Here is a 57,671-nt window from a genome sequence, read left to right as displayed (position 1 = left end):
ACTGCCATTTCCAGATCAGGATAAAAATTGCTGACAACTGTTTTCCAATTTACAACCCCTTCCTCCACTTTATCCAAAAGGGATTCCAGATTTGCCGTAAAGTTTACATCAACGATACTTGGGAATGCCTGCTTCATCATATTGTTCACGACTTCGCCAAGCTCCGTCATGTACAGATTCTTGTTTTCCTTAGCAACATACCGGCGTCCCAATATGGTGGTAATGGTTGGCGCATAGGTACTTGGACGTCCAATCCCCAGCTCCTCTAAGGATTTAACAAGGGTTGCCTCTGTATAATGTGCAGGAGGCTGTGTAAAATGCTGTTTATAATCAAATTCTTTTAAAGATAATTGCGAATCTTTGGAAATCCCTTTCAGAAGGACATTTCCGCCAGTTTCTTCTTCATCACTGTCTGTGTAAACTGCCAGGAAACCATCAAATAACAGCTTAGATGCCGCTACGGTAAAACGGTATTCGCCTGCTGCAATCTTAACGGATGTGGTCTCATAGCGGGCATTTTCCATACGGCTCGCTGCAAAACGTTTCCAGATCAGCTGATAAAGACGATATTGATCTCTTGACAGGGACTCTTTCATGGATATAGGAGTCCTAATAATATCACTGGGACGGATTGCTTCATGGGCATCCTGAATCTTCTTACCGTTTTTCTTCTTTTCCTCTACTATGGAAGAAACATACTCTTTTCCATATTCCTGTTCTATATAACCTCTGGCCTGAGCATCTGCTTCTTCCGAAATACGGGTAGAATCGGTACGCAGATAGGTGATCAGACCTACTGTTCCATTTCCCTGAATCTCAATTCCTTCATAGAGCTGCTGAGCCAGACGCATCGTCTTCTGTGTAGAAAAGTTCAGCACTTTAGATGCTTCCTGCTGCAGGGTACTGGTTGTAAATGGAAGCGGTGCTTTTTTTATACGCTCCCCTTTTTTAATATCCGATACTTCATAGCTTGCATTTTCCAGATCTGACAGAATAATATCCAGTTCCTCTTTGGATGTAATCTGCATTTTTTTCTTGTCTGTGCCATAGAACTTCGCCCGTAAAGGCTTTTTCTCACCCTTTACCGCAAAATCTGCTTCCAGTGTCCAGTACTCTTCCGGAATAAATGCATTGATCTCATCTTCCCTGTCACCAATAATACGCAGTGCAACAGACTGAACCCTTCCGGCACTTAATCCACGTTTTACCTTCGCCCATAAAAGAGGGCTGATGCGGTAACCAACCATACGGTCCAGCATTCTTCTTGCCTGCTGAGCGTCCACCAGGTCCATATCAATATCTCTTGCGCTCTTAAGAGATGTCTTAACAGCGTTTTTTGTTATTTCATTAAATGTAATCCGGTACATCTTATCTTCTTCCAGCTTCAAAGCCTTTGACAGATGCCAGGATATTGCTTCTCCTTCGCGGTCAGGGTCAGTTGCGAGATACACTTTATCCGCTTTCTTGGCAGCTTTTCGAAGTCCTGCCAGGATATCTCCTTTACCACGAATTGTGATGTATTTAGGCTCATAGCCATGTTCTACATCGATTCCCATCTGGCTCTTTGGCAGATCACGGACATGTCCGTTTGATGCCGCCACTTCATAATTTGCCCCCAGGAATTTTTTAATTGTCTTTACTTTAGTAGGAGATTCTACAATCACCAGATATTTCGCCATATATTCCTCCACGAGATAAAACCTCTATATTTTTTCATAAAAATTCTTTGCCGATTCCTTCACCAATCCCTTTAATTGCAGGGATATAAGTACTCCCGTCAGCTCCTTAACCTGTAGATTTGTAGCGTTTAAAATCTGATTCAGGCTTTTAGAGTTGAAATCCAGACAACTATACACCAAATTTTCTTTTGTTTCAAGTGTTATCTTACTTTTTTTGTTTTTACTTTCTTTTTCCCTCTCCTGCCCCAGTTCTTTTAAGAGGTCGTCAACCCCTGTAATAATACCGGCTCCCTGGGCAATCAGAAGATTACTTCCCTTACTTAATTCATCATTCATTCTTCCGGGAACAACATAGACTTCACGCCCCTGTTCCAACGCACAGTCGGCTGTAATAAGTGAACCGCTTTTTACTTTTGCCTCAACTACAATCACCACATCAGACAGCCCGCTGATGATCCGGTTGCGCATTGGAAAATGAATCGGCAATGGCTGGGTTCCCGGCGGATATTCAGACAGAATACCGCCCTGCCGGGTCAGACGGTCATATAAATCCCGATTTCTTTTTGGATAGCAGATATCCACACCGCTGCCAAGAATCCCAAAACTGCTGCCCCCTGCCTCTAATGCCCCCTGCTGCCCAAATCCATCCACGCCAAGCGCCATACCGCTAATGATCTGAATGCCCCGGGCTGCCAGTTTTTTCCCAATTTCCTCCGCCATCTGTCTGCCATATCCGCTGCAGCGCCTGGCTCCTATAATCGCCGCCGAGTACGTTTCTTCCCGTGGCAGTTTTCCTTTTAAAAAAAGTCCAAAAGGCGGGTCCGGAATTTTTTTTAAACGCTCCGGATACGCCGGATGTCCAATGCTGATAAAGTCTATTCCCTTTTTTCTTCTATTATGATATTCTTTGTCAATATCTGTGTTATTTTTAGCCTGAATCAGAACCTTCTTTTCTGCCTCATTTAGAAAAACCAGTCCGTTTATTTCTTTTTCTCTCGCAAAGAACAAGTGCCTGGGGTCTCCAAAATAGTCTGTCAAACGACTTATCTGGTTTCTGTATATTCCTTTTATACCACAAATCCAATACCAGTATTCTTCCATTTCCGTCTCCTTTCATACCTCCCAAAATTTTTTATCAATACTCCGGTAGCAGATTGCTTCACTTATATGCTCTGCTTTAATAATTTCGGAACCATCCATATCTGCAATGGTTCTGGCTACCTTAATAATCCGGTGATAGGCTCTTGCGCTCAATTCAAACCGTTCAAATGCCAGTTTCATCAATGATGCTTCCTGCTTACCAAGCCGGCAGAACGTCTGAATTCCTCTTTCTGTTAAGTCAGAGTTAAAACGAAAAGGTGTTCCTTCATAACGCGCAAGCTGAACTTTTTGCGCTATCTCAACTCTTTTCCGGATTATTTCGGAACTTTCATTTTTCTTTTTTTGTGCCAGATCCCTGTATGAAACTGCCGGAGCTTCTATGGCGATATCCATCCGGTCCAGCAGCGGTGCACTGATTCTTCCCAGATATTGGCGCACTTCATTTTCTGTACAGGTGCACTTGTTGATATCCGGGTAGTGTCCGCACCGGCAGGGATTCATTGCCGCCGCAAAGAGAAACTTTGCCGGAAAGAGGTAACTGCCTCCCATTCTGTTAATGCATACCTGGTGGTCTTCCATAGGCTGGCGCAAAACCTCAAGTGTTTCTTTTTTAAATTCAGGAAGTTCATCCAGAAAGAGAATTCCATTATGTGCTAGGCTGATTTCTCCGGGTTTGGGATTCAATCCGCCTCCGATCAGGGCTTTGGGAGTTATTGTGTGGTGAGGTGACCGATAGGGCCGAAGATGAAGCAGAGGAGATGTGGCAGGAAGAATTCCTGCAACGCTGTAGACCTTTGATATTTCAAGACTTTCCGGCAGTGTTAATGGCGGCAGAATGGTTGGAAGGCGCCTGGCAAGCATAGACTTTCCGGAGCCAGGCGGACCGATCAAAAGCAGATTGTGCATACCCGCTGCTGCTACCTCCGCTGCACGCTTTACTGCCTCCTGACCGTTAATATCACTGAAATCCTCCTTTTGCTGTCCGTATGGCTCAGCAAACAGTGCTTCCACATCCACGTAACCCGGTTCAATTTTGGCAGTCCCATTGAGATAATCCATGGCTTGTCCCAGGTTATCTACACCGATGACACTGATTCCTTTAATGACAGAACCTTCTGTCAGGTTCTTTTTTGGAATGATACATTTGCTAAATCCCATTTTCTGAGCCAGTGATACGATGGATAAAACCCCCGGTATGGCATTTATTTCCCCATTTAAGCTGAGTTCACCCACGACCAGTACATTCGTCATAGTCTTTTGGGAAATAAAGCCGTATGAGCCCAATATGGCGATTGCAACAGGCAAATCAAATCCCGATCCGTTTTTCTTTAAATCAGCCGGTGCCAGATTAACGGTAATCCGTTTGGGAACAATACGAATCCCGGCATTTCGGATGGAAGTCCTCACCCGCTCCTGTGCCTCTTTTACTTGGGATGACAGATATCCCACCATAGTAAACATAGGCAGCCCGTCACTGACATCCGCCTCTACACGGACCAGCCTGCTTTCTACGCCGTAAATAACTGCAGACATAACTGTGCTAAACAATCTGCTACCTCCTTTATTCAATTAGATAAGTTGTTGGAAAATCCTTCAAAAGAATTTTGAAGAAAAGAATGCTGCTCTTGAGCATGTTTGAAAACCTAAAGCAGTTTTATCCAGTATACACTGGTTTACATAAAATTGCAAATATTTTTTCAGATATAAATAAAATAAAAATGCAAACGCCAGACCCTGCTAAATATTTTGAAGGTCCGACGCCCCTAACACCCGGATGCCGCATATTTCCTTTTCACTGCACACCGCAATGTTACAATTTTCCATCTGCCGGATCTGAAACCGGCAGCCATATTGAAAAAATGCGTCCCGTGTGCATGCAGAAAAATCCAGACTTCTCAAATCCCTGTTGATACCGGTTCCCTGCTGTTTTAGATAACTTTCTTTCGATACCCAGATCCTGCCAAAAATACGGTTTTTTTCTTCATCCGGTACATGACCAAACAGCTTCCATTCATTTTCATGACTGATCCGTTTTACGATATTTTCTTTATACACCAGCAGTTTTTCTATATCCACGCCTATCTCTTTCTCATGGATACCGCACACTATCCCATTCTGACAATGGCTTACATTAAAGTGGATATGGGGATAATCAGGAAGGTATGGCTTCCCATGCTCTCTTTTTCCAATATCGGGAAGCTTATCTATTCCATATTCATCTCTCAATCCAAATGCCAGCAGCTGATATCCGATTTTACTCTGCTGCTGCCGTTTTTCTTTTCCTGTTGCGGCAAGTATTTCCTCCGAAAACAAATATAGCATAATCCTCATCTTCCTCTCTGGTTCATTTTCAGCTGCCTGATGCCGTCCCATACAGCTGCCTTTTTGGCATTATAGCACAATTCCTGCTTCTTGCATATATCTGGATAAAGGCTTTCATTTTTATATCAGAAGCCTTCCCGCAATTTTTTTAAAGCATTTTTTTCAATCCTGGAAACGTAAGACCTGGATATGCCGAGGGCTTTTGCGATCTCCCGCTGTGTTGTCTCTTTTGCACCAAAGAGCCCATACCGGAGAGCCAGTACTTTTTGTTCTCTGTCATTCAAATATACTTTGAAGATTTCATACAATTTTTTTGTATTTTCTTCTAACTCCATGGTTTCAATCACATCCACATTATTGCTTTCAATAATGTCCAGAAGGCTGATTTCATTTCCCTCTTTGTCCATTCCGATTGGCTCGTAGAGAGAGACTTCCTTGGAAGTTTTTTTACGCATCCTTAGCATCATGAGGAGTTCATTTTCAATACACCTGGCGGCATAAGTGGCTAAACGATTGTTTTTACTATGATCGAAGGTAGTCACTGCTTTTATAAGGCCAATGGTTCCTATGGAAATCAGATCTTCCGAATCTTCTTCCGGCCTTTGATATTTTTTGGCGACGTGGGCTACCAATCTCAGGTTACGTTCGATTAGAATCCTCTTTGCGTCCAGGTCGCCCTCCTTGTATTTTTGAAGAAACAGCTTTTCTTCTTCGGCAGTAAGCGGCTTGGGAAATGTCTTCAAAAAAAGCACCTCAAAGCGGATTTATAACATTGTATGTTACAAATCTCTTATTAGTGCCTTTCCCATTTATTTTTGGTTGTCCTTTATTCTGCTCTTCTTAAAATATCATACGGATCCATGGCTGTCCCAAGGTCAATCCAGAGTACCTGCTTCGGGTGGGGTGCGCTTTCCTGGGGATTTCCATCCTCATCCAGAATCTGTTTCACCGTTACGTTCAGGTTGTCTCCGTTTGGTTTCATAACTTCAATTTCTTCGCCAACCGAAAATTTATTGCGCTGTTCTATTCTGTACAGCCCGTCTGCATTACATTCGCCTACTATTCCAAGATAGGTATATTCTTTCATGTAGGTATTGCTGTCATAAATCTGCGTCGTTTCGTCCGGTTTTCCAAAGAAAAATCCCGTTGTAAACTGCCGGTATGTGCAATTGGAAATCTGCTCTTTATACCATGGCATATTCTGTTCATAGCGTTTCGGATCAATGGCATAATCATCAATTGCTTTGCGGTATGTCCTGGCAACGGTTGCCACGTAAAGGGCCGTTTTCATTCTTCCTTCAATTTTGAAACTGTCTATGCCCGATTCCATCAATTCCGGCACATGCTCAATCATACAGAGATCCTTGGAATTAAATATATAGGTTCCCCGTTCATTTTCATAAACAGGCATGTATTCTCCGGGCCTTGTCTCTTCCACAATAGAATATTTCCATCGGCATGGATGCGTGCAGGCCCCCCGGTTGGCATCCCTGCCGGTAAAATAATTGCTCAGAAGGCATCTTCCGGAATAAGAAATACACATGGCACCATGTACAAAAGTTTCGATTTCCATCTCTTCCGGTATATGCGCTCTGATTTCCCTGATTTCCTCCAAAGATAATTCTCTGGCTGTCACTACCCGCTTTGCCCCCAGCTCATGCCAGAAGAGGTAGGTTGCGTAATTCGTATTGTTTGCCTGGGTACTGATATGGCGTTCGATTTCCGGGCATACTCTTTTTGCGATCATAAAAACTCCCGGATCCGCAATAATCAGGGCATCCGGACCAATTTGCCGCAGTTCCTTAAAATACTCCTCTACCCCGTCTAAATCAAGGTTATGGGCAAGAATATTAGCCGTCACGTATACTTTAACGCCATACTGATGCGCGAATGCAATTCCGGCCTTCATATCTTCCATAGAAAAATTCTTGGCTTTTGCCCTCAGTCCGAAAGCTTCTCCGCCGATATATACGGCATCCGCCCCAAATATAACTGCTGTTTTTAATACCTCCAGGCTGCTTGCCGGTATCAGTAATTCTGGTTTTCTCATGTTTATACCCAATTGCATATTGCAGGCTTGCCTGCAATACTGCCACAATAAAACAGGTTGAAAGAATCACACTGTGGCATCCTTTCTAAATCATAATTTTCTTTCAACCTTCTATCCTTTCTTTTGCTCTGCATAAACAGGGACGGAAGTTATCCCTCCGTCCCTGATCGTGTTTGATAATTGCTTATATCAAGATGTACGGTCCAGTTTGTGTAGAGATGTGCCGATTGGTGAAAATATTTTTCAGGCACGCTCTCGCTTTATACTCACCGTCGCCCCGTCTCCAATTGGAATAATTGTCGTCAGAAGCTGTTCGTTATGTTTCAATTCATAGAGGTAGTCTCTCATTCTTTTATAAATCGTCCTGTTCCTGCGTTCTACTGCAAACCGGGACTCTATGATATCACCGTCCTGGAGGACATTGTCCGATACCAGTATGCCTCCCGTTCCCAGAAGCCTTAATACTTCCGGCAGGAAATGAATATACTGCCCCTTAGCAGCATCCATAAAAATAAAGTCGAAGCTGCCCTGCAGCTCTTTTAAAATTTCCATGGCATCCCCCTCTAAAAGGGTAATCCGGTCTTCCCGACCTGCTTTTTTGAAATTTTCCCGTGCAATGGGAATCCTTTTTTCATATTTTTCAATGGTTGTAATATGACAGTCTTCCCCTGTATATTCACTCATCAGCAGAGTAGAAAAACCCACTGCTGTCCCAACCTCCAGAATCTTCTTCGGACGGTGGACCGTCAGAAGTACTTTTAAAAAGCTCTGCATCTCCCGGCGGATAATCGGCACATAATCTTCACATGCCTGTCTCTCCAATTCATCTAAAAAAGGCGTATTTCCCACATCCAGAGAGTTGATATAGGTTACCATTCTTTCATCTACAATCACTGCTGTTCCATCCTATTCTTCCGTCTGTGCTTCTGTTTCCTGAGCCAGCTCTTCCAGCATCCCATCCGCATCCTGCGCCGTCGTCAGAATATAGTTACCTTTTTTTAATTTACCACTGTACTTTGACAATTTTTCCTGTACCCAGAAAACTTTTGCATCTTTTATCAGCCCTTTGCTTTCCAACAGTTCGCCGACCTCCATAACTGACATATCATCTGTTATGGTAACCGCCACTTCTTTTCCGGGAGGATCTGATACTGTCTCCCCTGCAAAGACCTGAAAACCAAAATCGTAAGCATGTCTGCCAAAGACAAATAGCGCATATACAATTAAAATAAGGATTACCATTTTTACACAGGTCATCGTTATGGATAACACTACTTTTTTGGCATTCATATATATCCTCCTGAACAGCACAAGCCAGCTTGCACTATTCCTTAATTAGTAATTTGAAAGCGATCTTCTTTCAAACTACGGCCTCCTATAAGTTGAGCTCACCGGCAAAGTCGTCTATGTCCATTTCAATCACATTCATTATATCCTGATCGATCTTCTGGAGCATCTTACAGACACGCAGCTCTGACTTTAGATAGTCCTCCACCAGAGGATTTTTCCGAAACTCCGCATAATCTTTCTGAATCTTCTGAAGCTCCTGAAACAGATCTTTATCTTCTTTCAAACTCTGCATTTCAAAATTCTTCTTACGAAATTCATCAATTTGTGCCTTTAATTCCGGGTTATCTTTCAGTCTGATTTTCGCCTTCTCAAAGTCTCTGTACGCCGTACATTCCTGCACCGCTTCCACCAGAGCTTCTAAGCACGCTGTCACCTTGTCCATTTCTATCAATCCTTATACTTCCATAATAATTGGCAATATCATCGGGTTACGCTTTGTCTTTTTCCAGAGATAATCACTCAGTGAATCTTTGATTGAGCTTTTAATTTTGCCCCAGTCCGTAATATTCTTATCCGAACAATGGTCTAAAGATTCCTCTACTACCCGCCTTGCCTCTTCCATAAGAATCTCTGACTCTCTGACATATACAAATCCCCTGGAAACAATATCGGGACCCGCAAGCAGCTGGTTACTGTATTTTTCAAGCGTCAGTACCACAATCAGAATTCCGTCTTCCGCAAGGTGCTGTCTGTCACGAAGAACAATGTTCCCCACGTCTCCTACACCAAGTCCGTCTACCAGAATTGCTCCTGTCTGTACCTTATCAACTACTTTTGCCTGTTTGTCGTCCAGTTCCAATACATCTCCGGAAGATAAAATAAAAATGTTCTCTTTAGAAATACCAAGATTGCCTGCAATTCCAGCCTGTGCTTTCAAATGGCGGTATTCGCCGTGAACGGGTATTGCATATTTCGGACGTACCAGGGAATAAATCAATTTAATCTCTTCCTGGCAGGCATGTCCGGATACGTGTGCATCCTGGAAAATAACATCAGCACCCTTCATGGATAATTCATTAATAACTTTAGAAACCGCCTTCTCATTTCCCGGAATCGGGTTGGAACTGAAGATAACCGTATCCCCCGGCTTAATGCTGATCTTACGGTGCATGTCGTATGCCATTCTGGACAGCGCAGCCATAGATTCTCCCTGACTTCCGGTAGTAATTAACACCATCTGCTCATCCGGATAATTTTTCATCTGTTCCAGATCAATTAATGTATGTTCCGGTATGCTGATATATCCTAACTCGGAAGCAATGGTGATGATACTTACCATACTTCTTCCTTCTACTACTACTTTTCTTCCGTATTTATATGCCGAATTAATAATCTGCTGAACTCTGTCTACATTCGATGCAAACGTCGCAATAATAATTCTCGTATTTTTATGCTCTGCAAATATATTGTCAAAAGTTTTACCAACTGTCCGTTCAGACATGGTAAAGCCCGGTCTTTCCGCGTTTGTACTGTCACACATCAGGGCCAGAACGCCCTTCTTTCCAATTTCTCCGAATCGCTGTAAATCAATTGCATCTCCAAATACCGGTGTATAATCTACTTTAAAATCTCCTGTATGCACCACGGTTCCTGCTGGTGAATAAATAGCCAGGGCGGAAGCGTCTGCGATACTGTGATTTGTCTTGATAAATTCGATACGAAAAGCTCCCAGGTTAATGGCCTGTCCATGCTTAATCACCTTTCGCTTTGTCGTCTTCAGTAAATTGTGTTCCTTTAATTTGTTATCAATGATTCCAATTGTCAGCTTAGTTGCATAAATCGGAACATTGATCTCCTTAAGAACATATGGAAGAGCACCAATATGATCCTCGTGTCCATGGGTAATCACAAATCCCTTTACTTTCTGAATATTGTTCTTCAGATAAGTGATATCGGGGATTACCAGGTCAATTCCCAGCATGTCGTCTTCCGGAAATGACAATCCGCAATCCACAACAATAATACTGTCTTCAAATTCAAAGGCAGTAATGTTCATTCCGATCTGTTCCAAACCACCGAGCGGAATGATTTTCAATTTTGAGTTATTAATATTTTTCAATCAATTAGACCTCCTTTGCCTACTTGTTTTATTTTTATCTATACTTATATACGCAGCCCATACCTGCATATTTCTTTACAAAGTGATATCAACATCTTCCAGCATCTCACCGAAAATCTTAGATACTGCTTCCAATTCTTCGTCATCTTCTACGATCTCATAAAGTGCTTCCTGTTCTCCGTCTGCTGACAAATCTTTTAATATAAATGCTTCCGCATCTTCTTCTTCATCATCGGATTCGGTAACCAGAATATAATTCATACCATTTATACGTGTTTGTTCCAACACAAAAAACTCTGCAGCCTCTTCTGTGTCTGCAAAAGTAAATTTAATTTTTTCCATTATTATTTTAACCTCATTCCCTCACTGTCTAAATAGCCCTGCAGGATATACACAGCCGCAAGTTGATCCACATACTTTTTACGGTCTTCTCTTCGCACATTGCTTTCCATTAAAGTACGGTTCGCTTCTACGGTTGTAAGCCTTTCATCCCACATGACAACTTCCAGACCTGTCCTTCTCTCCAGCATTTCTTTAAATGCCAAAGACTTTTCAGCCCTGTCACCAATTGTGTTATTCATATTTTTCGGAAAGCCGAGCACCAGCTTTCCAACTTCATATTCCTGTATCAATGTTTCTATTCTTGCCAGGGTCTGACGAAGCTTATTTTCGGACGTTCTTCGTACAATTTCAATCCCCTGGGCGGTAATTCCCAAAGCATCGCTGATAGCCACACCTACTGTTTTGGAGCCAAAGTCCAATCCCATTGTTCTCATAGTGCCGCTACTGCCATGCCTTATTCTTGATATACTCTTTTAATAACTCTTCGACAAGCTCGTCCCGTTCAACTTTCATAATCATGCTTCTGGCATTGTTATGACTGGTGATATATGTTGGATCACCTGACATAATATAGCCTACAATCTGATTCACAGGATTATAGCCTTTTTCAGTCATTGCATTATAAACGGTATCCAGTACGTCCTTTACCCGGATCTCTGCGTCTGAGTTTACGTTAAAATATTGTGTATTACTAATCTTTCCCATTTTATCACGCCCTTAATTAAACTTTACATTCATTCTAATATAAATAAAGGAAAATTACAATCCCATTTTTCAAAAAAGTTTCTCAACTGCTTCTTTTATTCCCGTAAATTTTCCTAATTTTCACATAATAGCAGATGATTTTTCAGTCTTCCCTGCAATCTCTTTTTCATCAGACAATTGGAATAATCAGCATCTGCAGGGCATGCTGCCTTAATATATTCCCGCGTATGTCCTATAAAATAATCTTTTTCTTCCACACTTATTTTTTCTTCAAAAAGAATCTCAGATTCTTTCCCCAGAAAGCTTTCTTCATATGCCGTTTGGTTTTCTTCGTTTAACCTGATCAGTTCCTGGCTGCGGATATTTTTTATATTTTCATCTATCTGGTTTTCCATAACTGCAGCTTTCGTACCCTTACGCCTGGAATATTTAAAGATGTGTGTTTCAAAAAAACGGATTCTTTTTAAGAACTCTTTTGTTGTGTGAAATTCTTCCTCTGTCTCACCTGGAAAACCAACAATTACATCTGTGGTCAGCGCCGGCTGATCAAAATATTTTCGCAAAATTATGCATTTTTCTTCAAATTCTCTGGTATCATAACGTCGGTTCATTCTTTTTAAAGTCTCATCACATCCGCTCTGTAATGACAGGTGGAAATGCGGACAGATCTTTTCCAAAGAGCTTAATTTTTTCGCAAATTCTTCTGTAATAATACGAGGCTCTAAGGACCCCAGACGGATTCTCTGAATTCCCTCTATCTGATGAACCGTTACAATCAGTTCCAATAAGTCTGATCCCAGATCTATACCGTAAGAACTTAAATGAATACCGGTCAGAACCACTTCCTGATATCCTGCTTTTGCAAGATTTGCAACCTCGTTTTTTACATCTTCAGTACCCCTGCTGCGCACTCTGCCTCTGGCATAGGGTATGATACAATAGCTGCAGAACTGGTTGCATCCATCCTGCACCTTTATATATGCCCTGGTGTGCTCCGCCGTTCTGGAAATCGTCAGGTTTTCATACTCTGATGTATGGTTGACATCGATAATTGCTTCTTCTTCATCCTGATTTATTTCATAAGCTTTCAGGATAGAAACCAGATCTTTTTTCTTATTATTTCCAATTACAATATCGATCGCATCGTCTTTTTTCAGTTCTTCTTTCGATGCCTGTACATAACATCCGGCAGCCACTACAATTGCACCCGGATTCATCTTTTTAGCTTTGTGGAGCATCTGTCTGGACTTGCGATCCGCAATATTTGTTACCGTGCATGTATTAATGATATAGATATCGGCTCCCGGCTCAAAGGGAACTATTTTATAACCATTTTCCTGTAAAATCTGCTGCATCGCTTCGGTTTCATATGCATTTACTTTGCATCCCAGATTATGCAGCGCTACTGTTTTTTGATTCATGTTAACACCTTTCTCATAGATATACTTTACAATTGTATGCAATTAAATACTTTTCGTAAATCTTTCGTAAAATCAACAAACAAATTGTACAATTTTATAACTTTTGACGAATAACTCTTCCCAACTTTGTGAGTTTTCGCATTGACTTTTGTTACCACAAAATGTAAGATATAAGAAACAAAAATACAAGGGAGGTTTTTCCAATGAAGACAGTACAGATTTCTTTAAATTCCATCGATAAAGTAAAATCATTTGTAAATGATATTACAAAATTTGATTATGATTTTGATCTCGTATCAGGAAGATACGTAATCGATGCAAAATCTATCATGGGTATCTTCAGTTTAGATTTATCTAAACCGATCGACTTAAATATCCATGCTGAAGATGATGTTGACAGCATTTTAGCTGCATTAAAACCATACATCATCTAATTAATAACATAATATTAAATGGAATGCAAAGGCAAATCGATTTCGATTTGTCTTTTTTTAATTCAAAAACCTTTCTGTTCTTCAAATCTTAGAGCCTGTTTAAAAATGCCTGCACCAGGTACGATTGCCTGATTTTGTGCAACGGATTTTCAAACAGGCTCCGGAATATATGTTATTCCACCCAGATTGTTTCTGTTGTTTCAATTGCAGTTTTCATTAATTCTTCTATCTTCTCTTCCAGACTGACTTCTGAACGTTTGATTATATTAATATTCGGTTTCGTAACCGGATGTTTTGCAACGAAAATGGTACAGCAGTCTTCAAATGGAAGAATGGATGTCTCATATGTCCCGATTTTCAGGGAAACATCGACTATTTCCTGTTTGTCAAAGCCGATTACCGGACGGAAAACCGGAAGGGTACAAACCTCATTAGTGGCTGCAAGGCTCTGCATAGTCTGGCTTGCTACCTGACCGATGCTCTCCCCTGTAATAAGACCAAGACAGCCGGTCTCTTTTGCAAAATGCTCTGCAATACGCATCATATAGCGGCGCATAATAATAGTCAGTTCCTCATGAGGGCACTTGTCATAGATATACAGCTGGATATCCGTAAAGTTTACTACATGCAGATTAATGGGTCCGGAGTACCTGGATACCAGTTTTGCCAGATCTACCACCTTTTGTTTGGCACGTTCGCTTGTATAAGGCGGAGCGTGGAAATATACAGCATCGATCTTTACGCCTCTTTTGGAAATCATATATCCTGCAACCGGACTGTCGATTCCACCGGATAAAAGCAGCATTGCTTTCCCGTTTGTACCTACCGGCATTCCTCCCGGTCCCGGTATGATTTTAGAATAAATATAGATTTTTTCACGAATTTCCACATTCAACAGAATTTCCGGTTTATGCACATCTACTTTCATGCCGTCAAATGCTTCCAGAATCCGTTCACCCAGGTCGCAATTTAATTCCATAGATGTCATCGGATAGTTCTTTCTTGCTCTTCTGGCATTTACTTTAAAGGTCTGATTGTTATCCGGGTGCACCTGTGACATATAATCAATCACATTACTTGCCAGGCTGTCGAACCCATCATCGTCTACCTTAACAACCGGGCAGATTCCTACGATTCCAAAAACCCTCTGCAGCGCTTCCACTGTCTCTTCAAAGTCAAATACGCTCAGGCAGTCTACATAGATTCTTCCCTGTTCCTTATGAACGTAAAACTCACCTTCTACTTCTTTTAACGCATGGCGGATTTGTTTTACCAGTGCGTCTTCAAATAAATAACGGTTCTTACCCTTGATTCCTATTTCTCCGTATTTTATTAAAAATGCTTTAAACATCTTTTCTCCTATCTATCACTTAATATACAGCCTCTGTGTCCCCTGTCACGCCTCTGCTTATGTTTAAGTATGCCTAATTCAAAAGGTGCAGCGGTATGCAAAACAAGCTCTAATGCCTGGAGTATTTCCTCAGAACAGGCACTATTTTATTTAATTCTTTCAGACAATATGCTATCTCTTCATCCGTAGTAAAATGACTGAAGCTAAATCGCACCGTCGTTTCCAGCAGATCTTTTTCCAGACCGATTTCTTTTAACACTGTGCTGATGGGCAGCTTCTTATTAGATGAGCACGCCGACCCCGACGAAACATAGATCTCCTTTTCCTCCAATGCATGAAGCAGCACCTCACTTCGGATTCCACGAAAGCTCACACTTACAATCTGGGGTGCGCCAAACTTACCCTCCCGGCTGTTAACCACCGTATCCGGTATCTCACTTACCCCTTTTATAAACAGATCTTTTATCCGGTACAAATGGCTGATCTTTTCTTCAAAGTCTGTGTAAGCCTCTTTGGCCGCCACACCAAGCCCCGCTATACCAGAGACATTATCGGTACCGGAACGCATTCCTTTTTGCTGACCGCCTCCCAGAATCAGAGGCTTTATCTTCACTTTTTCATTGACATATAAAAAGCCCACGCCTTTGGGTCCATGAATCTTATGTGCACTTACAGACAACATATCAATTCCCATTTTTTTAGGCAGAATACGGTATTTCCCATATGCCTGAATGGCATCAACGTGGAAGAGTATCCCGGGTTTTTTCTTCTTAATCAAAGCGGCTATTTCTTCTATTGGCTGAACCGCTCCCATCTCGTTATTTACATACATGGCGGAAATCAGGATTGTTTCATCACAGACAGCCTCTTCCAGCGCCTGCATATTCAGCTTTCCATCACGCCCCACCGGAATGTAGCTTACCCGAAATCCCTGCTCAGCCAGATACTGCATCGGCTGGATCACTGCCGGATGCTCAATTGCCGTAGTGATCACATGCATTCCGGCACGCTTATTCGCCATTGCCGCTCCTATGAGTGCCCAATTATTTGATTCTGTTCCGCCAGAAGTAAAGAAAATTTCTTTTTCATTTACTTTCATGGTTTTTGCAATTACATCTCTTGCCTCTTTTATATATTTCTCAGCATTTACACCGCGCAGATGCTTGGAAGAAGGATTCCCATAATCGTCCATCATCGTTTTCACGACTATATCTTTTACACTTTCCAGGCATCTGGTGGTAGCTGAATTATCTAAATATGCTTCCATTATTTCTAGTCCTCCAGAGTAAACATAAGTATTGACAAGACTGTCATACCTGCTGTTTCCGTTCTCAAAATACGCTTTCCCAGTGTAATCGGCACAGCTCCTGCCTCTCTTGCCGCTTCTACTTCCGCTTCATCAAATCCACCTTCCGGACCTATAAAGATTCCAATAGACTGTCCTTTTTGGATATTGCCTATGACATCTTTTGTCTTCTGCATTCCGGATGCCAGTTCATATGGGATTAGTTTAATGTCCATTTCGTTTGCATAAATGACAGCTTCTTTAAAACTCATCACCTTAGTCACCATCGGAATCACGGAACGTTTGGACTGCTTTGCGGCACTTGTGGATATGCTGTTCCAACGCTTTCTCTTGGACTCTTCCTTTTTCGCATCCAGCTTAACAACCGCGCGTCTGGTTGCCACAGGAATAATCTCGTATACACCCAGTTCCACTGCTTTCTGTATGATAAGTTCCATTTTATCATTCTTTGGCAGCCCCTGAAAAAGATAAATCTTAGAGGAAAGTTCCATACCGGCTTCTTCCACCCACATGATTTTAGCCCGGACTGCATTTGTGTCATATTCTGTAATTTCACATCGGTATTCCTTATTGTCCTGTCCGCTGCTGATACTGATCTGCTCACCGATATTCATCCGCAATACATTTTTAATATGGTTTACATCGTCACCGTTTATTATAATTTCTTTTTCTCCAATCTGTTCCGGAGATACAAAAAAATGATACATGAACCCACCTAATTCTTTCTGGCCGTTACAGAAACCCACTCGCCCTGGTGTGTCACTTCCACTACTTCCAGACCTGCAGCTTTGACTGCTTCTACAACACATTCTTCTTTATCATCAATGATACCGGATGTAATATAGATACCGCCTTTCTTCATCTGGTGTATAATTACCGGTGTCAGCGGCACCAGCACATCCGCCAGAATGTTAGCCGCCACGATGTCATACTTTTCATAACCCACCTGATCCTGAATATTTTTATCATCGATGATATTACCAATCATAACATCCATTTTCTCAGCTGCAATCTCATTCACTTCCAGATTTTCTTTTGCAGCATTGATGGCACAGGGATCCAGATCCGTTCCCACTGCATGTTTGGCGCCAAGCTTAATGGCAACAATAGATAAAATGCCGCTTCCCGTACCTACATCCAGAATTTCCGTATCTGAATTCACATACTTTTTCAGCTGACGCATACAAAGCTGCGTGGTCTCATGCATACCTGTACCGAATGCCGTACCCGGATCGATATGGATAATCATTTTATCCTCATCTGTTTCCTTTACTTCTTCCCAGGATGGTATAATCAGAATATCATCCACATAGAACTGATGGAAATATTGTTTCCAATTGTTAATCCAGTCCTTATCCTCCGTCTGGCTCTCAACAATTGTACCTTCACCGATATCGATAAAGGTACGAAGTTCTTCCAATTCCCTGCGGACATTTTTCAGCATCTCTTCCTTATCTACATCTTCTTCCAGATAAAAGCTTAAATAAGCAATCCCGTCATCTTCCGGACCATCCGGAAGAATATCCACGAACATCTGCTGTTTATCCGATTCGGTAAGGGGTACTTTATCTTCAATCTCTACCCCTTCTACTCCAACATCAGCTAAAGTAGATATGACAATATCTTCCGCCTCAGTCAGGGTTTTTAACGTAAATTTATTCCATCTCATCTCTATAGATACCTCATTCTTTATTTTAACATTTTGGGACAGAAAATCCCACTATTTGATATCATAGCATAAAAAAAAGAGGAATGCTAGAATTTTATGGGGATAACTACTTTAAATTTGGGTTTCGCTGGGAAGAGGACGCTTTGTAGATAGATGTAGTGCGCGAAAAGAGAAGGGGGCGGACCATGGCAGGCGTTTGGAAGGCTTACCGCAGAACTGGCATTTTCTAACCTTCCCGAAGCGCTTTTTGGCGGCACGCGGGCATTCGCTCCGAAATCCTGATGCATTTCGCAGCTCACTGCCCGCTTAGTATCCGATGGGAGCCAGTCGGATACTATCCGCCAAAAAACACTCCGGCAAGGTAAGTAAATGCTCAGATCTGCTATACGCCTTCCAAACGCCTGCCATGGTCCGCCCCCTTCTCTTTCCGGGATCCAGTTTATTGATACAAAGCTGGTTTTCTCAGCATGATTGGACCCCGGGCGTTTGGCATGCTGAACGCTATTGGCATAGAACACTTAAAAACCAATAAACCGGCTGGATGTTATCACTCTGAACTGTATCTAAATTCTACTACAGTATATTTGTGGTTATAGTACCTACATCCAGTTAAGTCTGTGACCAGGAAAGCAGGTAAAATTTCGTCTTATTATCCCCCTTTCACACTGAACTGCCAAAAATCACAATGCCTGCATCCAAAAACGAACATCACGTCACAGCCCAAGGGTCTCCACCCTACTGAGAAAACCAGCTTTGTGGCAACAACCTGGATCTCGGAAAGATGGGAGTGGGAAACTTGTATGGACGGAGGAAGCGTAGAGCAGAACTGAGTATTTACTTACCTTTCCGGAGTGTTTTTTGGCGGATAGTATTCGACTGGCTCCCATCGGATACTAAGCGGGCACTGAACCGGGAAATGCATCAGGATTTCCCGGTGAATGCCCGCGTGCCGCCAAAAAGCGCTTCGGAAAGGTTAGAAAATACCAGTTCTGCGGCCAGCTGACGAAGTCCATACAAGTTTCCCACTCCCATCTTTCCGTACACTACCTAATATTATACAAAGCGTCTTTCCTCAGCGAAACCCAATTTTTCGTTTCTCCAGAATGATTTCAATCAAAGCCTCCGACAACTTATCCGACGACGCAGACCACTGAGCATAACTATTTCTGCTGATACTGTTTTCCAGTTCTTCTTCAAACACTTTGTACCTGGAATCTTTCTCTGCCTGTTTTCTTGCAAGTTCTTTTTTAGGGGCCAGTCCAAATTGGGGACCGCAGATTTGCTCCATAACCGGGTCATCCAGATAAAAATCCAGGAATGCCAGAGCGCCTGTTTTATTTTTGCCTTTCAGGATTCCAATATTTTCACCGCCTGCCATACTTTTTCTTCCTTCTCCGGAGGGGAGTTTTACGACTCCTGTGGAAACACTGCTTTTTTCCAGAAGCGGAAGAACATCCATACTGTTTTCCATCATGGCAATTTCACCGGCCAGAAAACTGCGTGCCACATCATTCCCAGACCAATTGATGCATTCTTTTGGCATGGAACCGGACTGCACCAGTTCCTGTATGACTGCAAAAAAATTCAGGGTATCATCACGCTCCAGCACATTCTCGCTGTCCCCAGTGGAAATAACCCAGGGAAGGATCTGGGATGCGGACTGGCTGCCTCTGGCTGCTGACATACCAAAGCCATAGGTATCTCCGTCAGACAACACTTTTGCAGCAAGAACAAATTCATGCAGATTCTCAGGGGCTTCGATACCCGCTTTTGCCAGATAGTCTTTGTTATAAAACAGTGCAGCCGTATTGCAGCAGAACGGAAGCCCATAATACCGGTCCTGACTTTTCGCAGCCCCAAGCGCCGCCTCAAAATACTCAGGTTCTTTTCCGGAATACTGTACGTAAGATGTGATATCTTCTAATAATCCTTTGCTGATATATGCCTGCATATTTGACTGGTCCGCAATAACGAGATCCGGCATTTCTTTTTCGGTCAGGGCAAGGGCAAGCTTTTTGTCAAACTCAATGACGGGTCCATGGTATTCCCATTTCATCCGGTATCTCCCCTGAGAGGTGTTGAATGCCTCGATGAGCCGGTCCAGACTGTCCTGCTGCTCCTTTGTTTCATAATAAGACCATAAAACCAGCGTTTCTTTACCGTCCTCTGATATGGATGTTTCCGCTATGGAGCCTTTCCCTGCGCTGCAGCCGTACAAAAGCCCTGTCAGACACAAGAATGCCATACTAATGCTGCATTTCGCGATAATCTCCCGGTGATATTCCTTCCTTTTCTTTAAATACTTTGATAAAATATTTAGCATCGCTGTATCCCACCTCCTGTGCCACCTCATAGATTTTCATATCGGTTCCTGTCAAAAGACGTTTGGCATGGTCGATACGGAATTTCTTCAAAAACACTGTAAAATTCTCTTTTACCTCCCGGTTAAACAGCGTGCTTAAATATTCCGGTGTCAGTCCCATCTGTACTGCAATTTCATCTAAAACTATTTTTTCACTGTAGTGTTCCTGTATATAATTAAGTACCTTCACGATAATATAGTTACTGATATCCTGCCTCCTGGCCGTTCCCTGCATTAGCACATCCCGTATCCTGCCAAAATTCTGTTTCATTTCTTCCCAGGTCATAATCTGGTTTAATGAATGCTCCAGATTGTAGCTCTGCAGTTTCTGGAATCGCTTTTTATCCAGATCCTGCAGCAGTCCGGTCACCATAAAATAGCACCGGATCAGTGCCTGGCGAATCTCTTCTTTGCGGAAGGAATGCCCTTGCAGGTATTCTGCCAGAAGATCTAAATTCTTACCCGCTTCTTCCATATGCTCCTGACAGATATCTGACTTTATTTTCTGCAGAATCTGTACCGGAGTTTTAAACTGCTCCCACTTACATTCCTCTGCAAAATGACCGGTATACCATCCCGGGAAGCCCGGTGCCGTAATCCCATAGTCCAGATAACCCTTTAACTCCTCTGCACACTGGTAAATCTTTCCACTATCCGAAAAATGCGTACATGCCCATAGCGGGTGCCTGCTTTTCCCCCGGTATTCTCTCACTAATTTCCGGTAGATTTCTTCTTCAAATTCATCCAGATAATCAAATCCACTGATCAGTGCATAGTAAATCCTGCTGTTTCCCTGATAAAAGCTGTAAATATGTAAGTTTGAAGAAACGTTCTCTTTGCCGTTATGTTTGTCAGGAAAATTCTCTTTACTATATTGGAAAAACTCGTGCACACGGTCTTCATACTCTTTCGTCATACTTCCAAAATAACAGGCTGCCATTAGAAATTTCATATTTTTCTGAAATTCAAACAGTTCGATCAGATCCGGTTCCGTGTTTCCCTCAATAATATCCCGCAAGCAGCTCTCAGGAGTCCCTTTCAATGCCAGAATTTCCTGTTCCATCTTATCTTCCACTTTTCTTAAAGCATTTTGGATGTCGGAGGCGGTCAACGGTTTCAGCAGATATTCGTCTACCCCGTAGGTGATGGCCTTTTTGGCGTATTCAAATTCAGAATACCCGCTTAACACAATAATATGGCAGGACAAATTTTTCTCTTTTAACGCTCTGATCATCTCCAGTCCGTCCAGAACCGGCATGCGGATATCCGTTATGACCAGATCCGGCCTGAGTTTTAGAATTATCTCCAGTCCATCTTTTCCATTGGCTGCCTCCGCTGCTACGGTATGGCGGGTGTGGCTGTCTATCATTGCAGCCATTCCCTCCCTCACCTTTTTCTCATCTTCTACAATTACAATTCTCATATCTTTACCTCTATTCTATTCGCCGGAAACCGCAAGGTAATGATAGTGCCGATATCCGGTATACTAATTACATTCCAGTCAGCCTTCTCTCCATAATACATCTCTATCCTGGAAAATACATTATTTAAACCGATCTTTTCCTGGTCTTCCTCCACAGCTGCAGACCGGTCATTATATTTTGTCACCTGTCTCTGATCCAGCCCGTTTCCATTATCCTCTATGATAACGCAGATATGCTTTCCCTCTTCTGTCAGTGAAATATCCACACGCAGCATTCCACCCTCTTCTATTCCTTTAAAACCATGGATCAGCGCATTTTCTATGAATGGCTGTATCAGCAGTTTCTTGATCCTGTATTCTTTGCATACTTCCTGTACCGTAAGCTGGAACTCGAAGGCATGGTCAAAACGCATCTGCTGGAGGCTGATATATTTATCAATCCAGTCCGCCACTTCCGCTATGCTTACCTCTATGTTACTTTTATTTACACTATAGCGTAAAATAATGCCCAGATTTCTCAGCATTTCACTGATTTCATCTTCACCTCTGCTAATTGCCAGCCAGTTGATAGAGTCCAGGGTATTATACAGAAAATGAGGATTGATCTGCGCTTCCAATGCCCGTATCTCCGCATTCTTTCGTTTTTCGGTAACCCCTTCTACTTCCTCTATCAAAATAGAAACCCGTTCTGTCATGTCGTTAAAATTTTCGGCTATTTCTCCCAGTTCGTCTTTATACTCCAGTCGAATCTCTGTTTTTAAATCGCCGCTTTTTACCGCCTGGATTCCTGTAATAATTGTTTTTACCGAATCACCTATGTTCCGTACTGTGCCTGAAATCAGAAAGCAGGCGGATATAATCAGGATTCCTCCAAGAATCAGGGCATTCCTTCTTGTATCGCTAATTTCAGCGAGGATCTTCTCCAGATCATAGGCATTATAATATACCCAATCCGTTTTTGTATCTTCATAAGTACTAATCCCTATTTTTTTATCTTCCATTTCCCCTGTCATCCTGATAAAATCTGTGATATTTTGATTAGCCTCCAGGGTCGTACCGGCAAAAAATGAATCAGGATAGGTAATGATATGGCTCTGACTATCCAGTATAAAGTTAATTCCGTTCCATGCAATCTCCCTGTCATTTTCACATAGTTTTTTCAGAATACTTTCATCCAGGATCATTACAATGGCTGCGATAGGTTCACTTTCCAGCTCATCAAGATCGTAGATCGCTTTTGCTATCTGAAATACATGCAGCTGTTCCTCATCCTGCTCCATGACAGCAGTTGGCAGGATCGCAATCCCTGTGGATTCCTGCGCTTTTTTATAGGCAGCAGTTTCTCTCAGATCCACATAATCTTTCCATATATTCTCTCTGACGGAGGCTGTCCCCCAATCATAAGTTACATCCGTTCCACTGGCAGTGATGACACTGATACAGCGTATTCCTCCCACTGAATTGTTGTATTCCTGCAGCCGGCTGTAAATATTATGGCGGCTTTCCACCTGTTTGTTAATGTCCTTGCTTTTTAATCCTTTGATTTCATCAATCAGACCGCTGTCCACATTCATCTGGTAAACCAGGTTCATGTAGATATCCAGAGTCAGATCTACCCTTTCTGAAATCTGCACCAGCTGGCTGGTCATTAATTCCTGGATTTTATTTTCCATTTGCTTTTGATTCATACTCATCATGACATACCAGGAAATACTGATGGGAAGCAGAACTGCAAGCACAAACGTAATAATCAGTTTCTGCCAGATTTTCCGATTATAAAACCAGGAACTGAATTTTAATTTTTTCATTTCGTTTCGCGCTCACTCACTTTCCAGCGGTAAATTCCGGTGGCCCGCTTATCCTCTGCTACCGTCATGACCAGACGCAGTCCTTTTGTGGTTACGGGTTCCAGGGAAAACCCGTTATACTGGTCTTTATTTAGTAATTTTCCTGCATCTGTTTTCATGACTGCCCTGCACCATTCCCCTTTTTGATCCAGGTATTCCACATGGAAATCCGAAGGAGCCCCGGTATCATCCTCATCATCATACCAGTATATTTCACAGGCTCCTATTGCAACGGGTTCTATCCAGTTATATGCAATCCAGCAGGAGGCACCGGCAGGCTGCTGCCAGTTTCCCCATCCCTTTCCCATTCCTTCATTGGAAGAAGCCGGGTGGAATCCGGCATCTTTTATTCCATTTAAATTTTCCCAGGAAGCCGTATAATGGGCGCTAAGCGAAGCCGTCTGTTCCAGACTGTCGCTTTGCACTGTCAACGGATTTTTCTGTGTGAAGGTGCCGGAAACTGACAGATCACCTGTCACTTTTTCAATATGAAAGCTTCCGTCTTCTTCAACCTTTACCTCTTTTCCATTTACCATCAGATTTTGAAGCATATACCCCTCTTTTGGATTTGTGTATATATTTACCTGTTGATTTTCAAATACCAGCTCTCTGTCCGTCCGGATACTTCCTCCTTCCATCCCCTCATCTTCAATCCTGACTTCATACCATTTGCTATCCGGACTCTCTGTGTAAAGAATCTGATAATAGATTTTTCGGTTTGAATAAACAGATGCAGCGTAAGGTATAAATTTCACTCCGTTTATGGAAAGGGCAGGCATGGAATATCCGATCCGTTCTGTCATATCCGTTACCTTTTTTGTGAGAATCAGTGTATCTTTATAAACAGGCGTTTCGCTCACCATGACAAAAGGACCGTACATAACCGCAGCCACCTCATCCTTATTTCCCGTTTTCAGATAACAGGAGAACGGAAGATGCAGTTGTACTTCATCACCGCCCGAAAGCTCTGGAAGCACCCGAAAGCCTTGCTCTTCTACCGTTTCTGTTTCCACACCATTTACCTGTATCCTCATATTTTTGCCACACCAGGATGGAATCCTGAATCTGACACGCACCCTGCTATTGTTCGGCTTATCCAGGTTCTCAACCTTAAGCTTTGCTTCTTCACTGAATATGCCCGCTTCCATGAGAATTTTTAATCCCTGTTCGCTGAGTGTTTTTTCTCCAGTCCGGTACAGATTAACGGTTACCATATTATCCCTGACTTCGAATATCCTGAGTGCATCGGTATATTCACATCCTCCATCTTCTTGAAGTTGATTTCCTAACAGGTTTTCATAATAATCCATATAGTCTGCTTTGTATGGATTAACCTGATGCAGTTTCCAGGTTAATTCCAGCATGCTGCGGCAGATCCTTTTATTTTTTTCTCTTTCTAAAACTGTGTTTTCTATCTTCTGATTCTCATTTCTGAATCTGCCATTTACACCTGTCATCCCGGTGGCATAAGTATATTCTTGAGTTGCCATATTCCAAAAATTTGCAGCCGCTTTGGCCGCTTCTGTATTTGCAGGATCTGTGCATGAAATTTCAAGCAGGGTTTCCGCCTGCGATACCGCCGCCTGGACAGACAGCAGATTCATTCGGTCTCTGCCCTCTTTCATAGCCGTATACCATTCCATCTGCACAAAATTCCAGGCACTTTTTAAATAACCTTCATCCTTTACAATACTGGACAGCCTCGCCAAGGCACCGCCCAAAGCATGAGTATCACCGCTGACATCCTGGCTCCACATTGCTTTTTTCTGCCCTTTTGTATAATTACTGCTGCGTTCTATGATCCATTTTCCCAGACACTGAGCCGTCTCAAGTGCCTCCTGACTGTCCATAGTACAGTATGTATCTAAAAGCCCATTCATCAGACTGCCCAGAACGGCAAATGGCGCCCCTGTTTCAGGGTAAGACTTACCGTTCTCCAGACGAGAGATTTGATCCGGACTGTCTGCACCCAGATATCCCGTTCCCCATCCCATTCCTTCTGACAGAAGCTGCAGGCTCCTGAGCTCGTGTATCATATAGAAGGCTTTTTCCTTCAGGGTTTGATCCTGCTTGTACTGATAGCTCTGTGCCAGATTTGTCAGCCATTCCCCGGCTGCCCTTCCTCTTAACAATCCTGCCGGATTTTCCCATCCGGTCAGAGGAACGGCACCTTTAGTATCCACCTTATAATTCTGGCGATAGCTGTATAACAGCCGGTCTGCATCCATACGAACATCCAGGGGATCCAGCTGATCATTTATTCCGCTTTCAAACAGTGCTTCTACCTGCATCTCATCCATGGCATAGTTATAGATGGCAATCTCAGCCAGCTTGCCATTCATTGGATCATCCGTAAATTGTCCCTTCCCAAAATAATTATTTCTGGTAGCCCCCAATTCTGAAAGGCTGGCCTTTGTCCTGGCTTCTCCAACCACCTTTCCATTTTCATAAAGGGTTATATGGTTATCCTCTATAGTTACTGTTGTAAAAACCCAGGTGTTTCGAGGAAAATCACTGCCTTTTTCCACTCCGCTTTCATGGGTCCATCCCTGGTTTGTAATAGCTGTGGCATAACCTTTAAAACCTTTATTATTACCATTGGAAAGCAAATACATATAAGAACTCTGGTTATTACCAAAATCCCAAATTCTCTGGTACCGAGCAGAAGACCGCAGATTAACCCATGTACTGACGGTAATTTCCGTCTCATTCTCTAAAATACCGGATGGAAGTTCCAGATATGCACCCGTGGTTCCTCCCTGCAGATCCAGGGCATTTAATCGCACTCCGTTTATTACTTCTGTGCTGATCCGTACACCGTCCTCCTGATAATTTCTGATCACCCCGTCATTACCCCGCCCGGAAACATCCTCGATCACAGCCGACTTTATATCTTTAAAATTATAATATAAGATCTGGCCTTTTATCGTCTGACCTTCCGCCTGCACTTTAATGGAAGGCACTGCAGCAATCAGGAACAGAAAAACTGACCATGCTGTTAAAAATTTTATCTTTTTAATATGAATTCCCCCAACCATTTTTCTTCTGATTGTACTACAAAATTATATTTATTGCACGGATAATACAGGCCAGGATTTAAATATTTATCCTGACCTGTCTGTTTATTAAACGCTATTCCATTACCCCCGGCTATTTTACCTGAACCCGGATTTCTTTTTTCTTTCCATTGAATGTATACACCCAGATCTTACAGCTGCCTTTTCTTTTCGCCTTGATTACACCGGATGAACTGACACTTGCAATCTTTTTATTTGTAGTCTTGAAAGTATACCGGTAACTGGCTGTATTCTTTGGAAGTGTTACTTTAATTGTAAACTTTTTACCTTTCTTTATAGTAACGCTCTTCTTATTCAGTTTTACGATCTTGGACGGAGCTTTCTTAACAGTTATGTTCCATATCTTCATCTTACCGCTTTTGCTGACTGCATGAATCACTGCTTTTCCTGTCTTTTTGCCCTGTACCTGTCCCTTTTTGTTTACGGTTACAACACCTTTGCCTTTTTTAATGCTGAAGGTATATCCGGACGCAGACAATTTAATTTTTTCTTTTTTCCCGATAGTCAATTTCTTTGTGGACACTATTTTTATCTTCACAAGTTTATCTTTAGATGAAGTCAGTGTTTTCAGAATATTATCTATTTCCTGCTGTGATGCATTTGCTTTTCCCAGGATGACTTTGGCACTGTTTAAAGCTTTTATAAATTGATCCCAGCTGGCTTTCGTATAATTATCCTGTTTTTCTTTACTGCATGCACTCACCAGGGAAACCAGGCGGCTCTTGTCCACCGGTTTTACTACGGGTTTCAGAACTAATCCATTCACTGCATTTTCCAGCTTCTTACAGCCTTCTTCTACTTGTTCTACGGTAATATCTTCTTTGGATAAAAGACCTTTCACTTCCTCGATCACCCGTTTTAATTCTGCTGCGGATGCATCTGTATAAGCTTTGGTATCCATTGCTTCTGCTTTTGCAATCGCTTCTGCTAATTTGGCAGTATCTACTACAGGTTTTTCATTATCTTCATAAGTAACAACCCAGCGATAGATACCGATAGCAGCTGCATTATCCGCTACTGTCATTTGCAGACGTAATCTGGTTGTGGTAAACGTATTAAATGTAAAGGGATTATATTGGTCAATATTCTTTGCTTTTCCCGGATCTGAAGTCAGCACCGCTTCCTGAACACTTCCATTTTCATCTTCATACTGAAATTTGATTTCTCCGGGAACTCTGGTGTCTGCACCGTCATCATACCAGAAAATACTGCTTCCATTGATGGTTACCGGAGCATCCCACTCATACTCAACCCAGCACTGTGCTCCTTTGGACTGCGGCCAGTTTCCCCATCCTTTTCCCATTCCACCATTTGAAACGGCAGGATTAAATTTTTGATTTTTTATTCCATTTAAATTTTCCCACCCCGCTGTAAAATGGGCACTGACTGTTGCTGTCTGTTCTACGGCACTGTTATCCTGTGCCGGCGGATTAATAAGGGCAAATGATCCTGAAATTTCCGTATTCTTCTGTACATTTTTTACCGTGTAAGTATTGTCTGCACCGATAGTTACCAGCTGCCCGTCAACCATCAGCTTCTTTACTTTATATCCTTCATTGGGCTTTGCCGTAATGATCAGGTCACTGCCTTCTTTTACCAGCTCGGAGTTCACTTCAAAGCTTCCCCGTTCCGGTGTGGAATTACTGATGTTTACTTCATAATAAGCACCGCTGCCTTCTCCCGACATGATTTTAAAATACGTATGGTAAGCGTAATCGGATGCATCATACATCGGGCGGAATGTCAATCCGTTTGTAACAAGGGTAGGAACCTTTTCTTCTTCTACTTTTTTAATCGAACGATCCAGTACATTGGATAATACCAGTGTTTTCCATTTACTGGAATCGGATTTAGCAACCATAACAAACGGTCCGTACATCAGACTTGCCACATCAGCACCACTCAGCTGATCCGGGGTTTTGTCCAGATGGTATCCATAAGGTGTACGGATCATGATCACATCTCCTGCTTTTACACCATTTAAGGTTACATAGGAGCTTGGTTCTGCCTGTTCGATCTGCTTATTTCCATTTACGGCAACCTCAAATCCCTGTTCTGCCCAGTAAGGGACTCTTAGCTTCATATCAAATGCAGATGCTGTCTGCCCCTGGGTCTTGGCAACAGTCAGTGTGGTAACCTCGGAAGGGAATTCCGTATCCTGGGTTACCGTAACCCCCTTTTCCTGCCATGTAACGCTGGATGGCAGATACAGGTTAACATACATAGTGGTATCATCCTGGTAATAGGCAGCTTCCTGATATTTTACGTGATTCTCCATACCGGTGCCGTGGCAGCAGGTAAAGGAATCGTAATCTCCGCCGTAATCTTTACGAACACCAGGTCCAATCGGAAGCATATATGTAGTTCCATTATGCATTTTTTCCGTTACATTTGGATTCTGGGATGCAATAATCTGATTGTAAAGAGTTCTTTCATAATAATCCATGTATTTTGCATTATCTGCGTCATACTGATACAGCATTTTCGTAAGTTTCAGCATATTATAAGCGGCGCAGGTTTCACAATTTCGATCTCCGTTAATATACTCTGCCTGCTTATATGGTTCTTTAAAGTTTTCACCGGTACCTACACCTCCGATGGAATAGGCATATCTGGAAACTACCATATCCCAGAAATTGCTGGCCACATGGAAATAGTAGGGTTCTTCCTGCCCTGCCTGAACTGTTGCCTGATAAACTTCCATAGCTCCAATGATCTGGGGAATATGCTGGTTGGCATGACGCCCCTGGATATCGTCAACATTTTTACTTAAATTGTCAAAGAATTTGGTGTTATCAAAAAGTCTGGCACCTTTTAAGTAATCATTGTCACCAGTCAGTTCATATAATTTTGCCATGGATTCATTAAATCCCCCAAGCTCACCTGCAATATACATATCCCACATCTTGGTAAGCTGCTCCTGGGAGCACGCGCTGAGACGCTGATATACCCATTTGCCAAGTGCTTTTGCCGCTTCTAATGCTTCTTCATTTCCTGCATAAGTGTATGCATCCAGAAAACCTGCGATAATCTTATGGAGCGTATAGTAAGGTGCCCATATAGTGGCATACGGCGTATACTGCTCTAGCAGCGCGAACTGATCGGGTGAATAAGCACTGATAAAACCTTCGCCCCACTCCCGGGGATTTGTATTCCACACTTTCTGATCCGTACCCTTTGTCTTAAATGCTGCGGGATCTCCCTGGGAAAGCATTTGCAGGCTGCGCAGCTCATGGATCATTTCATCCAGCTTTTCTTTTATCTCTGCATCTTTTGTGGATGCATATGCCAGTGATAATGCCGACAGATAGTGACCGGTAGAATGCCCTCTTAACAGTCCGGTTGGCTCGTCCCAGCCTCCCAGTGGTGCAGCACCTTTGGTATCTGCGCCAAAAGTCTTGCGGAAATTATAAAGCATTCTGTCATTATCCAGAAGTTTCAGGTATTCCAGGGTTCTGCTTCTGTTCTGGGTCAGTATGGAATCACCATCCAATGTGATATCATTCAGATCAAATCCTTCTGCCTGAAGTACAATATCGGAATCAAGCTGTTCTACAACAGTTACTTCTGCTTTAATTACCTGTTTTGTACCCAGTAATCTGCCCTTTACCTCAAATTTCCCAGGCTGAGCATAGTCGCCTTTATCCGGTGTATTCCATACCGTTTTGACTTTGCCTGTCTTACCGTTGCTGTAAGTTACCTTTATGGAATCAGGAAGGGAAGGTACATTACCTGCTTTCGTGGTTACATAGACAGGTTCATAGTTCGTGATGGTAACCTCCTCATCCTCTGCAAGAACCGTTGCGGTAAATACCTTATTGCCGGAAGCTGTCTTAAAGCTGGCAGAAGCTGTCAGCAATACTTCCACATCCGGCTGTCCTGCCGCTGGACGGATTACTTTTCCATCGTTGGCTATAACATCCGGCCTGGAACTTTCCCAGGTAATTACGGATCCATTTTTCCCTTCTGTGGGCAGCTGCAGATTAGATACCACGCTGTCTAAATCCACCAGGTTTATTTCAGCCAGATCCTGCGCTACAATAGCTTTATCACCAAGCATGGCAGGTACCACTGCCCGGAATTCTTTTGTAGCACTTGCCTCCTGATACTTTACGGTTGCGGTGAGGGTTACCTGCGCATCCGGTTCTCCTGCAGCCGGCCGGACTACTTTTCCGTCATCGGCAATGACCGCCGGGTCAGAACTGGTCCATTCAATCACGGATCCGTTTTCTCCAGCTGCCGGCAGAGACAGATCTGCGGTAACTGCGGTGAGATCTCCCAAGTTAAGCGCTGCTGCATCCCCATTCACAATTCCGGTATCATCCACGTCATACATAGCGGCTACCTGTTCCGCATTCATTGCATAATTATAAATCTCAAATTCTGCGTACTGTGCATTAGTAGGATCATCACCAAATTGTCCATAACCAATATAATTCTGGGTAGTGTGTCCCATATCTTTTAACGAAATTCCGGTATCCTTTGTTTCCACCAGAGATCCATTTTCATACAGGGACATATTGGTGCCATCAATGACTACTGTGGTCAGTACCCATCTGTTTTTATCTACATTGTTCCCTTTGGATACTCCCTGCTCCCTGCTCCAGCCTCCTGTGGTTATGGCTGCACTGTATCCTTTAAAACCATCATTTGCTCCGTCAGATAAAAGATACATATAGGAGCTTGTGCCGGATCCCAGATCCCAGATCCTCTGGTAACCGGTATCGGTCAGAAGCTTCACCCAGGTACTGATGGTAACGCTTTCTTCCCCATCCAGCAAGCCTACCGGAAGTTCCAGATAGCCTCCATCAGATCCCCCGGGAAGTGATAGTGCCTTAACATCTTTCCCATAGATATTGGTATCAATGATGCGAAATCCTCCTGCATCATAATTTCGAACAACACCGGCTTTCCCATTTCCGGAAGCATCATTAATAATTGTGGAGTCATAGCTTTGAAAATCATAATATACGATTTTCCCCTGCTCTTTTACGTCTCCGGATTCTTTACCGGTATTGTCTTCCTCTTGTACACCGCCGGTTTCTTTTCCGATACTGTCTTCCTCTTGTACATTAAGGATTTCATTTCCGATACTGTCGGCCTCTGTTGCATCGCCATTTGTTTCCTGTTCACTGCTGTTTTCATTTTCTGCATCACTGCCTGCTTCTTCAGCATAGTTGTCTTCTATACTGCTATTGATATCTGCTACATTGCTGACTGCATCCTCGGCAGCCCGTACTTCAAGTCCCGGTGATACCGTACCCATTATCATAGCGGCAGACAGCAATACAGACAACACTTTTTTCCATTTCATAGCCTTATCCCCTTCCTTTGATTGTTATAATAAATATTATAAGATCAAAGAATATTCAGGGCAATTCCAATATTCTAAGACGGGTGGAAAAAACTTATCTAAATTTGTATAGATCTATATTTCCGCCTGTGAAACCAGCAATCCGATTACATAGTCTTCTACCCTGTGGTTAAAGACTGTGATTTCCATATGTTCCCCAACTTTATGTCCGCTGATATGGATACTCTCATTGAGTGGCTTCGGAACCTGATCCAGTTCAGGAATGGAAATTGTAAAACTTTCTTTGGGACAGTGATCCAGCAGTATGTACAGATCTTCTCCTTTTTTTGTATAATGTACCTCTATTCCATTAGATGCAGTATGGGAGTGCCTTTTGCTGCAGGCAGTTCCATAGATGGCTTCTCCATTTGTTTTTAACCATTGTCCCAGCATTTGCAGCCTTTTTTCCTGTTCCGGAGGAATTGTGCCATCTGCCTTTGGTCCGATATTGATTAACAGGTTCCCGTTATTGGCTACGGTACTTACCAGCAGACTGATAAGATCAGCGGTACTGATCAGCTGGTCATCACCCTCATTTGCATTATATCCGAATGATAGTCCCATACCTCTGCACATCTCCCATTTTTCTTCTCTTACCGCTTCGCCATATTTATATTCTTTTGTTCCAAAGTCTTTATAAAGACCATTAAACCGATCATTAACCACACCATCCTCCACCGTATTGTAATAGTGGGATAATAAATGGGGCAGCATCTCTTCCCCTTGTTTCGGCCACCCGATATCATTCCAGAAGACAGACGGATGATAGCGGTCCATAAGTTCCATTGCCTGTTTATATGCATAATCCGCATATTCATGTGTGGGGCAGGCTTTATGAAAATTATCTTCCTCTTTATAAATAGGATCATGGGCAAATCTCCAGTCTATAATTCCGGAATAATAAAGACCCATTTTTAACCCTTCCTCTTTGACTGCTCTGGTCAGTTCTCCTACAATATCTCTTTTCGGACCTTTATTTATGGCAGTGTAATCGGTATATGCACTTGGAAACAGACAAAATCCGTCATGATGTTTCGTAACCAGTACAATATATTTTGCCCCTGCCTCTTTAAACAGCTTCGCCCAGTTAGCCGGCTTCCAGTTTTCTGCCTTCCACATGGGCAGGAAATCTTCATAGGCAAAATCCTTTCCGTATGTCTTCAAATGATGATCGTAAGTAGGTCCCTGCCCTACATTTACGGAATTATAGTACCATTCCGCATAAGGATTATTGCAAAACCACTGCTCATCTCCCGGTACTTCTCCCAATTCCCATGTCCTTGGAGCAAAAGCCGGCACGGAATAAATTCCCCAATGTATAAAAATCCCCAGCTTACAATCCTGGTACCACTTTGGCAATTCATGGGTTCTTATGGAGTCCCATGTTCCATCATATAATTTTTTCATTACTGCACCAAAAGGTTACACATACCTTTTCCTTTCTTACATGCTAAACTATCCGCCCTTTCCTGGGCGCACCTATCCCTTTACAGCTCCTGCCGTCATACCCGCTATAATATATTTCTGTGCAAATATATATACAATCACAACCGGTATGGACACCAATACCATATCAGCACAAACAAGGTTCCAGCTGCGGCTGTACTGACCATAAAAATTATATACGGACAGTGGCAGAGTCCACTTACTGGATGAATTCAATAGATACATCGGATATTGAAAATCATTCCAAACCCACATAAAATTCAGTATTCCGGTTGTTGCCGTCACCGGTTTTAACAGCGGAAAAATAATCTGCCAGAAAAGTTTACCGCCCTTTGACCCGTCAATTACAGCTGCTTCATCTAATTCCTTTGGAATCCCTTTGATAAAGCTGGAATACAGCATTGTTGAAAACGGAAGATACAACGCTCCATAGACAAAGACCATGGATATTCTGGAACCGTATAAGCCCATATATTTCAGCATCTGAATCGTGGGCAGCGCCGCAAATGGGGCAATAATACCAAAAGTCATGCATTTTGATATAATCCGGCAGGCTTTGGTATTTCTCCTCACCAGTACATAGCTGAAAACAGATGCCAGCACCAGAACCAGCAAAACGGATAATACGGTTATAAACATACTGTTAAAAAATGCCCTGGGAATATGTCCCTGCTCCCAAACTTCTGCATAATTATCAAATGCCCATGCAGTTGGAAAATTGATATTCAGGTAACTGGCTTCTCCTTTTGGCTTAAAGGATGTAATCACTACCATCAAAAGGGGGTAAATCACGACGATACTAAGAAGCCACATTATAATTTCAATCAGAATATTAATTCGTTTTGTCTTCTTACTCATTCTACATTCTCCCACCTTTCACTAAATTTCTGGTAAACAATGGCCACAATTACAAGAATTACGGTGAAAATAAGATTTATCGCAACGGAATGGGAATAACGTCCTCTTGCCATTTCATTCATCATCAGCGTTCCGAAAGTCTCCGTATCGTAACCCGGTCCTCCGGAAGTCATAACGTAAACCAGATCAAACATCTTAAGTCCGTAAATAAGGCTGAATAATATGTTGACATTTACTGACGGCTTAATCAGCGGAAGGGTAATCTTGCGGAACATCTGCCATCCGGAAGCGCCATCCACTTTTGCCGCTTCTATGTAATCAGAAGAAACGGACTGCAAACCCGCCAGTGTAATTACAATTGCATATCCCAGGTTTCTCCAGATCTCTGCTATGGAAATTGTAAAAATAGCAGGCCCGCGGCTTCCCAGCCACTGAATGGCAAACTGTTCCAGACCTATACTGCGAAGCAGGTTATTGATGGTTCCATATCGGGCTTCAAATAGTGCATTAAATATTAAACCCACGATTAAAGCTGATAAAATAGCCGGTACGAAATATACTGTACGGATTAAATTTCTGGTCTTTAATTTCCGGTTTAAAACCAGTGCAAACACAAACCCCAAAACGGTTACAATCACTGTTTTTGCACCTGCAAAAATCAGGGTATTTACAAATGCAGTAGGAACCGTCTTCTCCGTTATAACCTCGATGAAATTCTTAATACCAACAAATTTTACATCACTGACATACGAACTCCAGTCTGTAAAAGCATATAGATAACCGATCGTAGACGGAAGTATAAAAAACAAACCGAACACAGCCAAAGGTACAATCAGCATATAAGTAGGATAAATCTTCTTTGTATTCATAAATGCTCCTTTCTGCATTTCCTTGGGGCTCTCCAGAGTCAGAGAAGCAGGGCCCGGGAATCCCGGGCTCTTATCCCTTACTACTATGTTCCGGTTTATTTAAATCCTTCAACCTGCTGTGCTGTTGCCACTTTAATACGGGCATCATCCATCATTTTCAGACAGCCTGCAGCATCTACATTTCCAACTAACAGTTCCTGAATACATTTTCCGCCGTCATTCTGGGAAAAACCTATAATTTCAGGATTTGCAATGGATGGTCTGCCAACTTCTGCAACCCAGTCAACTGCTGCATCATACTGGGGAGTTGTTTTAATTGTTGTCTGTCCTTTAAAACAAGGCGCCGTTGAAATGCCGTCAAATGCCACGTTGTAATTTTCCGGATCCGCCATAAAGTTTATAAAATCAATAGCTGCGTCCACATTCTTACCATTTTTATTCGCCAGCATCAGGCTGCAGTTTGGCCCTTCAAAAGTACCTTCCTTGGTAGTACCCACAAATGCAGGCATAATTCCAAAATCATCTGCTTTATAAGTATAGGATTCACTGTCATAATCCGTATACAGCCAGGTATCCCAGCCTAACATCATTGCAGCTTCCCCATTTCCCAATACTTCTGAGGCGTAATCCCAGGTATCGGTATTATATGATTTACCAAAGTATCCTTTATCTGCTGAGGTTTTATACCAGTTTGCCAAATCTGTCATTTCCGGTATGTCTGCGTATTTTATCTGGTTTGAATTGATCTTCTTTAAGTTATCTTCATTCTGGAAGATCGGATCCATACCAAACTGATAAAGCATAGGCCATACATCTTTCACTGCCATGTACATAGGCGTAATCCCTGCATCCATGAGTTTCTGGCAGACCTGGTTAAATTCTTCCTGGGTTTTTGGCACTTCTATCCCCTGCTCTTCGAATATTTTCTTATTATAAAATGTACCGGATAAAGATGCTTCCCAGAAAGGAAGTCCATAGACTACATCATCACGTTTTGTCTGAGGCAGTACGTTATCCTGAATATCCGAAACCCATTTTGCATCCGTAAAATCTACAAAGTTTTCTTTCGGGTTATAAGCATCCAGGCCATAACCGCCAAAATGCATGAATAAATCCGGGATATCACCTGTCTGGAATTTTGTCAGCGCTACGTTTTCAAAATTATCCGTATCGATTCCCTGAACATCAATTTTGTTTCCCGTCTTTTCTTCATACAGTTTAAAAATATTCTGCATGAACGGTCTCTGGGTATCTCCGGCATTTCCATAGAGCGTTAAGGTAATGCCGCCTTCTTTCTTTGCATCCTTGCTTTCTTCTGCCTTGGTATCCGCTGCTTTTGTGCCCTCATCGGTATCTGCCGCTTTTGTCTCCTGCTTTGTCTCTGCCTTTGTTCCTTCTTTCGTCTCACCTGTGTTCCCGCCACACCCTGCCAACATAGCGGCTGTTATGGAAATTGCAATTGCCGAACATAAAACCTTTGTTTTTTTGTTTCTCATTCTTATTTCCTCCCATTCTTTCGTTTCTTTGTAAATTTATTGTAACAAAAGATCCGGCAAACTAGAATAGATAAAGGGAAGACTTTACATGGACAATATTCCTATTTTTTATAATTGTATCAACAACGTCCATACAAAAATAAAGGCCAGAACGACTATGTGAGAGACCAGCCGTTCTAACCTTTTATTAATTTAATTATAATACTCTTTAATATTCCCCGTATGTTTCTGGAACTCCACCTAATATAAATGCAGTTTGTTTACCGATAGACCCTGAATCCCGGATAGGTGCGGGAATAATTGATACATCAAGCGTTTGTTTCTGTTCATCATAATTATAATTCGAAAATGAATAGCTATTATTATGGCTGCCACTTATAATTCCACCAAAAAAGCTGAATGACACACCCGTATTCTCTTTGAAAAATTCTTTCATTTGCGTACAATCGAATTTACTAAAATGCAGTTCAATAACCGGTTGCTGTGAGATTACAAATGTTTTTAACCTTTTTAACTTGCCATTTCTTCCGAATAGTATTTTATAATCAAACTCACTGCCATGCAGTTGGTAACCTGTTGTATCTTTGCCTGATTTAGCCGCAGCTTCAACTAAAATATCACTTGCAAACCAACCTTTTTCATTATTAGCAGTTAACAGTTGCGGTATCGAACCGAGCGTTGTAATGCCTTTAAATGTAATAGAAATTGCTAATTGCGATTCATGTCTTGCATATTTTGTCAAATCATAACTGCTTTCATGATTGACTTTAACATTAAAAAACCAGCTAAACGGAATCTTAACCACAGCGCTGTTTTCAAAATGCAGCGAACTAGTACTTTCACTGATATTACTTGTTGAAAGCGAGAAAGACACTGTGCTGCCTTGTTTTAGCTCTGCTAGTATCTGAGCAGTTTCGGGAAGTTTGTCCCACCCAATGTTAAATGTATTCCCATCTGTTTTTATACCACCATTTACATCTGATGGGCAGCTAATATGATTATTAATTGCGTTCATTCTGTCATCTGCATCATTCCATGCATTTTCCATCTTTTTAGTAAATACGCCTAATCGTGCATATTCACTTAAACTGCGGCAAAGCCGTGCCAGATTCGGATACACCTTCATATCAACATGTAAATAGTCCGTACCGGTAACTTCTTTTATTCGTTTCATTATATACATAATACTGGGATATTCTTTCGGGTAATCATCAAGCTCGCTTTGCTGATAATTATTAATGATTGTTCCAACTAATGCTGCCTGTGAAGTTTCTTCTTGATTCATCATTGCCAAGTCACTAGTTGAGAAACCATAAGCTAAATTTCCAATCACATTTTTATAGAGACTTGAAAAAGCACCGCTGAGAGTAGGTATTTCGTCCGTAAGGGTTACAAGGGAATCTAATGTTGATAAGGAATCCGCATTGTAATACTGCTGCTTTACAGCATAATTAAAACCTGCCGGATAATTTGCCGCCACAAATTCTCCATCCAATTTTGAACCTAATGCATTTTCAATATTGGTTTTAATAATTTTGTTCCATTCTTTAGCACAAAGTAATTCTTGAGGTGTTAATGTCATAACTTTCACTCCTTTAATATGTATTTGTAATTATATTATTATTTATAGCAGAAAAACAATTAAAAAACCCGAAATTTTCTGTAACTTACTTTGTTAAATAATATAACACTGAATATTTTTAAAATTTTATCGATTTATTAGTTTAGTCATGAGTACCGGCAGCTCTAATTCTGCTAATACCTCATTTATCGAATCAAGTAAAAATTTTCGATTTGTATTTTCACTGTTGCTTTTTAAAAACCACAATACCACTGCGTCATTTGGCAAACTCTTTGATAAATTGTAACCATAGGCATGCAGCAAGTCATCTAATTCAGCAAATGAAAGATCCAATGAGATAGCGATTGCTAGCAGTGCTTGTTTTGTAGGCACTTTACCTTTTAAATAATATTGAAACATTCTTTCGCTTACGGATGCTTTTTGTAGTAAAACCTTATAATTCTCATTGTAATTTTCACAGATTTTAGCCAGACCTTCTTTATATTGACATAGGGATAGTCCTGCCTTATTTGCAAGTAATTCACTTTGCTGATGGTCCAGGTCAAACAGAAGTGCCGCCTTAATAATTACAGCTTTTTTAGACTCCTTACACAGAGCATGGGTACTGCATGGATTAGACTCCCAACGTGAAATATCAGTCTTAGTACACCCCAATTCCGTGTAGAGTTCGCTTAATTTTTTACCGGTATATTTATTAGCAAGCTGACGAAGTGCCTCAACAAAACTTTGTTCAAGGACTATATCATATTTCACAAGCCAGGTATTAATCAATTTATAATTCATAATACACCCCGTTACCCATAAAGTTGCAATGCTTGTCTCTAAAATGATTTCTAGTTAATAATTGCTGAAATCCCCTGACTCTTCAATCTCAGAACCAATGCCTCTGCATTGCTTCTATTGGAAAAGGTTCCACACTGAACAATATACTGTCCATTCTTTGATTTCAGTATTGCATCAAATCCTTTTTCTTTCATAAGCGCCATCATATTCTGTGCATTTGACTGATTTTGAAAAACTCCTGCCTGTACACTGTACTCCGTTTCTGTCTGTTCCTTTTTTACCCTATTCGCCTTCGTTCCCGGAATTTTATTATAATAATCTACAATTTTTTTCTTAAACCCGTTCCAGGATATTTTCCCGGTGTCATATACAAAAGGATTCGGGCATACTTTCGCATTTACGTCGTAATGCCTTATCACATGGTCTATGTCGATATCCAGCTCTTTCATCAGATAAGCACCCAATTCTGCCGCCGATTCCACGGTAGCATCCTCAAAATACCAGTCCTTATCGGTGGCATTCATTGTCTGCCTGCTGCGTTTCCGTACACACATTTCTACACTGACCGAATTCACATTCTTAGCAATTTGAAAATACGGATGCGGTCCATCTCCCTGAAGTCCCCCTCCAATCGCCCAGGAATAGTAATTCCAATAATCATTTCCCTGCCAGATATCCCCTGCAAAGCCTACCCAAAAATCTGCCGAAGCATTGATATCCGTATTTTTATAATATTCCGTATTTTCCCTGGCATCGCCCAATGCGCCCACGTAATGAAATACCAGCCAGTTAATATCCTTCTGGGTTCGTTTCAGTGCTTCATGATTTCTGTTCATCAGATTTTTATTTATCTTCATAGATAACCTTCTTTCTTTTTTCTGCATATTAAATGAGAATTTTATCCTAAATATACAGTTTTTGTCCAATAATGCAATAGCAACAACATATTCTGCTGCTTCATAACATATTTAACTTCATTTTCTTATATATTCTGTATCGTTTTCATCATTGCACATATCTCTGCGGGATAGATGCCCTATGTCGGAAAGGTTACCCCCACAAACTTACAGCAAAGATCACATTCAAGATATGAACAATTTAAATAAAGTCTTCAAAAACCTCGGTCTTAGTGGTATGATTATCTTAAAATTATTAAATTTTTGCTGCTTCATCTGGCAAAAAGGATTAATAAGAACGAGGTGTTCCCCATGATGCAAAAATTGCCGTATCATTATAAGTTATATTTATCTTTCAGTCTGATTGTTACCTTGATTTTATTTGCAAGCGGCACCTTCTTTTTCCAGTATAACAACCGGCTTTTGCAGAACAATCTTCAATCCAACAGCCTGGACTCCCTGAACCTGATTCAGTCCAGAATTGAAGATATGCTGGTCAATGTGGACAAAGACCTGGTGACGCTCCATGCCTCAAAGGCATTCACGGACATCGTATTTCATATACCTGAGACACCCTATAACTATTTTCTTCAGCATCCCACCATCACTTCTGATGTAGATGGGATACTGCTGTCTGTGCTGGCTACCACGAAGGCAAATCGCAGCATTCATTACATCAGCCGCTATTACGATTACCTGGGGACGCAGATTAACCAGCAGTCTCTCAATTCCAAACCAATGACAAAAGATGAAATCCGGGACATACCCACAGTTCGGGAAGCTTTAACTACGAAAAAATATAAGTTATATTTTCCGCCCCATCCGGATTACTGGTCCTCAGATGCTCATCTGACGCTGACAGTGTCAAGGCCCATCCGGGATACTTACCACACCTACGGGGTACTGGAATATAATATAGAAGCCGAGGAATTAGACGAGCTTTTAAAGCTCCCCAACAGCGACGACACTTATCAGCTATTATTACTGGATGATTCCGGGAAACTGCTCTATCATAATATACCCGACACCCCTGACAACCAGATAAAAGAGCTTTACAAAGGGGAAACCTTTGAACAGCCCATCGGATATTATTATGCAGATAAAAATTCATTGATGGCATACAGCCATTCGGAATTAACCGGATGGACAATCCTCATCAAAAGAGATATCCATACTTACACCATGCAGGTGAATTCCATGGCGAAAACCATCATTTTATCTTACATAGCCGCATTCATCATATTACTGCTCTTCCTTTTTATTATTACCAGGAACCTGACTCAGCCCCTTCGCACCCTCCGTAATAATTTATACCACCTGGAATTAAACCAGGATATCCACTTAGATATCCAGTCCAGCAATAATGAAATTGTGGTACTGACCAGCGGTATTGAAGAAATCCTGAATAAAATGCGGCTTCAGAATATTCATATCATGGAGATACGTGAACGGGCGGTAAAAGCTCATTTTGATGCAATGGAAGCCCAGCTGAATCCACATTTTCTATATAATACCCTGTCTGTAATCGGCGCCTACGGTTTAGAACAGGGCAATACGACCGTTCCTAAAATGTGTACGGAACTGGCTAACCTGCTGCGCTATTCTATCAACTTCAACCATCGGACCGTTCGTCTGAAAGATGAGTTTGATAACATAAAAAGTTATCTCTATATTATGAAAATGAGGCACGAGCATATGTTGGATTACAGATGGGATCTGGATCCTACCCTGGATGATATCAATGTTCCGAAATTAATCCTGCAGCCGATTATTGAAAATTGTTTTCAGCACGGCTTTCAAAATGTTCCACCGGTCTGGAAAATCCATATCCGATCCTACCGCAGGGAGAATCGGTGGCTGGCAGCTGTATCCAACAATGGGCAGCCATTTAATCAGGAAAAAATCAACCAGCTCTACAACCGGTTCGATCAGTTTAAAAAAGCCTTTCTGGAAGGGCGGGAGGTGGAAAACAATCTGGAACAACAGGGGTTTGGATTAGAAAATACAATTCTGCGCCTCTCTATCTATTACCGGGGACTGGAATATTTTCATATACAGACAGAAGATAATCTGACTACAATTGAGATTGGAGGATTTATTGATGATGAATCAAATTAAAATAATAATTGCTGAAGATGAACCTGCTATTTTAAGAGGGATTTGTGCAGCAATAACCATGATATCTGACAAATTTATCATATCCGGCACTGCATATGACGGAGAAAATGCCCTGAATTTGATTCAGGAACACCACCCGCACATCGTAATCACAGATATCAAAATGCCGCTGATGGATGGATTGACACTGATCGCTGAAGCTAAAAAACAAAATTCCACTGCAAAGTTCGTAATTTTAACCGGATTTGCAGAATTTGAGTATGCAAAAAAAGCAATTACACTGGGTGTATCTGACTACCTGTTAAAGCCTGTGGATCCGGAAGAATTAGCAAAACTTTTAAACGGAATGAAACAGGAAATTAATAGCAAAAGCTCTCAGGTACAGATGGAATATATCCGCTCCTGCTTTTTCAAAAGAGTGCTTACGGATTTTACTTTTAATCCTTTGGCACACTGCAGCCTTCACCTGTTGTTTTCTTATTATGGCTCCATTGTCAATAATACTTATTCCGAATTCAATCTGTCCGGCGAAATTGTAAGGAATCTGGATACTTCATTTTTAGATGGCATTATCGAAAAATACCAACTCCCGGTTTATTCCTTCCGGGGTAATTACTATAATGAATTCGTCTATGCCATTGTCACTCCTTCAGATAAGAAAATGGACATTCTTCCGGTGGTCCGGGAGATCCGGGAAAATGCCCAAAAATCAGACACCTACGTGAATTTTGTTTTATCTGCCGTTGTTCATAGCGGCGAAGAGATTAAAGATTTAATGCAAAATGCTTACCTGTTTACCCTGTTTCATTTGCCCTTTGGCAAAAACAGTTTTTTAATCCAGGATGATGCCTGTACTAAGAAAAATGCCATAGAAATTTCTGATAACATCGTTGCACTGGCCGGAAAATTCAGGCCCGGCACTACTGAAAATGAACTAAAAAATATCCTTTCCCAAATGACAGCATGGTGGCAGGAATCGGATACTACCCAATTCCAGCTGCTCGCAGACGTACGCCATATAGCAAGTGCCGCTATTCACGTAAGTCCTAATGCATCCCAGATTTTGTTCGATCCAACCGAAATCATTGCCTCTTCCGATTCCTACGAAGAGTTATTTGAGAACCTTCTGCTTGAATTGACTAAAATATTGTTCCCGGAACACATACAGCAAAAAAAATCCTCCTCTCAGCTGGTAGATGACATTCGCGCGTATCTGGATAAAAACTTTACACAGCAGATCACCTACAAAGTCTTTTACGATATCTGGGGCTATAACGAAAAATATATCACAACCCTTTTCAAAGAAGCTTTTGGAATCTCACCCAGTAAATACATTACTTCACTGCGACTGGAAATGGCAAAAAGTTTAATGATAAAAAATCCCCAGATTCTGTTAAAAGATGTTGCGGAACAAACTGGTTACACAGATGCACTTTATTTCAGCAGGGTGTTTAAAAATAATGAAGGGATGTCACCCAGTGCTTTTATACAGTCACTGGAGCAGCCCCCCTGTTAAAGGGCTGGCCGCTGCAGCATTAAAAAAGGAAAGTAATCTCATATGATAAATCAATCATAAAAGATTACTTTCCTTGCATTTACCTGCAGATTATTACCACAGATTGCGGTAAATCTGCTCCAGATCTTCTTTACTCACTTCTTTTCTGCTATTTTGAGGACTTCCGCTGTCCATGGCATCCAGAGCCATCTTTTCCACAACACTCATGAACTCCTGTTTATTAATGCCATATTCTTCGAAGCTTGGTGTTGCCAGTTCTCTGCAAATAGTTTCTACTGCTTTTAAGAAATTCCAGCTTGCTGCTTCGTCTGAATCCAGGTCAGTAGCGACTCCCACTGCCCTGCCCAGTTCTCCAAACCGGTCATATGCCCCATCCAGCACAAAACCCAGACATTCTTTTAACAGCATCGCATTGGATAAACCATGTGCAATGTGGAACAGCGCTCCGATAGGACGGCTCATGCCATGCACAATCGTAACCGATGCATTATTAAATGCAATTCCTGCTTCCAGTGAAGCGATAGACATCTGTTCTCTTGCCGTTAGATCTGTTCCCTCCCGGAAGGCTGCCGGCAGATAAGCAAAGATTCTCTTTACTGCGGAAAGGGCAAACGTATCGGAAAGGGGCTGTGCCTTTCTGGAGGTAAAGGCTTCAATTGCATGGGTTAATGCGTCCAGACCGGTAGCTGCCGTTATCTTGGGAGGTGCCGTCATGGTAAACTGCGGATCTATAATTGCAAGAGCAGGCATCAATACCTGACCCTTTAATAGCATTTTAATATCTTTTTTTGTATCCGTAATAATGGTAAACTGCGTTGCCTCAGAACCGGTACCTGCTGTTGTGGGAATTGCCGCCATAGGAGGTGTGGGCACTTTAATCACTTTTCCCATATAGTCAGCGATTTTGCCGCCGTTTGTTGCCAGCGCTCCGATTGCCTTCATGGAATCAATGGGGCTTCCTCCGCCCAGCGCAATCAGAAAATCACATTTTTCTTTTAAATACATACTCAGCCCGTTTTCAATCATTTTGTCGGTGGGCTCACCCACTATTTCGGAATATATTACATACTCTATTCCCTGGTTTTTCAGGGCTTCTTCTACATGCGCTGCATTTCCCAGCTGAATCATCACTTTATCTGTAATGATCAGCGCTTTTTTTCCAAACCCTCTTAAAATTTCTTCTGCCATGGTAAGTGCGCCGGAACCGGTAATCATCTGTCCCGGAACGATAAAATCTCTTCCCATTTTTATTCCCCTTGCATATTCCAGGCTTGCCTGTAATACTGCCACAAATTAAACAGGTTGAAAGAATCACTGCGTGGCATCCTTCCATTTCTTATTTATTCTTTCAACCTTTCATTTTCTCCTCTGTCCGGCAGCCGGTTAACCGCAGACTTTCCACCAGGTAATGGGGCTGCCTTTCTATATAACTACTTATATCTAAAATTCTGCATCATACAGCCAGGTATAACGCTCATCATCAATACGGTCCGTCCAGGGATTCCCCTCCAGATGACGGATCATCCAACAGGTATACATCTGATATCCCGGTGCCGCTGCCTGTGGGTGTGTCTTTCCCCCTGGTATTGCGGAAAAACTGCCGTCTTTAATTTTATAGACCTCATCCCCAATGAAACTCGCACCAAATCCTTCCGGACGGTCAAACAGAAAGTAATATGTTTCCGGCTGGGGATGCTGATGTGGAATGTATCCCGACCAGTTACCACGGTCATTTAATACTTCTCCTAATACCATATTGGAATAAGGCGCTGTTTCGTAATCAAAAACAGTACTTACACGACGAACAGCCGTATCTCCAAACTTACCCTTGCAGGAATAAATCCATGGAGCATCCTCAGGCCCGTAGAACTTACTGTCAAAGGTTCTGTCGTTGAAAGTAGACTGGACAAGGATCTGTGTATCCATAGAAGCCTCTACGCTGACTTCCACGCCTTTACACACATGCAGGCACCAGAGGCCTTCCGTAAACACATCTTTTCTGCTGACTTCCTTTTCCTTCTCTTCCCACTTGATGGTAATGCGGCCATTTAACAAAAGCACTGCAGTCTCTTCCCCGGACTTCACTAATTTCTTAACATCGCCCTTTTTCATTTTGAACACACGAATATCCATCATCATTTCTTTATAATCATTGTCATAGGTAGTGAGAACCTTCTCTCCCGCCTCGTTAAATCCTGGATAACCAAATACCTTACTCATTCTATCCGCTTCCTTTCATTTATATGATGTTTATATATGACTCTGGAGCGTGTCTGAAGTCAAAGCCCTAGAGCGTGTCAGAAAATTGCTATCTGACAGCTGTGCGTCACAGTTTGCGGGAGATTTGTCCCGAATGAAGGGCGCGTAGCGGGCTACGTAGCCTGAATTCGGGGCAAATATGCCGCAAAATGGGACATGCAGATGGCAGGAATGAATTTTCAGACACGCTCTGGTACGCTCCATATAATCACTGGTTCTATAACTGAATCTCGGAAATCTTAACCGGTCTGTGCTCTTCTACTGATTTTTTCGCCGCCAATCCCATAATTACCGGCTTCAAACCGTCTTCTACTCCTAGAGGTGTATCCGTATTATTTTCAATTGCATCTATAAAGCAATTCATTTCTTTCGCAAAGGAATCCATGTAACGTTCCAGGAAGAAGTAAAGCGGCTTTTCTCCGGTTACGCCTTCGGCTGTGCTGATGACTGCGCTGGACTGTGTATCATTTACCGTTGCAACCATACCCTTAGAGCCAAATACTTCTGCACGCTGATCGTATCCATAAGCTGCTTTTCTGGAATTGTCAATGACTGCAATGGCACCGTTTTCCATCTGAAGAGTAATGACAGCTGTATCCACATCGCCTGCTTCTCCAATACTTGGATCTACCAAAACTGCAGACTGTACATAAACTTCCGTTGCATCGCAGCCAGCCAGGAATCGAACCATATCAAAATCATGGATGGTCATATCCAGGAAAATTCCTCCGGATACCTTTACATATTCCGCACTTGGTGGTTCCGGATCTCTGCTGGTCACTTTGATAATGTGGGGATCGCCGATCTGTCCTGCGGTTACGGCATTTTTTACCGCTTCAAAGTTATGGTCAAATCTGCGGTTAAATCCAACCTGGTATTTCACGTCAGAATCCTTTAAAGCATCCATTACTTCTTTAATCTTAGCTACATCATGATCGATGGGTTTTTCACAAAAAACATGTTTTCCGGCTTTGATTGCTTCAATGGAAATCGGGGAATGCGTATTGGTAGATGAGCAGATCAGCACTGCATCAATCTCCGGATCTGCAAGGATTTCCTTGTAATCTTTCGTTGTATTTGCCACACCCATGCTGTGTGCCCATTTGTCCGTCTCTTCGTTCATAAACGGATCTGCGATTGTTTTAATTTCCGCATTTTTTACCAGATTACAAATACTCTTTGTATGTACTTTACCAATTCTTCCTGCACCTATAATACCTACTTTTACCATGATAATTCTCCTTTTCTTTAAATGAATAATTCTTACAGACCAGTCTTTTCAGTAATGAACTTTCTAGCTTTTATTGCATATTCCAATGGATTCGCTTTTGCAGGATCCTGTTCAGCCTCTACTACCATGTATCCTTCATATCCGGCATCTTCCAGCACTTTGAAGATCGGATCAAAGTCAATACATCCGTCTCCCGGAACCGTAAATGCTCCCAATCTGACACCTGCAAGGAAGCTTAACTTCTCTGCTTTTACCTTTTCAACTACTTCCGGGCGCACATCTTTTAAATGCACATGTTTTATTCTGTTGCTGTATTTCTGAACCATTTCAAGAGGGTCAGCACCGCAGTAAGTAAAATGTCCGCTGTCAAATAAGAGATTTACATATTCCGGATCGGTACCTGCCATCAGTCGTTCCACTTCGTCCGGATCCTGGATAACCGTTCCCATATGATGGTGGAAAGTCAAAGTAATTCCATATTCTTTTGCTATTTTACCAAGTTTATTTAATCCGGTGCAGACTTTATCCCATTCTTCATCATTCATAATGTATTTACAGCCAAAGATTGGTGTTTCCAGCTGTCCCTGCACACTGTGTCCCTGCTCCGACACACCGATGATCTTAGAACCCATCGCCTGTAAAAATTTCACCTGTTCAATAAAAGCTTTTTCGGTCTCTTCATAAGGCTGTGTGGTTAGAAAGCTGGAAAACCACTGATTACAGATTTGGATTCCGCGAAGATCCAGTGCCTTTTTCAAAACAACAGGATCTGCAGGATATTTATTTCCAACTTCGGAACCGGTATATCCCGCAAGTGCCATCTCACTTACGCACTGTTCAAAAGTATTTTCTTTTCCTAAATCCGGCATATCATCGTTGGTCCATGCAATTGGTGCAATTCCTAATTTTACTTTTTCTTTGTTAAACATGACTGTGCCTCCTATGGCTTTTTTATTTCAGCTTAGCTGATAATTTAATTGGATTTTGCTATTAATTTTGCTGGTACAAAACCTTTACGGTAATTTTAATATCGTCTGGCTTTATATCTCTCTGCTTCCAGTTCCGTATACTTTTCCTGCACACTTTCCATCCCGGAAGTGCTTGCAAGACCTACATTCCACCAGGACTTGTAACCGTCCGTCATAGTCTTTGGAATTACTTTTAAGTCAATCAGGACTGCATTATCCTGGTTTTTCGCATCTTCCAAAGCAGCTTTTAATTCATCAATTGTCTTAACGGTGTAAGTTTTCAGGCCATAACCTTCTGCAACTTTTGCATAACTTACCGGAATCAGGTTTCCTTTTGTTTCATTATTCGTATCCCGGTAGCGGAATTCTGTGCCAATGCTTCCAATGCCATTATTCATTTGCAGATTGTTGATACAACCAAATCCACAATTGTCAAATACCAGGATATTGATTTTGGCTCTTTCCTGCATAGCAGTCATAATTTCACTGTGCAGCATCTGGAACGAAGCATCTCCCACAACCGTATATACTTCTTTATCCGGCTCAGCCAGTTTTACACCAAGAGCCGCTGCCACTTCATATCCCATACAGGAGTATCCGTATTCCGCATGGTAGCCGCCTCTTTTATCGGTAGTCCAGATTCTCTGCATACAGCTTGGAAGGCTGCCCCCTGCCGTTATAATGGTTGCATCCTCCGGGATTACCTCCCGAATTGCACACAACGCAGCAGTCTGGGTAATTACCCCGCCGGTCAGTTCTACGAATTCCGGAATCGTTCTTGGGTCTCTGGCTTTTACCATAGGTTCAAACTGATCGTCATATGCATATTTTGCCAAATGTTCCATTTCTTTGTCCCATGCAGCTTTTGCATCTGTTATCTCTGTCGTATAAGCGGATTTATAATTGCGTTCCCTCAGTTTCTGTGACAGCGCCTCCAGGGTTACTTTTGCATCCCCAACAGCTTTTACCGCATCCAATTTATAAGCATGGAATTTATTGTTATTGATAGTCACAACCTTCACATCCGGATTCTTAAACTGGTTCTTGGAACCGGTTGTAAAATCAGATAATCTGGTTCCGATTGCAATCACGGCATCTGCGTCTTCTGCAATGGTATTGGAAGCCAGTGTGCCGGTTACGCCAATTCCTCCAAGACAGTACTGGTGACTGGATTTACAGGCACTTTTTCCTGCCTGACTCTCACCAAACGGAATGTTGAATTCTTCACAGAATTTTTCAACTGTTTCGCCTGCTTCTGAATATTTTACGCCGCCGCCAACCACAATCAGCGGTTTTTTAGCTCCGGCAATAATCGCTGCCAGATCTTCTACTTCTTCTTCCACTGCCACCGGCCTTGTAATTCTGTGTACCCTCTTCTGGAAAAAATATTCCGGGTACTCATAAGATTCGCCTTCCACATCCTGACAGATTCCGATACATACAGCACCTGTTTCAGCCGGGTCCGTCAATACACGCATGGCATTAATCATTGCTGTCATCAGCTGTTCCGGACGGACAATGCGGTCCCAGTATTTACACACAGGCTTAAATGCATCATTGGTTGTGATAGATAAACTGCTGCTCTGCTCTAACTGCTGCAGTACCGGATCGGGCTGTCTGTTGGCAAAGGTATCTGCCGGAAATACCAGCAGCGGAATATTATTCACAGTAGCGGTAGCTGCTGCCGTCACCATATTTGCAGCTCCCGGTCCCACGGACGATGCACAGGGAATAATTTTTCTTCTGTTGTGCTGTTTCGCAAATGCAGTAGCCACATGACACATTCCCTGCTCGTTTCTGCCCTGGAATACCTTCAGATCTCCGGGATTCTCATCTAACGCCTGGCCTAAACCAACGGCAATTCCATGTCCGAAAATTGTAAAGATACCTTCTACAAACTTTGTTTCCACTCCATCAAATTCTACATACTGGTTATCCAGGAATTTTACCAATGCCTGCGCAACCGTCATCTTTGTATATTCCATTTCCTATCCGCCTCCTTATACTCTTGCAATCATTTCACCATACTGGTCTTTTGTTTCTTTTATAAACTTCTTAACTTCATCGGGATTCGGGAGTTCTTCGGAGCAGGAATGGCTGCGTACCATCATCGCTGCTTCTGCACTTCCAAATTCCAGACATTCGATCATATCCCATCCTTCAAAAATGCCATACAAAAATCCGGATGCATAACCGTCTCCGCCGCCGAATGATTTCAGTGCAGTAACTGGAAATGGTTTAATACTATAGCTGTTGCCATCGTTCGTATAAGCTGTGGAACCTTTTCTGCCGTGCTTGATGACCACGATCTTCGCATTTTCATTCTGCCAGCTTTGTGCCGTTGTCTTATCATCTCTTCCCGGCTGTATCAGCTTTTCTGTCAGGTCAAATTCTTCCCTGGATCCCAGAATAATATCCGCTTCTTTTGCCACACAAGCATAGTAAATGGAAATTTCATCACTGTTCTTCCAGTTATATTCACGATAATCAATATCAAAGACTACAACAGTTCCGTTTTTCTTTGCCAGCATCACTGCTTTTAATGCAGCTTCCCTGGAGGGGCTCTGTGCAAGGGCGGTACCGGAGATTAAAATTGCCTTTGCGTTCTTTATGTATTCTTCATCCACATCATCCACCGACAGCTGAAGATCTGCAATGCAGTTGCGGTACATCAAAATGCTGCTTTCGTCAGGAGAAAGAATTTCTGTAAATGTGAGACCCAGTTTTTCTCCGTTTGTACATCTTGTAATGTGTGAAGTATCAATTCCTTCTTTATTAAAAAACTCTGTAACGTAATCACCGAACTGGTCATCAGACACTTTTCCGATAAATCCAACTTTCTTGCCATGTCTCGTAACGCCTACTGCGATATTCGCAGGAGAACCTCCTACGTACTTTTTAAATGTGGTAGATTCCGATAATGGATGAAAATAATCCACCGGATTAAAGTCAATTGCCACTCGCCCTAACAGTACTAGATCCATTGGTCTTGATTCATCAAACTTAACATACTTCATTCCATTCACCTCATACTTGAATTTCAACACAGATCGGAAACTGCTTCCACTCCGCGTTCCATTTACAGTTTTTCTTTTCTTGCGTTCTTTAGCACGCTTTTCTCTCATGTACTCATGATAGCACACACTTTTATTGCGTGCAAGCTATTTCTGAGTCATTGCAGTACTTTCCCTGTATTGTACAATTTTCTATTCATATATTTGTAACGTTTTCACAAAGATTATCGCACGCATTTGCACGCAAATTAGATCTTAATTACTTTATTTGGGTTTAGTTGATTAATGACGCTTTGTAGATGTAGGTAGTGTACGGAAAGAGAAGGGGGCGGACCAGGACATTGGTTTGGAATGCTTACCGCAGAACTGGCATTTTCTAACCTTCCCGGAGCACTTTTTGGCGGCACGCGGGCATTCGCTCCGAAATCCTGATGCATTTCGCAGCTCACTGCCCGCTTAGTATCCGATGGGAGCCAGTCGAATACTATCCGCCAAAAAGCACTCCGGGAAGGTAAGTAAATACGCAGCTCTGCTATACGCCTTCCAAACCAATGTCCTGATCCGCCCCCTTCTCTTTCCGAGATAGCATTCGTTGATACAAAGCTGGTTTTCTCAGCAGGGTGGGGCCCCGGGGTTGTGGCATGCCGGACGCTATTGGCATAAAGCAACTAATCTTGAGAATGGAATTTGTTTTTCATTCTGTAACCAGAAAAAGGAGCAAACTTTCATCTTCTTTTACACAAACAGCCGAAACATACTGAGCAGCATCCAATAACGAACAGCCTGCCACAGCCCAGGGGTTCCAACCTGCTGAGAAAACCAGCTTTGTATCAACGAATGCTATCTCGGAAAGATGGGTGTGGGGAACTGGTATGGGCGTAGGAAGCGTAGAGCAGAGCTGCGTATTTACTTACCTTTTCGAAGTGTTTTTTGGCGGATAGTATTCGACTGGCTCCCATCGGATACTAAGCGGGTACTGAACCGAGAAATGCATCAGGATTTCTCGGTGAATACCCGCGTGCCGCCAAAAAGCGCTTCGGAAAGGTTAGAAAATACCAGTTCTGCGGCCAGCTGACGGAGCCCATGCCAGTTCCCCACACCCATCTTTCCGTACACTACCTACATCTACAAAGCGTCATTACTCAGCAAAACCCAAATTTAATCTTAGCAGTATTTTCAAAACTGAAATCGTACACTGCAGCTCTAAACCATTGATAAAGGACGCTATATCCTCCTTCGCCAAGAGAGAACATAACGCCCTTTTTCTTAATTATAAATTATATTTTGTTTTGATATTGATATCCGTATAAACGAATTCCCGGTCTGCAGATCCACCCTTTACAATCATATCATACAGCAAAAACGGCGGGCGGTACCCCTGTTCATATCCTTCCTGGTCAATCAGGAAATCTACATCATCTTCCAGCAGCGCCTTTTCATTGCGCGGTGTTAAATCGTAGATAATTACATAAGGCCTCTGCTTCGGATTTAATTTTTCAAATGCCTGCCGCACACCCGCCTGCCCACCGGATGCTACAAAGATTCCTGCGAGATCCGGCACCATAGAAAGGGTGTTTTCTATAATGCGTTCTACCTCCTGTGCCTCGTCAAAACTGCTTTGTACGCCTAACAGCTCCATATTCGGAAATGAACGCTTCGTCTCTTCTATAAAGCCTTCCACGCGCAGACTGTTTACACTATTTGTAAAATATCCTGTAATAATCAGAATCTTACCTTTTTTCCCGGTGAGCATCCCCATAAGCCCTGCTGCCGTATAACCACTTCTTCTGTTATCCAGGCCGACGAAGCAGCATCGTTTCGTCCCTACTATATCCGAATTAAAAGTAATGACCGGAATGTGCTTTTCTTCGGTCAGCTGATTGATCTTCGTCCGGATCAGGTCACATTCTACCGGCATAATAGCCAGACCATCAATTCCCAGCGCTTCCAGTTCTTCGATCGCCTGAAGCTGTGCCTTTTCGTCAATGATGACACTGTCCCGCAGAAGAATCTCCACGCCCCGCTCCCGGAGTTCCCCTGCTGCCTGGCTGATGCCCTTGTTTACCTGAATCATAAAAGAAGACTTAGATAAATGCGTCACAATGCCTATTTTTAATTTCAGCTGTCCTTTGTCAGGGTTTCTGAACCCCCTGTTAGACTGATAGCCCAGTTCATCGGCTATCTCTTTTATTTTTGCTGCGACCTCAGGCTTAATCCTGCCACGATTGTTAAGCGCCCTGTCCACCGTCCCTCTGGAGACACCCGCCAGGTCTGCAATCTGTTGTATCGTTCCTGCCATAATTTTCCCTCAATCCGTCCTTTTTCATATACTTTTTTACTCACGCCCGCGTTTTGCGTTACATGCACGCATTTTTTCTTTTATTATAGACTAAAATATATGTTTTGACAAGTGGGAATTAACGCCTTCATTTCGGCGTATAAAGTCTGGACGGACGATGCCCTGCATTGCCTGTCATCTTACCGGTATCTGCTATTCAAATTCACCTGCTGCAGTTCTTCCGGTAATCTGCAGGGCTGCAGTCATTTAGCTTTTTAAACGCTTTTGAAAAATAATGGTAATCATTGAAACCGGATTGTTCCGCCACTTCTTTAATCTTGCATCCGGTATCCCGCAGCAATTCCCTGGCACATTCCATACGGCAATCCAGAAGATAGTTAGAGAATCCGATTCCCATTTCCTGTTTAAAAAGATAACTGAGGTACGCATGATTTACTCCTGCCGCATCTGCCACATCGCCCAGTCCGATCTGATGACGGTAATGGTCGTGTATATATTCCAAAGCCTGCTTTATAACTGCACTGACATTTTTCGGAATCGCTTTTGTATGGTCTGAAAACAAACGCCTGCAATAATCCTCACAGATTTTTCGCAGATTTTCAATTTTAATAATTGCTGCATATTCATCCGACGTTCTTTCCAGCTTTACTTTACCGTCCAGGCTTTTCAGCCAGTGCACCACCGCTTTACTGTCTGCACAATTCTTTCGGCATGCTTCAATGACCTTTTCAAAGGAGTTCAGTAGTTCGTCTTGTTTTTTTCCGGCAATGATCCGGGGAATATCTTCCAGAAGCTTATTAGCTTCCTCCGGCATTTGTCTGGCTATTGTTTTTGCACCGTCAAAATACAGGATGTCATTGTCCTCGTAGAATTTCAGCTTAATCATTTCCCTTGCCTGCTGGTATGCCTGACGGATCCCATCTTCTCCAATACAGATATTGCTCACACCTACCGCATACCCGTAAGGTTCCTGTTTACAGCACTTAAAACAGGCGGAAGCCACACTGGTAAGCTTCTGTTTCATCAGGCTGCTTCTGCACATTGCGGATAAATCCAAAAAACAGCAGAAGACACCTTCCCCTAAATAGATTTCTTCCACGTAGGCACTCTCTGTACCAAGAAGCAGCTCCAGCTGTTCCGTCAGCGTATGCAAGAACATCTGACTGTACTGATCCGCCTCCAGGGGCGTCAATTGTGCTTTTACCCCCGCCCAGTCCGGAATAAACATATTGATTACCGCACTGTTGATAAACTTCCCGTTAATTCCTGCCTCCAGCCTCTGTTTCTCCCTTTCCTCCAATGACATTGTTCCTGACAATAACTGGTTAAAAAAGTGATACTTCAGGGAATGGCTGCCCATTTTGATCAGCTTTCTGGTCCGTTCCCGTTCATCCAGCCTTACTCTCATATGTTTCATCTGGTGTTTAGCATTTTCCAAAAGCTCATACAGAGATTCTTCATCCAGGGAATTTTTCAGCACATATTCATTCGCCCCAAGCTTCATGGCTTCTTTTACATAATTAAAATCGTCATGACAGCTTAACACAATAATATATATTTCCCTGTCTCTTTCCCGAATTCTTCTGATTAGTTCAATTCCATCCATAAGTGGCATGGAAATATCCGTTACTACCACATCTGGAAAAGACTTTTCTATCAGGCCAAGTGCCTCTTCTCCATCCCGCACATCGCCTATGATCTCATAACCTGCCCGCTTCCAGGCTTCGAGCTGTTTTAAATATGTCCTGACTAAAAAATCATCATCTACTATTACTGTACGAAACATCCCACACCACTCCTTTTGCCACTGCGTGTTATTATCTGTCCTGTTTCTAATTTGGGATTAAACAGAGTATTCATTCGCCTCTCTGTATGCCGGAAGAAAGAGACATGCTTTCGTTCCATGTCCGATGCTTTCATAAGAAATTCCGCCCTTTTCCCCGTAATACAATTCCAGACGGTCTCTCACATTCGCCACACCAATGCTGCTTAATCCGCTTGTCTTCCTTGCCTTTTGTGTCAGCAGTATTTTCATCTGCTCCTGTGTCATGCCTCTGCCGTTATCCTCCACCTCCAGATAAAGCCGCTCATTATCAACTCTTGCGCATATCAAAATCCTGCTGTCCGTATTTTTCATATCCAGACCGTGGAGCAGAGCATTTTCCACCATAGGCTGCAATAACAGCCTTGGTACAAAACACCCGTTTGCTTCCGGCTCTATTTTATAATCTACCGCAAAATTCCCTTCATATCGGAATTCCTGCAGCCGGATATAATTTTCCAGGATATGCAGTTCATCCGCAACTGTGATAAATGTCCCTTTTTTATTAATACTTGCCTGCAGTAATTCAACAAAATCACTGATCATTGCGCCCAGCTCTTTTTCTCCCTTCAGCAGCGCCGCATACTTGATGGAATTCAAAGTATTATACATAAAATGCGGTGTAATCTGATATTGCAGCGCTTCCAGTTCCGCATCCTTTTTCAGCATTTCTTCTTTCACCAGCTGACCGATCAGTTCATTAATATGATCCAGCATGCTGTTAAAATTTCCGGATAATTCACCGATTTCATCGTTTGTATTAATTGCAGCTCTTTTATCCAGCTCTCCGCCGCTGACTTCTTTCATAGTATTTGTAAGGCATTTAAGCGGCTTATACATGGCCTTTGTTATAAAGTAGGCAATAAATACTGCCGCCAGTACAAATATGGCTAAAAACACCGCCAGAAAGTATTTCAGCTGATTCAGATCCTTTAGAATCTCACTTCTGGCCACTACCATTAAAAACTGGTAGCCGCTGAAAGTCCCTTTATAAAAAACCCCCAGCTTACTGTTATCACCGCTGTTTGCAAACCCATTTTTGTATAAGACGTTAAAATCTTTACTTTCATAAATCTTTCCCATATCTTCTGCATTTTGAGAAGATACAATCTCCCCCTGTTCATTTAAAATCATGGCAAGGGTAGTTTTCTGTGCATAAAGCCCGTCCAGATATTTATAGAAGATCGTCCGTTCTTCCACATTAACCATTATATAGCCCAGTATTTTCCCTTCTTCATCTTCCACCGTGTCCATATAAGACAAAAAATTAGACGATGATCTGAGCGGATCCTGCACAATAGCAGGCATACTCCCGGCAAATACTGCCTGTGCAATCTCACCTGTCTTTTTCTCAGGAAGCTGTTTTTCATAGATGGGATAATCCTGAGAGGTGACAATAATCCCCTCATTCGGCAGCACTAAATAAACCGAACCAATATCGCTGTAACGCCGTTTATATGTCTTAAGCGTGGATGCGATATCTTCCAGAACCAGTTCCTTCCCAGTCCTCTGAAATTCCTGAATCTGCTGTTTCATTTCCCCGTCGCAGGAAGCCTGTACCGTAATATAGTAGATCTCTTTCAGCGAATCATCAAACACATTCCCCAATTGCTCCATCCGCCCATACAGGTTCTTCCCATAATTATCTTCCACCATATCAGCAGATTTAAAATAAAAGGCGATGGTAATAGACAACGCCGTAATCAGAGTAATGCCGACGATTGCCAGCAGGATTTTGCTGCGTATACTGTGAATCATATATACCCCTTTTCCCGGAGCACGATCCGCTTTCTGTGAGTGATACGGCAATTTAGGAGGCACAGCGGGCTGCTCTGACTAAATTTGGCGCATTCCTACAAAAAGCAGGACGTACAGATTTATACATAAAATTTTCAAACAGGCTATATAAAGTGTTTAAAATTGCTTTCTAAAACACGCTCTAAGCCCCGTCCCCAGAGGGCCGGGGCTTTAACAAACCCGACTAATATTCTATCTTTACAATGCCACCCTGGCGGTAAGCTTCTGTTGTGGCAAATCCGATCTGTGTGGATTTCGTCCCGTCATATACGGTTACTTCCGGCTTTACTCCGTTTTGCACGCAGTTAATAAAGTCTTCCATTTCCAGGCGGTAGGATTCGGCAAATCGCTCCGGAAATCCGCTGACACATTCCTGAACCACACCCTGGTTATTATAAATCATACACAGGTTCTTAGCAGGAACAGGGCTTACTCGGATAGATCCTTCCGTTCCGATGATTTCCGTTTCTACGTGATACCCGTGAGGTGCGGTACGCCCCACATGCACGAAACCAACAGCACCATTTTCACATTTATACATTGCCACACCTGTTTCATCATCGCCTGCTTCTTTAAACTCCGGATGCTTAAAGGTAGATCCTGTGGCATAGACTTCTACCGGATCAGAGCCCAGGAACCAGCGCATCAAATCAATATCATGAATTGCCATGTCAATAAAAATACCACCGCTTGTTGCAGCAAATCTGATTGCCCCGTCTACCAGTGCTTCCGGGTCGATACCGGTTGCTTTTACCATATAAGGAGTACCTATTGCTCCTTCTTCTATCTTTTTCTTAGCATAGGCATAAGATGGATCAAATCTTCTCATGAATCCCAGGAAAAACGCAAGCTCCGGATGGCGTTCC

Annotated in this window: 46 protein-coding genes (2 of these 46 cut by a window edge); 3 read left to right on the top strand and 43 right to left on the bottom strand. The window is 42.3% G+C overall.

The features are described 5' to 3' along the window. From topA to mtaB, 14 genes are all read right to left on the bottom strand, one after another. Nucleotides 1-1,679, bottom strand: partial view of a type I DNA topoisomerase gene (gene topA, locus CD03_RS0131475; protein ID WP_027297021.1) — the 5' portion only. It extends 409 nt beyond the left edge of the window; 1,679 of the gene's 2,088 nt are visible here — the first part of the coding sequence; the start codon lies at nucleotides 1,677-1,679; its stop codon lies off the left edge, out of view. A gap of 24 nt (nucleotides 1,680-1,703) precedes the next feature. Next, complete coding sequence (gene dprA / locus CD03_RS0131470; protein ID WP_027297020.1) at nucleotides 1,704-2,780, bottom strand: DNA-processing protein DprA; 1,077 nt, start codon at nucleotides 2,778-2,780, stop codon at nucleotides 1,704-1,706. A gap of 12 nt (nucleotides 2,781-2,792) precedes the next feature. Next, the gene (locus CD03_RS0131465; protein WP_027297019.1) at nucleotides 2,793-4,328 is read right to left on the bottom strand and encodes a YifB family Mg chelatase-like AAA ATPase; all 1,536 of its coding nucleotides are present in this window, start codon (nucleotides 4,326-4,328) and stop codon (nucleotides 2,793-2,795) included. A 189-nt stretch (nucleotides 4,329-4,517) separates the two neighbouring features. Next, complete coding sequence (locus tag CD03_RS36670; RefSeq protein WP_052378067.1) at nucleotides 4,518-5,153, bottom strand: 4'-phosphopantetheinyl transferase family protein; 636 nt, start codon at nucleotides 5,151-5,153, stop codon at nucleotides 4,518-4,520. Nucleotides 5,154-5,227: 74 nt separating this feature from the next. Then, nucleotides 5,228-5,845: an RNA polymerase sporulation sigma factor SigK gene (gene sigK, locus CD03_RS0131455; protein ID WP_027297018.1), complete on the bottom strand. Its 618-nt coding sequence runs from the start codon at nucleotides 5,843-5,845 to the stop codon at nucleotides 5,228-5,230. Between the two features lie 83 nt (nucleotides 5,846-5,928). After that, nucleotides 5,929-7,152 carry a peptidase U32 family protein gene (locus CD03_RS0131450; protein ID WP_027297017.1) on the bottom strand — a complete coding sequence of 408 codons (1,224 nt, stop codon included), beginning with the start codon at nucleotides 7,150-7,152 and terminating at the stop codon, nucleotides 5,929-5,931. 243 nt (nucleotides 7,153-7,395) lie between these two features. Further along, the gene (locus CD03_RS0131445; protein ID WP_027297016.1) at nucleotides 7,396-8,046 is read right to left on the bottom strand and encodes an O-methyltransferase; all 651 of its coding nucleotides are present in this window, start codon (nucleotides 8,044-8,046) and stop codon (nucleotides 7,396-7,398) included. A gap of 12 nt (nucleotides 8,047-8,058) precedes the next feature. Continuing rightward, nucleotides 8,059-8,442: an endolytic transglycosylase MltG gene (locus CD03_RS35495; RefSeq protein WP_044289796.1), complete on the bottom strand. Its 384-nt coding sequence runs from the start codon at nucleotides 8,440-8,442 to the stop codon at nucleotides 8,059-8,061. An 85-nt stretch (nucleotides 8,443-8,527) separates the two neighbouring features. Further along, a complete protein-coding gene (locus CD03_RS0131435) occupies nucleotides 8,528-8,884 on the bottom strand; it encodes a YlbF family regulator (protein ID WP_027297015.1) in 357 nt (118 codons plus the stop codon). A 12-nt stretch (nucleotides 8,885-8,896) separates the two neighbouring features. Next, nucleotides 8,897-10,561, bottom strand: a complete 1,665-nt coding sequence (locus tag CD03_RS0131430; RefSeq protein WP_027297014.1) for a ribonuclease J — start codon at nucleotides 10,559-10,561, stop codon at nucleotides 8,897-8,899. 75 nt (nucleotides 10,562-10,636) lie between these two features. Continuing rightward, the gene (locus tag CD03_RS0131425) at nucleotides 10,637-10,903 is read right to left on the bottom strand and encodes a DUF1292 domain-containing protein (protein ID WP_027297013.1); all 267 of its coding nucleotides are present in this window, start codon (nucleotides 10,901-10,903) and stop codon (nucleotides 10,637-10,639) included. A 2-nt stretch (nucleotides 10,904-10,905) separates the two neighbouring features. Then, entirely contained in the window at nucleotides 10,906-11,337 is a 432-nt protein-coding gene (gene ruvX / locus CD03_RS0131420) for a Holliday junction resolvase RuvX (protein WP_027297012.1), read from the bottom strand. Nucleotides 11,338-11,344: 7 nt separating this feature from the next. After that, nucleotides 11,345-11,608, bottom strand: coding sequence for an IreB family regulatory phosphoprotein (locus tag CD03_RS0131415; protein ID WP_027297011.1), 264 nt, complete (start codon nucleotides 11,606-11,608; stop codon nucleotides 11,345-11,347). Nucleotides 11,609-11,721: 113 nt separating this feature from the next. Further along, nucleotides 11,722-13,029, bottom strand: a complete 1,308-nt coding sequence (mtaB, locus tag CD03_RS0131410; RefSeq protein WP_027297010.1) for a tRNA (N(6)-L-threonylcarbamoyladenosine(37)-C(2))-methylthiotransferase MtaB — start codon at nucleotides 13,027-13,029, stop codon at nucleotides 11,722-11,724. Between the two features lie 203 nt (nucleotides 13,030-13,232). Between mtaB and CD03_RS0131405 the strand changes: the two genes are divergently transcribed. Beyond that, complete coding sequence (locus tag CD03_RS0131405; RefSeq protein WP_027297009.1) at nucleotides 13,233-13,463, top strand: HPr family phosphocarrier protein; 231 nt, start codon at nucleotides 13,233-13,235, stop codon at nucleotides 13,461-13,463. Nucleotides 13,464-13,635: 172 nt separating this feature from the next. Here CD03_RS0131405 and thiI read toward each other — a convergent pair whose 3' ends face one another. The 17 genes from thiI to CD03_RS35470 all read right to left on the bottom strand — a co-directional run bounded on the left by thiI (nucleotide 13,636) and on the right by CD03_RS35470 (nucleotide 39,742). After that, nucleotides 13,636-14,814, bottom strand: coding sequence for a tRNA uracil 4-sulfurtransferase ThiI (gene thiI, locus CD03_RS0131400; protein WP_027297008.1), 1,179 nt, complete (start codon nucleotides 14,812-14,814; stop codon nucleotides 13,636-13,638). Between the two features lie 109 nt (nucleotides 14,815-14,923). Then, nucleotides 14,924-16,081 (bottom strand): cysteine desulfurase family protein, encoded by a 1,158-nt coding sequence (locus tag CD03_RS0131395; RefSeq protein WP_027297007.1) that lies wholly within the window; start codon nucleotides 16,079-16,081, stop codon nucleotides 14,924-14,926. 5 nt (nucleotides 16,082-16,086) lie between these two features. Then, nucleotides 16,087-16,827 (bottom strand): 16S rRNA (uracil(1498)-N(3))-methyltransferase, encoded by a 741-nt coding sequence (locus tag CD03_RS0131390; RefSeq protein ID WP_027297006.1) that lies wholly within the window; start codon nucleotides 16,825-16,827, stop codon nucleotides 16,087-16,089. An 8-nt stretch (nucleotides 16,828-16,835) separates the two neighbouring features. Next, nucleotides 16,836-17,789, bottom strand: a complete 954-nt coding sequence (gene prmA / locus CD03_RS0131385) for a 50S ribosomal protein L11 methyltransferase (RefSeq protein WP_027297005.1) — start codon at nucleotides 17,787-17,789, stop codon at nucleotides 16,836-16,838. Nucleotides 17,790-18,710: 921 nt separating this feature from the next. After that, complete coding sequence (locus CD03_RS39110) at nucleotides 18,711-18,833, bottom strand: hypothetical protein (protein ID WP_255348087.1); 123 nt, start codon at nucleotides 18,831-18,833, stop codon at nucleotides 18,711-18,713. 28 nt (nucleotides 18,834-18,861) lie between these two features. Next, nucleotides 18,862-20,112, bottom strand: coding sequence for an ABC transporter substrate-binding protein (locus CD03_RS35485; protein ID WP_052378066.1), 1,251 nt, complete (start codon nucleotides 20,110-20,112; stop codon nucleotides 18,862-18,864). After that, a complete protein-coding gene (locus CD03_RS0131370; RefSeq protein WP_027297004.1) occupies nucleotides 20,036-21,574 on the bottom strand; it encodes a response regulator transcription factor in 1,539 nt (512 codons plus the stop codon). Before CD03_RS0131370 ends, CD03_RS35485 begins: the two co-directional genes overlap by 77 nt. Further along, nucleotides 21,571-23,382: a cache domain-containing sensor histidine kinase gene (locus tag CD03_RS0131365; protein WP_027297003.1), complete on the bottom strand. Its 1,812-nt coding sequence runs from the start codon at nucleotides 23,380-23,382 to the stop codon at nucleotides 21,571-21,573. Before CD03_RS0131365 ends, CD03_RS0131370 begins: the two co-directional genes overlap by 4 nt. Then, the gene (locus CD03_RS0131360) at nucleotides 23,379-26,459 is read right to left on the bottom strand and encodes a beta-L-arabinofuranosidase domain-containing protein (RefSeq protein WP_027297002.1); all 3,081 of its coding nucleotides are present in this window, start codon (nucleotides 26,457-26,459) and stop codon (nucleotides 23,379-23,381) included. Before CD03_RS0131360 ends, CD03_RS0131365 begins: the two co-directional genes overlap by 4 nt. A 112-nt stretch (nucleotides 26,460-26,571) precedes the next feature. Continuing rightward, nucleotides 26,572-31,812, bottom strand: coding sequence for a beta-L-arabinofuranosidase domain-containing protein (locus CD03_RS36665; protein ID WP_052378065.1), 5,241 nt, complete (start codon nucleotides 31,810-31,812; stop codon nucleotides 26,572-26,574). A 114-nt stretch (nucleotides 31,813-31,926) separates the two neighbouring features. Beyond that, nucleotides 31,927-33,258 (bottom strand): alpha-L-fucosidase, encoded by a 1,332-nt coding sequence (locus CD03_RS0131350; protein WP_027297001.1) that lies wholly within the window; start codon nucleotides 33,256-33,258, stop codon nucleotides 31,927-31,929. A gap of 72 nt (nucleotides 33,259-33,330) precedes the next feature. Further along, nucleotides 33,331-34,155 carry a carbohydrate ABC transporter permease gene (locus CD03_RS0131345; protein ID WP_027297000.1) on the bottom strand — a complete coding sequence of 275 codons (825 nt, stop codon included), beginning with the start codon at nucleotides 34,153-34,155 and terminating at the stop codon, nucleotides 33,331-33,333. Continuing rightward, the gene (locus CD03_RS0131340) at nucleotides 34,152-35,024 is read right to left on the bottom strand and encodes a carbohydrate ABC transporter permease (protein ID WP_027296999.1); all 873 of its coding nucleotides are present in this window, start codon (nucleotides 35,022-35,024) and stop codon (nucleotides 34,152-34,154) included. Before CD03_RS0131340 ends, CD03_RS0131345 begins: the two co-directional genes overlap by 4 nt. Before the next feature lie 95 nt (nucleotides 35,025-35,119). Beyond that, entirely contained in the window at nucleotides 35,120-36,520 is a 1,401-nt protein-coding gene (locus CD03_RS35475) for an ABC transporter substrate-binding protein (RefSeq protein ID WP_044289794.1), read from the bottom strand. A 208-nt stretch (nucleotides 36,521-36,728) separates the two neighbouring features. After that, nucleotides 36,729-38,102, bottom strand: a complete 1,374-nt coding sequence (locus CD03_RS0131330) for a hypothetical protein (protein WP_027296998.1) — start codon at nucleotides 38,100-38,102, stop codon at nucleotides 36,729-36,731. Nucleotides 38,103-38,228: 126 nt separating this feature from the next. Continuing rightward, the gene (locus CD03_RS0131325; protein ID WP_027296997.1) at nucleotides 38,229-38,885 is read right to left on the bottom strand and encodes a hypothetical protein; all 657 of its coding nucleotides are present in this window, start codon (nucleotides 38,883-38,885) and stop codon (nucleotides 38,229-38,231) included. 50 nt (nucleotides 38,886-38,935) lie between these two features. Beyond that, nucleotides 38,936-39,742: an SPOR domain-containing protein gene (locus CD03_RS35470; protein WP_052378064.1), complete on the bottom strand. Its 807-nt coding sequence runs from the start codon at nucleotides 39,740-39,742 to the stop codon at nucleotides 38,936-38,938. Nucleotides 39,743-40,093: 351 nt separating this feature from the next. On the opposite strand from CD03_RS35470, the gene CD03_RS0131315 reads away from it, so the two are divergent. After that, nucleotides 40,094-41,899: a cache domain-containing sensor histidine kinase gene (locus CD03_RS0131315; RefSeq protein WP_027296996.1), complete on the top strand. Its 1,806-nt coding sequence runs from the start codon at nucleotides 40,094-40,096 to the stop codon at nucleotides 41,897-41,899. After that, on the top strand, nucleotides 41,883-43,415 hold the full coding sequence (locus CD03_RS0131310; protein ID WP_027296995.1) for a response regulator transcription factor: 1,533 nt from the start codon (nucleotides 41,883-41,885) through the stop codon (nucleotides 43,413-43,415). The genes CD03_RS0131315 and CD03_RS0131310 overlap by 17 nt, the downstream gene beginning before the upstream one ends. A 93-nt stretch (nucleotides 43,416-43,508) precedes the next feature. On the opposite strand, the gene CD03_RS0131305 is transcribed toward CD03_RS0131310, so the two are convergent. From CD03_RS0131305 to CD03_RS0131250, 12 genes are all read right to left on the bottom strand, one after another. Then, on the bottom strand, nucleotides 43,509-44,660 hold the full coding sequence (locus tag CD03_RS0131305; RefSeq protein WP_027296994.1) for an iron-containing alcohol dehydrogenase: 1,152 nt from the start codon (nucleotides 44,658-44,660) through the stop codon (nucleotides 43,509-43,511). Between the two features lie 195 nt (nucleotides 44,661-44,855). Continuing rightward, nucleotides 44,856-45,635 (bottom strand): 5-deoxy-glucuronate isomerase, encoded by a 780-nt coding sequence (locus CD03_RS0131300; RefSeq protein WP_027296993.1) that lies wholly within the window; start codon nucleotides 45,633-45,635, stop codon nucleotides 44,856-44,858. Between the two features lie 30 nt (nucleotides 45,636-45,665). Then, complete coding sequence (locus tag CD03_RS39715; RefSeq protein ID WP_081820443.1) at nucleotides 45,666-45,878, bottom strand: DUF6783 domain-containing protein; 213 nt, start codon at nucleotides 45,876-45,878, stop codon at nucleotides 45,666-45,668. Between the two features lie 13 nt (nucleotides 45,879-45,891). After that, on the bottom strand, nucleotides 45,892-46,905 hold the full coding sequence (iolG, locus tag CD03_RS0131295; RefSeq protein ID WP_027296992.1) for an inositol 2-dehydrogenase: 1,014 nt from the start codon (nucleotides 46,903-46,905) through the stop codon (nucleotides 45,892-45,894). 32 nt (nucleotides 46,906-46,937) lie between these two features. Further along, nucleotides 46,938-47,834: a myo-inosose-2 dehydratase gene (gene iolE, locus CD03_RS0131290; RefSeq protein ID WP_027296991.1), complete on the bottom strand. Its 897-nt coding sequence runs from the start codon at nucleotides 47,832-47,834 to the stop codon at nucleotides 46,938-46,940. 95 nt (nucleotides 47,835-47,929) lie between these two features. Beyond that, nucleotides 47,930-49,858: a 3D-(3,5/4)-trihydroxycyclohexane-1,2-dione acylhydrolase (decyclizing) gene (iolD, locus tag CD03_RS0131285; RefSeq protein ID WP_027296990.1), complete on the bottom strand. Its 1,929-nt coding sequence runs from the start codon at nucleotides 49,856-49,858 to the stop codon at nucleotides 47,930-47,932. A 15-nt stretch (nucleotides 49,859-49,873) separates the two neighbouring features. Next, nucleotides 49,874-50,890, bottom strand: coding sequence for a 5-dehydro-2-deoxygluconokinase (gene iolC / locus CD03_RS0131280; protein ID WP_027296989.1), 1,017 nt, complete (start codon nucleotides 50,888-50,890; stop codon nucleotides 49,874-49,876). Nucleotides 50,891-51,880: 990 nt separating this feature from the next. Continuing rightward, the gene (locus tag CD03_RS39105; protein WP_255348045.1) at nucleotides 51,881-52,003 is read right to left on the bottom strand and encodes a hypothetical protein; all 123 of its coding nucleotides are present in this window, start codon (nucleotides 52,001-52,003) and stop codon (nucleotides 51,881-51,883) included. Between the two features lie 154 nt (nucleotides 52,004-52,157). After that, entirely contained in the window at nucleotides 52,158-53,186 is a 1,029-nt protein-coding gene (locus tag CD03_RS0131265) for a LacI family DNA-binding transcriptional regulator (protein ID WP_027296988.1), read from the bottom strand. Nucleotides 53,187-53,388: 202 nt separating this feature from the next. Continuing rightward, on the bottom strand, nucleotides 53,389-54,972 hold the full coding sequence (locus CD03_RS0131260; protein WP_027296987.1) for a response regulator: 1,584 nt from the start codon (nucleotides 54,970-54,972) through the stop codon (nucleotides 53,389-53,391). A 57-nt stretch (nucleotides 54,973-55,029) separates the two neighbouring features. After that, on the bottom strand, nucleotides 55,030-56,766 hold the full coding sequence (locus CD03_RS0131255) for a sensor histidine kinase (protein ID WP_027296986.1): 1,737 nt from the start codon (nucleotides 56,764-56,766) through the stop codon (nucleotides 55,030-55,032). Nucleotides 56,767-56,989: 223 nt separating this feature from the next. Further along, a protein-coding gene (locus CD03_RS0131250) for a Gfo/Idh/MocA family protein (protein ID WP_027296985.1) crosses the window boundary here: on the bottom strand, nucleotides 56,990-57,671 show its 3' portion. The gene runs 338 nt beyond the window's last position; the window shows 682 of its 1,020 coding nt (coding positions 339-1,020); its start codon lies off the right edge, out of view — the gene reads right to left on this strand; the stop codon is at nucleotides 56,990-56,992.

The organism is Robinsoniella sp. KNHs210, from assembly GCF_000686105.1.
In the GTDB taxonomy this organism is placed as follows: domain Bacteria; phylum Bacillota; class Clostridia; order Lachnospirales; family Lachnospiraceae; genus Robinsoniella; species Robinsoniella peoriensis.
This window is presented reverse-complemented; position numbering and strand designations above follow the sequence as displayed.

Bases quoted from the DNA above. Each gene is read 5' to 3' on its own strand.
- CD03_RS0131450 (WP_027297017.1), bottom strand. From the start codon at position 7,152: ATGAGAAAACCAGAATTACTGATACCGGCAAGCAGCCTGGAGGTATTA.
- CD03_RS0131325 (WP_027296997.1), bottom strand. From the start codon at position 38,885: ATGAATTATAAATTGATTAATACCTGGCTTGTGAAATATGATATAGTC.
- CD03_RS35470 (WP_052378064.1), bottom strand. From the start codon at position 39,742: ATGAAGATAAATAAAAATCTGATGAACAGAAATCATGAAGCACTGAAA.
- prmA (WP_027297005.1), bottom strand. From the start codon at position 17,789: ATGAGATGGAATAAATTTACGTTAAAAACCCTGACTGAGGCGGAAGAT.
- CD03_RS0131300 (WP_027296993.1), bottom strand. From the start codon at position 45,635: ATGAGTAAGGTATTTGGTTATCCAGGATTTAACGAGGCGGGAGAGAAG.
- CD03_RS39715 (WP_081820443.1), bottom strand. From the start codon at position 45,878: ATGGAGCGTACCAGAGCGTGTCTGAAAATTCATTCCTGCCATCTGCAT.
- CD03_RS0131370 (WP_027297004.1), bottom strand. From the start codon at position 21,574: ATGAGAATTGTAATTGTAGAAGATGAGAAAAAGGTGAGGGAGGGAATG.
- CD03_RS36670 (WP_052378067.1), bottom strand. From the start codon at position 5,153: ATGGGACGGCATCAGGCAGCTGAAAATGAACCAGAGAGGAAGATGAGG.
- CD03_RS0131405 (WP_027297009.1), top strand. From the start codon at position 13,233: ATGAAGACAGTACAGATTTCTTTAAATTCCATCGATAAAGTAAAATCA.
- mtaB (WP_027297010.1), bottom strand. From the start codon at position 13,029: ATGAATCAAAAAACAGTAGCGCTGCATAATCTGGGATGCAAAGTAAAT.
- thiI (WP_027297008.1), bottom strand. From the start codon at position 14,814: ATGTTTAAAGCATTTTTAATAAAATACGGAGAAATAGGAATCAAGGGT.
- CD03_RS0131360 (WP_027297002.1), bottom strand. From the start codon at position 26,459: ATGGTTGGGGGAATTCATATTAAAAAGATAAAATTTTTAACAGCATGG.
- CD03_RS0131395 (WP_027297007.1), bottom strand. From the start codon at position 16,081: ATGGAAGCATATTTAGATAATTCAGCTACCACCAGATGCCTGGAAAGT.
- CD03_RS35495 (WP_044289796.1), bottom strand. From the start codon at position 8,442: ATGAATGCCAAAAAAGTAGTGTTATCCATAACGATGACCTGTGTAAAA.
- CD03_RS0131315 (WP_027296996.1), top strand. From the start codon at position 40,094: ATGATGCAAAAATTGCCGTATCATTATAAGTTATATTTATCTTTCAGT.
- CD03_RS35485 (WP_052378066.1), bottom strand. From the start codon at position 20,112: ATGCTAAATATTTTATCAAAGTATTTAAAGAAAAGGAAGGAATATCAC.
- CD03_RS0131415 (WP_027297011.1), bottom strand. From the start codon at position 11,608: ATGGGAAAGATTAGTAATACACAATATTTTAACGTAAACTCAGACGCA.
- CD03_RS0131305 (WP_027296994.1), bottom strand. From the start codon at position 44,660: ATGGGAAGAGATTTTATCGTTCCGGGACAGATGATTACCGGTTCCGGC.
- iolE (WP_027296991.1), bottom strand. From the start codon at position 47,834: ATGTTTAACAAAGAAAAAGTAAAATTAGGAATTGCACCAATTGCATGG.
- CD03_RS0131265 (WP_027296988.1), bottom strand. From the start codon at position 53,186: ATGGCAGGAACGATACAACAGATTGCAGACCTGGCGGGTGTCTCCAGA.
- iolC (WP_027296989.1), bottom strand. From the start codon at position 50,890: ATGAAGTATGTTAAGTTTGATGAATCAAGACCAATGGATCTAGTACTG.
- dprA (WP_027297020.1), bottom strand. From the start codon at position 2,780: ATGGAAGAATACTGGTATTGGATTTGTGGTATAAAAGGAATATACAGA.
- CD03_RS0131390 (WP_027297006.1), bottom strand. From the start codon at position 16,827: ATGTATCATTTTTTTGTATCTCCGGAACAGATTGGAGAAAAAGAAATT.
- CD03_RS0131350 (WP_027297001.1), bottom strand. From the start codon at position 33,258: ATGAAAAAATTATATGATGGAACATGGGACTCCATAAGAACCCATGAA.
- CD03_RS0131340 (WP_027296999.1), bottom strand. From the start codon at position 35,024: ATGAATACAAAGAAGATTTATCCTACTTATATGCTGATTGTACCTTTG.
- CD03_RS36665 (WP_052378065.1), bottom strand. From the start codon at position 31,812: ATGAAATGGAAAAAAGTGTTGTCTGTATTGCTGTCTGCCGCTATGATA.
- CD03_RS0131255 (WP_027296986.1), bottom strand. From the start codon at position 56,766: ATGATTCACAGTATACGCAGCAAAATCCTGCTGGCAATCGTCGGCATT.
- CD03_RS0131310 (WP_027296995.1), top strand. From the start codon at position 41,883: ATGATGAATCAAATTAAAATAATAATTGCTGAAGATGAACCTGCTATT.
- CD03_RS0131425 (WP_027297013.1), bottom strand. From the start codon at position 10,903: ATGGAAAAAATTAAATTTACTTTTGCAGACACAGAAGAGGCTGCAGAG.
- ruvX (WP_027297012.1), bottom strand. From the start codon at position 11,337: ATGAGAACAATGGGATTGGACTTTGGCTCCAAAACAGTAGGTGTGGCT.
- iolD (WP_027296990.1), bottom strand. From the start codon at position 49,858: ATGGAATATACAAAGATGACGGTTGCGCAGGCATTGGTAAAATTCCTG.
- CD03_RS0131365 (WP_027297003.1), bottom strand. From the start codon at position 23,382: ATGAAAAAATTAAAATTCAGTTCCTGGTTTTATAATCGGAAAATCTGG.
- CD03_RS0131435 (WP_027297015.1), bottom strand. From the start codon at position 8,884: ATGGACAAGGTGACAGCGTGCTTAGAAGCTCTGGTGGAAGCGGTGCAG.
- CD03_RS35475 (WP_044289794.1), bottom strand. From the start codon at position 36,520: ATGAGAAACAAAAAAACAAAGGTTTTATGTTCGGCAATTGCAATTTCC.
- CD03_RS0131260 (WP_027296987.1), bottom strand. From the start codon at position 54,972: ATGTTTCGTACAGTAATAGTAGATGATGATTTTTTAGTCAGGACATAT.
- CD03_RS0131345 (WP_027297000.1), bottom strand. From the start codon at position 34,155: ATGAGTAAGAAGACAAAACGAATTAATATTCTGATTGAAATTATAATG.
- CD03_RS0131330 (WP_027296998.1), bottom strand. From the start codon at position 38,102: ATGACATTAACACCTCAAGAATTACTTTGTGCTAAAGAATGGAACAAA.
- iolG (WP_027296992.1), bottom strand. From the start codon at position 46,905: ATGGTAAAAGTAGGTATTATAGGTGCAGGAAGAATTGGTAAAGTACAT.